Origin of the sequence: Actinokineospora globicatena, assembly GCF_024171945.1 — a bacterium.
GTDB classification, from domain to species: Bacteria; Actinomycetota; Actinomycetes; order Mycobacteriales; family Pseudonocardiaceae; genus Actinokineospora; species Actinokineospora globicatena.
Genome location: NZ_JAMTCR010000008.1, coordinates 1 through 57,099, shown reverse-complemented (window position 1 = coordinate 57,099; position 57,099 = coordinate 1). Strand labels below are relative to the sequence as shown.

55 protein-coding genes (1 of these 55 only partly in view) are annotated in these 57,099 nt (G+C 72.3%); 21 read left to right on the top strand and 34 right to left on the bottom strand.

Going from position 1 to position 57,099, the window contains the following annotated elements:
- Window positions 1-1,080: the 5' portion of an amidohydrolase gene (locus tag LV79_RS32465; RefSeq protein ID WP_253842145.1), read on the bottom strand. Its footprint begins 537 nt before the window's first position; the window shows 1,080 of its 1,617 coding nt (coding positions 1-1,080); the start codon lies at window positions 1,078-1,080; its stop codon lies off the left edge, out of view.
- Between the two features lie 2 nt (window positions 1,081-1,082).
- The gene (gene kdd, locus LV79_RS32460; RefSeq protein ID WP_253842144.1) at window positions 1,083-2,120 is read right to left on the bottom strand and encodes an L-erythro-3,5-diaminohexanoate dehydrogenase; all 1,038 of its coding nucleotides are present in this window, start codon (window positions 2,118-2,120) and stop codon (window positions 1,083-1,085) included.
- Window positions 2,121-2,227: 107 nt separating this feature from the next.
- On the opposite strand from kdd, the gene LV79_RS32455 reads away from it, so the two are divergent.
- The 8 genes from LV79_RS32455 (at window position 2,228) to LV79_RS32420 (ending at window position 11,634) form a co-directional block, all read left to right on the top strand.
- A complete protein-coding gene (locus tag LV79_RS32455) occupies window positions 2,228-3,655 on the top strand; it encodes a KamA family radical SAM protein (RefSeq protein ID WP_253842143.1) in 1,428 nt (475 codons plus the stop codon).
- Between the two features lie 190 nt (window positions 3,656-3,845).
- Window positions 3,846-5,279 (top strand): S28 family serine protease, encoded by a 1,434-nt coding sequence (locus LV79_RS32450; RefSeq protein WP_253842142.1) that lies wholly within the window; start codon window positions 3,846-3,848, stop codon window positions 5,277-5,279.
- A gap of 169 nt (window positions 5,280-5,448) precedes the next feature.
- Window positions 5,449-7,992, top strand: a complete 2,544-nt coding sequence (locus tag LV79_RS32445) for an ABC transporter permease (RefSeq protein ID WP_253842141.1) — start codon at window positions 5,449-5,451, stop codon at window positions 7,990-7,992.
- Window positions 7,985-8,680: an ABC transporter ATP-binding protein gene (locus LV79_RS32440; protein WP_253842140.1), complete on the top strand. Its 696-nt coding sequence runs from the start codon at window positions 7,985-7,987 to the stop codon at window positions 8,678-8,680. The genes LV79_RS32445 and LV79_RS32440 overlap by 8 nt, the downstream gene beginning before the upstream one ends.
- Entirely contained in the window at window positions 8,677-9,324 is a 648-nt protein-coding gene (locus tag LV79_RS32435) for an ABC transporter ATP-binding protein (protein ID WP_253842139.1), read from the top strand. The genes LV79_RS32440 and LV79_RS32435 overlap by 4 nt, the downstream gene beginning before the upstream one ends.
- Window positions 9,325-9,371: 47 nt before the next feature.
- A complete protein-coding gene (locus tag LV79_RS32430) occupies window positions 9,372-10,223 on the top strand; it encodes a DUF4429 domain-containing protein (RefSeq protein ID WP_253842287.1) in 852 nt (283 codons plus the stop codon).
- Between the two features lie 27 nt (window positions 10,224-10,250).
- Complete coding sequence (locus LV79_RS32425; protein ID WP_372495523.1) at window positions 10,251-11,303, top strand: GDSL-type esterase/lipase family protein; 1,053 nt, start codon at window positions 10,251-10,253, stop codon at window positions 11,301-11,303.
- A gap of 31 nt (window positions 11,304-11,334) precedes the next feature.
- Window positions 11,335-11,634: a YkvA family protein gene (locus tag LV79_RS32420; RefSeq protein WP_253842137.1), complete on the top strand. Its 300-nt coding sequence runs from the start codon at window positions 11,335-11,337 to the stop codon at window positions 11,632-11,634.
- A gap of 6 nt (window positions 11,635-11,640) precedes the next feature.
- Here the strand turns inward: LV79_RS32420 and LV79_RS32415 are convergent, their stop codons facing one another.
- The 6 genes from LV79_RS32415 to LV79_RS32390 all read right to left on the bottom strand — a co-directional run bounded on the left by LV79_RS32415 (window position 11,641) and on the right by LV79_RS32390 (window position 16,271).
- Window positions 11,641-12,090, bottom strand: a complete 450-nt coding sequence (locus LV79_RS32415) for an Lrp/AsnC family transcriptional regulator (protein ID WP_253842136.1) — start codon at window positions 12,088-12,090, stop codon at window positions 11,641-11,643.
- Window positions 12,087-13,223: a M24 family metallopeptidase gene (locus tag LV79_RS32410; protein ID WP_253842135.1), complete on the bottom strand. Its 1,137-nt coding sequence runs from the start codon at window positions 13,221-13,223 to the stop codon at window positions 12,087-12,089. The genes LV79_RS32415 and LV79_RS32410 overlap by 4 nt, the downstream gene beginning before the upstream one ends.
- 60 nt (window positions 13,224-13,283) lie before the next feature.
- Entirely contained in the window at window positions 13,284-14,030 is a 747-nt protein-coding gene (locus LV79_RS32405) for an AraC family transcriptional regulator (protein ID WP_253842134.1), read from the bottom strand.
- Window positions 14,031-14,076: 46 nt separating this feature from the next.
- Window positions 14,077-14,373 carry a putative quinol monooxygenase gene (locus LV79_RS32400; RefSeq protein WP_253842133.1) on the bottom strand — a complete coding sequence of 99 codons (297 nt, stop codon included), beginning with the start codon at window positions 14,371-14,373 and terminating at the stop codon, window positions 14,077-14,079.
- Between the two features lie 114 nt (window positions 14,374-14,487).
- Window positions 14,488-15,708 (bottom strand): MFS transporter, encoded by a 1,221-nt coding sequence (locus tag LV79_RS32395; RefSeq protein ID WP_253842132.1) that lies wholly within the window; start codon window positions 15,706-15,708, stop codon window positions 14,488-14,490.
- Complete coding sequence (locus LV79_RS32390) at window positions 15,705-16,271, bottom strand: ArsR/SmtB family transcription factor (protein ID WP_253842131.1); 567 nt, start codon at window positions 16,269-16,271, stop codon at window positions 15,705-15,707. The genes LV79_RS32395 and LV79_RS32390 overlap by 4 nt, the downstream gene beginning before the upstream one ends.
- A gap of 74 nt (window positions 16,272-16,345) precedes the next feature.
- On the opposite strand from LV79_RS32390, the gene LV79_RS32385 reads away from it, so the two are divergent.
- Window positions 16,346-17,269, top strand: a complete 924-nt coding sequence (locus LV79_RS32385; protein ID WP_253842130.1) for a 5'-3' exonuclease — start codon at window positions 16,346-16,348, stop codon at window positions 17,267-17,269.
- A 73-nt stretch (window positions 17,270-17,342) separates the two neighbouring features.
- Here the strand turns inward: LV79_RS32385 and LV79_RS32380 are convergent, their stop codons facing one another.
- The 11 genes from LV79_RS32380 to pafA all read right to left on the bottom strand — a co-directional run bounded on the left by LV79_RS32380 (window position 17,343) and on the right by pafA (window position 29,518).
- Window positions 17,343-18,548, bottom strand: a complete 1,206-nt coding sequence (locus tag LV79_RS32380; protein WP_253842129.1) for a GNAT family N-acetyltransferase — start codon at window positions 18,546-18,548, stop codon at window positions 17,343-17,345.
- Window positions 18,549-18,589: 41 nt separating this feature from the next.
- On the bottom strand, window positions 18,590-19,258 hold the full coding sequence (locus LV79_RS32375) for a DUF4333 domain-containing protein (protein ID WP_253842128.1): 669 nt from the start codon (window positions 19,256-19,258) through the stop codon (window positions 18,590-18,592).
- A gap of 153 nt (window positions 19,259-19,411) precedes the next feature.
- Window positions 19,412-22,174: a DEAD/DEAH box helicase gene (locus tag LV79_RS32370; RefSeq protein ID WP_253842127.1), complete on the bottom strand. Its 2,763-nt coding sequence runs from the start codon at window positions 22,172-22,174 to the stop codon at window positions 19,412-19,414.
- Between the two features lie 94 nt (window positions 22,175-22,268).
- Entirely contained in the window at window positions 22,269-23,156 is an 888-nt protein-coding gene (locus LV79_RS32365) for a diacylglycerol kinase family protein (protein ID WP_253842126.1), read from the bottom strand.
- Window positions 23,157-23,254: 98 nt separating this feature from the next.
- Complete coding sequence (gene tatC / locus LV79_RS32360) at window positions 23,255-24,169, bottom strand: twin-arginine translocase subunit TatC (RefSeq protein WP_253842125.1); 915 nt, start codon at window positions 24,167-24,169, stop codon at window positions 23,255-23,257.
- Between the two features lie 104 nt (window positions 24,170-24,273).
- Window positions 24,274-24,579, bottom strand: a complete 306-nt coding sequence (gene tatA, locus LV79_RS32355) for a Sec-independent protein translocase subunit TatA (protein WP_285470703.1) — start codon at window positions 24,577-24,579, stop codon at window positions 24,274-24,276.
- Entirely contained in the window at window positions 24,576-24,821 is a 246-nt protein-coding gene (locus LV79_RS32350) for a bacteriophage holin (RefSeq protein ID WP_285470704.1), read from the bottom strand. The genes tatA and LV79_RS32350 overlap by 4 nt, the downstream gene beginning before the upstream one ends.
- A 65-nt stretch (window positions 24,822-24,886) precedes the next feature.
- A complete protein-coding gene (locus LV79_RS32345) occupies window positions 24,887-25,861 on the bottom strand; it encodes a helix-turn-helix transcriptional regulator (RefSeq protein WP_253842123.1) in 975 nt (324 codons plus the stop codon).
- Window positions 25,858-26,832 carry a helix-turn-helix transcriptional regulator gene (locus LV79_RS32340; protein ID WP_253842122.1) on the bottom strand — a complete coding sequence of 325 codons (975 nt, stop codon included), beginning with the start codon at window positions 26,830-26,832 and terminating at the stop codon, window positions 25,858-25,860. Before LV79_RS32340 ends, LV79_RS32345 begins: the two co-directional genes overlap by 4 nt.
- Before the next feature lie 708 nt (window positions 26,833-27,540).
- Complete coding sequence (locus LV79_RS32335) at window positions 27,541-28,113, bottom strand: GNAT family N-acetyltransferase (RefSeq protein WP_253842121.1); 573 nt, start codon at window positions 28,111-28,113, stop codon at window positions 27,541-27,543.
- 46 nt (window positions 28,114-28,159) lie between these two features.
- Window positions 28,160-29,518 (bottom strand): Pup--protein ligase, encoded by a 1,359-nt coding sequence (pafA, locus tag LV79_RS32330; RefSeq protein WP_253842120.1) that lies wholly within the window; start codon window positions 29,516-29,518, stop codon window positions 28,160-28,162.
- A gap of 145 nt (window positions 29,519-29,663) precedes the next feature.
- Here pafA and LV79_RS32325 point away from each other — a divergent pair, with 145 nt between their 5' ends.
- Window positions 29,664-31,163, top strand: a complete 1,500-nt coding sequence (locus tag LV79_RS32325; RefSeq protein ID WP_253842119.1) for a bifunctional phosphatase PAP2/diacylglycerol kinase family protein — start codon at window positions 29,664-29,666, stop codon at window positions 31,161-31,163.
- On the opposite strand, the gene LV79_RS32320 is transcribed toward LV79_RS32325, so the two are convergent.
- From LV79_RS32320 to dop, 5 genes are all read right to left on the bottom strand, one after another.
- On the bottom strand, window positions 31,160-32,128 hold the full coding sequence (locus tag LV79_RS32320) for a LysR family transcriptional regulator (protein WP_253842118.1): 969 nt from the start codon (window positions 32,126-32,128) through the stop codon (window positions 31,160-31,162). The two genes, LV79_RS32325 and LV79_RS32320, sit on opposite strands and share 4 nt — an antisense overlap.
- Window positions 32,129-32,359: 231 nt before the next feature.
- Window positions 32,360-33,154, bottom strand: coding sequence for a proteasome subunit alpha (prcA, locus tag LV79_RS32315; RefSeq protein WP_253842117.1), 795 nt, complete (start codon window positions 33,152-33,154; stop codon window positions 32,360-32,362).
- 65 nt (window positions 33,155-33,219) lie between these two features.
- On the bottom strand, window positions 33,220-34,086 hold the full coding sequence (gene prcB, locus LV79_RS32310) for a proteasome subunit beta (RefSeq protein WP_253842116.1): 867 nt from the start codon (window positions 34,084-34,086) through the stop codon (window positions 33,220-33,222).
- 64 nt (window positions 34,087-34,150) lie between these two features.
- Window positions 34,151-34,345, bottom strand: coding sequence for a ubiquitin-like protein Pup (locus tag LV79_RS32305; RefSeq protein ID WP_092775401.1), 195 nt, complete (start codon window positions 34,343-34,345; stop codon window positions 34,151-34,153).
- A gap of 93 nt (window positions 34,346-34,438) precedes the next feature.
- Window positions 34,439-35,947 (bottom strand): depupylase/deamidase Dop, encoded by a 1,509-nt coding sequence (gene dop / locus LV79_RS32300; RefSeq protein WP_253842115.1) that lies wholly within the window; start codon window positions 35,945-35,947, stop codon window positions 34,439-34,441.
- 126 nt (window positions 35,948-36,073) lie between these two features.
- On the opposite strand from dop, the gene LV79_RS32295 reads away from it, so the two are divergent.
- Window positions 36,074-36,583 carry an NUDIX hydrolase gene (locus tag LV79_RS32295; RefSeq protein WP_253842285.1) on the top strand — a complete coding sequence of 170 codons (510 nt, stop codon included), beginning with the start codon at window positions 36,074-36,076 and terminating at the stop codon, window positions 36,581-36,583.
- Here the strand turns inward: LV79_RS32295 and LV79_RS32290 are convergent.
- Window positions 36,567-37,262 (bottom strand): hypothetical protein, encoded by a 696-nt coding sequence (locus LV79_RS32290; RefSeq protein ID WP_253842114.1) that lies wholly within the window; start codon window positions 37,260-37,262, stop codon window positions 36,567-36,569. The genes LV79_RS32295 and LV79_RS32290 overlap by 17 nt on opposite strands.
- Before the next feature lie 272 nt (window positions 37,263-37,534).
- A complete protein-coding gene (gene arc / locus LV79_RS32285; protein ID WP_253842113.1) occupies window positions 37,535-39,355 on the bottom strand; it encodes a proteasome ATPase in 1,821 nt (606 codons plus the stop codon).
- 376 nt (window positions 39,356-39,731) lie between these two features.
- Between arc and LV79_RS32280 the strand changes: the two genes are divergently transcribed.
- The 3 genes from LV79_RS32280 (at window position 39,732) to LV79_RS32270 (ending at window position 42,397) form a co-directional block, all read left to right on the top strand.
- Complete coding sequence (locus tag LV79_RS32280) at window positions 39,732-40,631, top strand: Rv0361 family membrane protein (protein ID WP_253842112.1); 900 nt, start codon at window positions 39,732-39,734, stop codon at window positions 40,629-40,631.
- 193 nt (window positions 40,632-40,824) lie between these two features.
- The gene (locus LV79_RS32275) at window positions 40,825-41,523 is read left to right on the top strand and encodes a hypothetical protein (protein ID WP_253842111.1); all 699 of its coding nucleotides are present in this window, start codon (window positions 40,825-40,827) and stop codon (window positions 41,521-41,523) included.
- A gap of 79 nt (window positions 41,524-41,602) precedes the next feature.
- On the top strand, window positions 41,603-42,397 hold the full coding sequence (locus LV79_RS32270; RefSeq protein WP_253842297.1) for a hypothetical protein: 795 nt from the start codon (window positions 41,603-41,605) through the stop codon (window positions 42,395-42,397).
- 108 nt (window positions 42,398-42,505) lie between these two features.
- Here the strand turns inward: LV79_RS32270 and LV79_RS32265 are convergent, their stop codons facing one another.
- Window positions 42,506-43,339, bottom strand: coding sequence for a tRNA (adenine-N1)-methyltransferase (locus tag LV79_RS32265; RefSeq protein WP_253842110.1), 834 nt, complete (start codon window positions 43,337-43,339; stop codon window positions 42,506-42,508).
- A 68-nt stretch (window positions 43,340-43,407) separates the two neighbouring features.
- Entirely contained in the window at window positions 43,408-44,541 is a 1,134-nt protein-coding gene (locus tag LV79_RS32260) for a site-2 protease family protein (RefSeq protein ID WP_253842109.1), read from the bottom strand.
- 685 nt (window positions 44,542-45,226) lie between these two features.
- On the opposite strand from LV79_RS32260, the gene LV79_RS32255 reads away from it, so the two are divergent.
- Window positions 45,227-46,117 (top strand): RecB family exonuclease, encoded by an 891-nt coding sequence (locus LV79_RS32255; RefSeq protein WP_253842108.1) that lies wholly within the window; start codon window positions 45,227-45,229, stop codon window positions 46,115-46,117.
- A gap of 19 nt (window positions 46,118-46,136) precedes the next feature.
- Here the strand turns inward: LV79_RS32255 and LV79_RS32250 are convergent, their stop codons facing one another.
- Together LV79_RS32250 and LV79_RS32245 are read right to left on the bottom strand one after the other, a co-directional pair.
- Window positions 46,137-46,400, bottom strand: coding sequence for a phosphoribosyl-ATP diphosphatase (locus LV79_RS32250; RefSeq protein ID WP_253842107.1), 264 nt, complete (start codon window positions 46,398-46,400; stop codon window positions 46,137-46,139).
- On the bottom strand, window positions 46,397-47,125 hold the full coding sequence (locus LV79_RS32245; protein ID WP_344761060.1) for an HAD family hydrolase: 729 nt from the start codon (window positions 47,123-47,125) through the stop codon (window positions 46,397-46,399). Before LV79_RS32245 ends, LV79_RS32250 begins: the two co-directional genes overlap by 4 nt.
- Window positions 47,126-47,273: 148 nt before the next feature.
- Between LV79_RS32245 and LV79_RS32240 the strand changes: the two genes are divergently transcribed.
- Window positions 47,274-48,170: a PAC2 family protein gene (locus LV79_RS32240; RefSeq protein ID WP_253842283.1), complete on the top strand. Its 897-nt coding sequence runs from the start codon at window positions 47,274-47,276 to the stop codon at window positions 48,168-48,170.
- Entirely contained in the window at window positions 48,167-49,294 is a 1,128-nt protein-coding gene (locus LV79_RS32235; RefSeq protein ID WP_253842106.1) for an MFS transporter, read from the top strand. Before LV79_RS32240 ends, LV79_RS32235 begins: the two co-directional genes overlap by 4 nt.
- Window positions 49,295-49,343: 49 nt before the next feature.
- On the opposite strand, the gene mshC is transcribed toward LV79_RS32235, so the two are convergent.
- A complete protein-coding gene (gene mshC, locus LV79_RS32230; protein ID WP_253842105.1) occupies window positions 49,344-50,570 on the bottom strand; it encodes a cysteine--1-D-myo-inosityl 2-amino-2-deoxy-alpha-D-glucopyranoside ligase in 1,227 nt (408 codons plus the stop codon).
- A gap of 161 nt (window positions 50,571-50,731) precedes the next feature.
- Here mshC and LV79_RS32225 point away from each other — a divergent pair, with 161 nt between their 5' ends.
- Together LV79_RS32225 and LV79_RS32220 are read left to right on the top strand one after the other, a co-directional pair.
- On the top strand, window positions 50,732-51,934 hold the full coding sequence (locus LV79_RS32225) for a S8 family serine peptidase (RefSeq protein WP_253842104.1): 1,203 nt from the start codon (window positions 50,732-50,734) through the stop codon (window positions 51,932-51,934).
- Entirely contained in the window at window positions 51,931-52,170 is a 240-nt protein-coding gene (locus LV79_RS32220) for a hypothetical protein (RefSeq protein WP_253842103.1), read from the top strand. Before LV79_RS32225 ends, LV79_RS32220 begins: the two co-directional genes overlap by 4 nt.
- 4 nt (window positions 52,171-52,174) lie before the next feature.
- Here LV79_RS32220 and LV79_RS32215 read toward each other — a convergent pair whose 3' ends face one another.
- Both LV79_RS32215 and LV79_RS32210 read right to left on the bottom strand, forming a co-directional pair.
- The gene (locus LV79_RS32215) at window positions 52,175-53,281 is read right to left on the bottom strand and encodes an aminotransferase class V-fold PLP-dependent enzyme (RefSeq protein ID WP_253842102.1); all 1,107 of its coding nucleotides are present in this window, start codon (window positions 53,279-53,281) and stop codon (window positions 52,175-52,177) included.
- A gap of 19 nt (window positions 53,282-53,300) precedes the next feature.
- Window positions 53,301-54,074, bottom strand: coding sequence for an ion transporter (locus LV79_RS32210; protein WP_253842101.1), 774 nt, complete (start codon window positions 54,072-54,074; stop codon window positions 53,301-53,303).
- Between the two features lie 56 nt (window positions 54,075-54,130).
- Here LV79_RS32210 and LV79_RS32205 point away from each other — a divergent pair, with 56 nt between their 5' ends.
- Both LV79_RS32205 and LV79_RS32200 read left to right on the top strand, forming a co-directional pair.
- The gene (locus LV79_RS32205) at window positions 54,131-54,766 is read left to right on the top strand and encodes a DUF427 domain-containing protein (RefSeq protein ID WP_253842100.1); all 636 of its coding nucleotides are present in this window, start codon (window positions 54,131-54,133) and stop codon (window positions 54,764-54,766) included.
- A gap of 116 nt (window positions 54,767-54,882) precedes the next feature.
- A complete protein-coding gene (locus LV79_RS32200; RefSeq protein ID WP_253842099.1) occupies window positions 54,883-55,806 on the top strand; it encodes an anti-sigma factor RsbA family regulatory protein in 924 nt (307 codons plus the stop codon).
- A gap of 352 nt (window positions 55,807-56,158) precedes the next feature.
- On the opposite strand, the gene LV79_RS32195 is transcribed toward LV79_RS32200, so the two are convergent.
- Window positions 56,159-56,797 carry a transposase family protein gene (locus tag LV79_RS32195; protein ID WP_253842098.1) on the bottom strand — a complete coding sequence of 213 codons (639 nt, stop codon included), beginning with the start codon at window positions 56,795-56,797 and terminating at the stop codon, window positions 56,159-56,161.
- Window positions 56,798-57,099: the final 302 nt, after the last annotated feature.

Sequence of the window (57,099 nt, the reverse complement as noted above, 5' to 3'; positions counted from 1 at the left end):
CAGCTGCCGCGCCTGCTCGGGGGTGACCATCTCCAGGTGCTCAAGCCGGTGCCGTGCCCCAGCCAGCGCGAGCGTGCCGACGCGCTTCTCGGCTACGGCGAACCCGGCGATGACCTCGGCCGTCGCGGCGTCGCCGATGACGTGGAACCCCGCCTGGATCTCGGCCTCCGTGCACACCACCAGGTGCTCGGCGATGGCGGCGGCGTCGAGGTAGAGCGCGCCGCTGGTGTCAGCGTCGGCATAGGGCGAGCACAGCGCCGCCGTACGTGACCCGAGCGCGCCGTCGACGAACAGGTCCCCCGCCAGGCCGCGAACCCGGTGCTGGACGGCCAACTCCGCGGGCCCGATCTCGCCCCAGTAGCCGACGACCTCGGGCAGGTCACCGCCCGCACGGGCCAGCAGCGCGGTCAGGTCGTCGGCGCCGGAGATGTCGGGTCCCGCGCACTCGTGCACGCAGGCGATGCCCTGGGAAGCGGCGTGCCGGAGGAACTCGAGCTGGGCCTCGTCGCGCTGCGCCGGGGTGATCGCGTCCTGGGCCGCCCGGCGGGCACGGTGGTGGGCGTCGCGGGTCAGCGGGCCGTCGGGGTGGTAGCCGTCGGCGGCGCGGGCACCGGGCGCGCGGTCGAGCAGGGCGGTCGACACCAGTGCGGAGTGGACGTCCACACGGGACAGGTAGACCGCGGTGGACCCGGCGGCCTCGTCGACCTCCGCGCGGGTCGGCGGGCGGTTCTCCGGCCACGTGGTCTCGTCCCAGCCGTGCCCCCACACCAGCGGGTGGCCGCTGGTGTGGACGTGCGCGGCGACCATGGCCAGGCACTCGGCGAGGCTGCGGGCGCCGGTCAGGTCGAGGCCGACGCGCAGCAGCCCGGCGGAGGTGGCGTGCACGTGGGCGTCGACGAACGCGGGCGCGACGAAGGCGCCGTCGAGGTCGACGACCACACCGTCCCCGTGCAGCGCGCGACCGACCGAGTCCTGGCCGAGCCACACGACGACGCCGTCGCGCACGGCGATGGCGGTGGCGGACGGGTCGGCCGGGGAGTGCACGCGGCCCCCGGTGTACAGGGTGCTGGAAGTCGTCACGGTCACTGAGTCTCGCGGGCGGCGAACAGCGCGCGCACCCCGGGCTCGGCGCGCAGCAGGTCCAGCGCGAACGCGGCGTGGCCGGGCACGTAGCCGTTGCCGACGAGCATCCGGACGTCGGCGGCAAGGCCCTCGGCACCGAGCGCGGCGGCGGGGAACGAGGTGGCCATGGAGAAGAACACGACGGTGCCGCCGTCGGCGGTGGCCATGATCGCGCCGTGCTCGCAGCCGGGCACGTCGACGCACACCACGGTGACGTCGACGGGGGTGCCGATGGCGGCGTGCACGGCGAGCGGGTCGCGGGCGTCGGCGACGACGACCTCGTCGGCCAGCCCGGCCGAGCGCACCGCGTCGGCCTCGGCGTCGGTCGGGACGAGCGCGACCACGCGGGTGGCCCCGGCACGGCGGGCGGCGGCCAGCGACAGCGAGCCGGACTTGCCGCCACCGCCGAGCACCAGCACGGACGCGCCGACACCCGCCTCACGGACGACGCGATCGGTGAGCGCGGGGGCACCGCAGACGTCCATGACCGACAGCGCGATCCCATCGGGCAGGTCGTTGGGCAGCACGGCGGCGATGGAGCGGCCGAACAGCACCGCGGTCCCCCGGCACGGCACCTGCTCGCTAAGCCCGTCCCAGTCGGCAAGGCCGTCCGTGATCCGCAGCGGAGTCAGCGTAAGTGAGACAAGAGTCGCGACCCGGTCGCCCACCTCTAGCGCCAACGGCGAGTCAGGGCCGACAGCGGCGACCGTGCCCAAGAGCATCCCGCCGGACCCGGTGACCGGGTTCTGCATCTTGCCGCGCTCGGCGACGATCCCCAGCACGGCGGCCCGGACGGCGTCACCGGTGCCGTGCTGCTCGCGCAATTGCCGGTAGGAGGCCGCGTCCAGGTTGAGCCGGTCGACGTCGATGACCACCTCGTCGGCGTACGGCTCGGGGTCGGGGTCGAGCCGGTGCGCCTGCTGGGGCAGCACCCCGGCGGGCTCGACCACCCGGTGCAGCCCGAACGGCGAGCCGACCCGTGCGACCTGTGCGTTCATCCCGAGCCCTCCGTGTGACGTCATGACGGCGAAAGTGCTGTAGATTTTACGGAGCACTAGCGCTCTGGCAGCATATCTTCACGCCACCCTAGCGGCTAGGAGTACATATGACTGCGTTGCGGGACTTGCGGCAGGCGGACACGACCGTGTCCGCCGCGGTGCGCGACGGCGCCCACCAGCCCTACGAGTACGTCCGCCGTGAGCTGGTGGAACCGGACTGGCGGCGCTTCCCCGGCTGGTCGGGGGTGACCGAGGCGCAGTGGCGGGACGCGCAGTGGCAGCGGGTCAACTGCGTCAAGAACGAGCGGCAGCTGCGCAAGGTCGTCGGCGGCCTGCTCGACGAGTCGTTCTACGCGGAGCTGCTGGCCGACCAGGAGCAGCTGGCGACCATGTCGATGCTGCTGCCGCCGCAGATGCTCAACACCATGGCGCCGACGGCGGAGGCGGCCGAGTTCACCGAGGCGTTCTTCGCCGACCCGATCCGCCGCTACATGCTGCCCGTGCGCTCCGACCGCGACCCCGAGTGGCCGAGCCACCCGCACTCGACCCGCGACTCGCTGCACGAGGCCGAGATGTGGGTGGTGGAGGGCCTGACCCACCGCTACCCCACCAAGGTGCTCGCCGAGCTGCTGTCCACCTGCCCCCAGTACTGCGGGCACTGCACCCGGATGGACCTGGTCGGCAACTCGACCCCGCAGGTCGACAAGCACAAGCTCGCGCTCAAGCCGGTCGACCGGCAGGACCAGATGATCGACTACCTGCGCCGCACCCCCGGGGTGCGCGACGTGGTGGTCTCCGGCGGCGACGTGGCGAACGTGCCGTGGAAGCAGCTGGAGTCGTTCCTGATGCGGCTGCTCGACATCGAGACGGTGCGCGACATCCGGCTGGCGACCAAGGCGCTGGCGGGGCTGCCGCAGCACTGGTTGCAGCCGTCGGTGGTCGAGGGCTTGGAGCGGGTCGCCCGCACGGCCGCGCGGCGCGGGGTGAACCTGGCCATCCACACCCACGTCAACCACGCCCAGTCGGTGACCCCGCTGGTGGCCGAGGCGGCGCGGACGGCGCTGGAGGTCGGGGTGCGCGACGTGCGCAACCAGGGCGTGCTGATGCGGGGCGTGAACGCGACCCCGGAGGCGCTGCTCGACCTGTGCTTCGCGCTGCAGGGCGAGGCGGGCGTGCTGCCCTACTACTTCTACATGTGCGACATGATCCCCAACGCCGAGCACTGGCGGGTCGCGGTGTGGGAGGCCCAAGAGCTCCAGCACGCGATCATGGGCTACCTGCCCGGCTACGCGACCCCGCGCATCATCTGCGATGTCCCATATGTCGGGAAGCGCTGGGTGCACCAGCTCGCCGAGTACGACCGCGAGCTGGGTGTCTCCTACTGGACCAAGAACTACCGCGCGGGCACCGAACGCGAGGAGGCCGAGGACGCCGAGGCGATCCTGAGCCGCCGCTACCCGTACTACGACCCGATCAGCACGCTGCCCGCCACCGGGCAGCGGCACTGGCGGGACCACCCGACCTACGAGGGCTGACCCCCCAGCCCCGGCGGTCGCCCAGGTGAGCGAGGGCCACATGGGCGACCGCCGATCCCGACTGGCCCCCGACACCCGTCGTGGGGCGATTGTCAGCGGCTTTCGGACAGCGGGGCCGGTGCGCAAGACTCTGCCATCCCTGCGGGCAGGGCACTGCCGCAGCAGACCACCGACCCCAAGGAGTATGGGCGTGCTTCTCCGCACCAGACGGGCGCTCGCGGCGGGACTGGCGGTCGCCGCCGCGGTGGGGGTGGCCGTGGCCGCCGCCCCCGCGCAGGCGGCACCAGGTCCCGCCACCAGCCAGAGCGCGCACAGCGCCGACATCCTCGACCAGCTCAAGGCCGTCCCCGGTCTGACGGTGGTCTCCGAGTCGGCCACCCCGCCCGCCGGGTACCGGTTCTTCCTGCTGACCTTCAAGCAGCCGGTCGACCACCACAACCCGCGCGGCGCCACGTTCGAGCAGCGGTTCCAGTTACTGCACAAGGACACCGCCCGGCCGGTGGTGCTGCACACCACCGGCTACAACATGCCGACCACCGCGTTCCGCTCGGAGCCCACCCGGCTCGTCGACGGCAACCAGATCTCGGTGGAGCAGCGGTTCTTCACCCCGTCGCGGCCCGCGAACGCGGACTGGGACGACCTCGACATCTGGCAGGCGGCCACCGACCACCACCGGATCGTCAAGGCCCTCAAGCGGGTCTACGCCGCGAAGTGGATCTCCACCGGGGCCAGCAAGGGCGGGATGACCTCGGTCTACCACCGGCGCTTCTACCCGGAGGACGTCGACGGCGTCGTCGCCTACGTCGCCCCCAACGACGCGGACAACGACTCCGACCGCGCCTACGACCGGTTCTTCCAGACCGTGGGCAACGACCCGGCGTGCCGCACCAAGCTGGCGGACGTGCAGAAGGAGGCCCTCAAGCGGCGGACCGCGCTGGTGGCCAAATACCAGGCGGCGGCGACCGCGGCGAACTGGACGTTCACCGGGGTGCTCGGGTCGATCGACAAGGCCTACGAGATGACCGTCCTGGACACCGTGTGGGCGTTCTGGCAGTACTCGACCCAGGCCGACTGCGCGACCGTCCCGGCCAAGACCGCGACCGACGACGAGCTGTACGCGTTCATCGACGCCACCGCCGGGTTCGCCTTCTACGCCGACCAGGGCATCACCCCGTACTCGCCGTACTTCTACCAGGCCGCGACCCAGCTGGGCTGGCCGCAGCCGAAGTTCGAGCACCTGCGGGGCCTGACCAAGTACCCGAACCTGTACCAGGCGAACTCCAGCCTCCCGCCGGAGCTGCGCCGCCGCCACGACTCGCGGCCGATGCTGGACGTGGACCGCTGGGTGCGCGCCCGGGGTTCGCAGCTGCTGTTCGTCTACGGGGCCAACGACCCGTGGGGCGCCGAGCAGTTCGTGCCCAGCCGCCGCGACTCGCACCTCTACGTCGCGCCCGGCGCCAACCACGGCGCGAACATCGCGGCGCTGTCCCCCGCTGACGCGGCCGCCGCCACGGCGACGCTGCGCCGGTGGGCGAACGTGACCGCGCCCGCGTTCGCGGAGCGGGCATCGGACGGGATCACCGATCTCGACCGGGCCGAGCCGCCGCGCAGGCGTCCGTTCTAGTCGGTTCTGATCGGTTCCAGTCAGTTGTGGTCAGCGGAGGGGCGGGGAGCGGGTGGCTCCCCGCCCCTCCGCGCGTTCGGTGACCGGTCGGGCACGCGCTGTCGGCGGCGGATCTCGAATGGGTCGCGTTCGGCGGTGACCAGCGGCGACGCCGGTAGCGTGCCGCTCCATGCAGTTGCCATGGAGGGCGGCTCCGCGCGCGGCGGTGTCGAGTCCGCTGACGGTGTTGGTGGCCTTCGTCGCGGCCCTGCTGCTCAGCTTCGTCGGCGCGGCCGCGGTGCTGCACGCGGACTCGGCCGGGTCGGCGGCGGTGGCCTACCAGGCCGGCCGGTTGTGCGGCCAGACCGTGCCGCCGGTGGTCGACGGGAACCGGGTGACGGTCGCCGACGCCAACACGATCCTGCGGATCTCCGCGGACCAGGGTCGGGCGGCCGGGTTCACCACGGTGGTCGGCGCGGTCTACTCCCCCGTGCGGCAGTGGGACTTCAACGGCCCGCACCCGTGGTCGCAGTTCGGGTACCGCGACGGCGCGATGGACAACCTGCGGGTCGTCGAGGGCGGTAGCCGGGACGGGGTGTGGGTGCCGCGCAGCATCGCCGAGGACGCGGGGATCAAGATCGGCGACCGCGGCCTCGACGGCACCCTGCCGCCGGTGACCGCGATCTACGCCGACGTCAGCGACCCGGTGCCCGCGTACTGGTGCTCCGAGCAGCAGCGGATCGTGCCGAACCCGCTGGCCACCGAGGGCGCGACGGCGGCGGTCATCTGGTTCCCCAGCCTGGCGTCGTTCACCGAGTCGATGGGTCCGCCGAGCGGGAACGCGGCGGCGGTCACCGTCCGCTTCCCCACCGAGACCCCCAAGACGACCGATGAGGCCGCCGCCCTGGTAGCGCGCGGGAAGACGGTGGTCGACGGGGTCACCGCGCAGTTGCGGACGCAGGACAAGGCGCGCCTGGTGATGGCGTCGAACTACTTCGCCAAGCCGGTGGAGGTCGCGCGGTCGGCCGAGTCGACGGTCTTGGGCGCGGTGCTGCCGTTGACGGTGATCAGCCTGCTGGTCGGTCTGGCCGGGGTCGGCGCGGTGACCGTGCAATGGGTGCAACGGCGGCACGCCGAACTACGGCTCCTGTGGGCACGCGGGGCGGGACCGATCGCGCTGGGGTGGCGGGCGGTGCTGGAGTTGGCGGCGCCCCTGCTCGGGGGCGCGGCGGCCGGACTTGTCGCGGCACGGTTGACGCTGTCCTGGTACGCGCCGTCGACTGCGTTGACCGACGGCACTGTCGGTGCGGCGGCGCTGGTCGCGACCGGGGTCCTCGTGGCCGCGTTGTTGGTCGTGGGTGCGGTGACTGCCGCGCGGACGCACCGGGAGTTCCAGGCAGGCAGCACGCGCGGGATGTCGCGGGTGTGGCGGTTAGTGCCGTGGGAACTGATCACCGCCGGGTTGGCCTACCTCGCGTGGGCGCGCCTAGACAGCACACCGACGAAACTCCAGTTCGGACAACCCTTGCCGCAGACCGCTGACGCCGTCGGGTTGGCCTTCCCGTTGCTGGTAGTCCTCACGGTCGCTCTAGTCACGGTCAGGCTCGCGCGGTGGGCGTTGTCGGCGGGACACCGGGCCAACCTGTGGCGGGTGCCCGCGGTGCACCTGGCGTTGCGCCGGTTGTCGGCCGCCGCCGGGTCCGCGGTGGGGATCCTGCTGGTCGGGACGCTCGCGGTGGGCACGTTGACGGTCGGCGTCGGTGTCGCGGACGCGCAGAGCGAGGCGCTGGACACCAAGTCCGGTCTGTTCGTCGGGGCCGAGTCGACCGCGCAGATCCCGGGCCGGGTCGCCGCGGCGGGGCTACCGCCGTCGTTGGCCGAGCACGCGACCGTGGTCGGGGTGGTCAAGACCGGGGAGAGCATCCTGCTGGCGGTCGACCCGAAGACGTTCACCCGGTCCGCGTGGCTCGGCGACCGCGACACCGCCGATGTCGACGCCCAACTGTCTTCCCTGACCGGCGCGTCCGGCCCCGGGCTCCGCGCGCTGCGCGTCGGGTCCACACCGGACGCCCAGACCGAGCTGCCCCGGGTGGGTGCGGTCCGACCTGTCGGCCAGGTGCCGTCGTTCCCGCTGATCGGCACCGGACGCGGCTACGTGGTGGCCGCGGCGGCGCTGGCGGACCCGGCGCGGATCGACGTGTGGCAGGTGTGGTCGACCAAGCCGATCGCCGAGCTGGTGGCCGAGCTGGACGCGGCGGGCATCCACCACCTGCACTCCCGGTCCAAGGCGCTCGCCCTCGACGGGCTGCCGTTCCTGACCGTCACCTGGACCTTCGACTTCGTCACCGCGCTGGGCATGGTGCTGGCCATCGTCGCGGCGGCCGCGCTGGTGCTGGCCGTCGAGGTGCGGCGCAGGCAGAACGCGCTGGCCGGGGCGCTGGCCACCCGGATGGGGCTGCGGCAGCGGACCCTGGTCGGCAGCCACCTCACCGAGCTGGGGTCGCTGGCCGGGGTGTCGGTCGCGGCGGGCAGCGCGGCGGGGGCGGCGTGCGCGGCGGTGTCCGCGCCGATGCTGGACCCGTCGCCGTGGCTGCGGCCGGTGGCCTCGGCACCGGACCTGGTGCCGCTGGTGTCGACGACGACCTCGGTGGCCGCCGCGGTGGTGGCCCTGGTGTGCTGGTCGGCGGTGCGGTCGGTCACCACCGCCCGAGTCGGGGAGCTGATCCGTGGCTGAGCCGTTGTTCGACGAGCAGGTCCCGCTCTACGAGCTGCGGGACGCGCACGTGCGCTACCGGACCCCCGCCGGGGAGGTCAGCGCCGTGGCCGGGGTGAGCTTCGACGTGGCGGCGCGGGGGGTCACCGTGCTGGCCGGGCCGTCCGGGTCGGGCAAGTCGACGCTGCTGCGGGTGCTGGGGTTGATCGACCGGCACACGTCCGGGTCGGTCGCCTGGCAGGGCCGCGACATCGGCAGGCTCACCCACCGCGCGCGCCGGGCCGTGCGCCGCGACCGGATCGCGGTGGTCTTCCAGGCCCCGCCGGACAACCTGATCGGCCACCTGACCGTGGCCGGGAACCTGACCGCCGCCGCCCAGTCCGCCGGGCGCCCCGCCGCCGACCCGGCCATCCTCGACTGGCTCGGCATCCCCGGCACCGGGACCTGGCGGGTCAGCGCGCTCTCCGGCGGCCAGCAGCAGCGACTGGCCTTCGGCTGCGCCCTGGCCCGCTCCCCCGCCGTCATCCTCGCCGACGAACCCACCTCCCAGCTCGACGCGGCGTCGGCGGCCTTGGTGCTCGACGTGGTCCGCCGCCTGGCCGACCGCGGTGTCGCCGTGGTCGCCGCCTCGCACGACCCGGACCTGGTCGCCATCGGCGACCGCGTGGTCCGACTGCGCGAGGGCCACATCGAGGAGGTCGCCGCGTGAGCGCCCTGGTCGCGCGTGGGGTGACCCGGGGGTTCGACCACCCCGACGGGCGGGTCGAGGTGCTGCGCGGGGTCGACCTCGCGGTGGCCGCCGCCGAGGTGGTCACGGTGTCGGGGCGGTCCGGGTCGGGCAAGAGCGCGTTGTTCGCGGTGCTGTGCGGGTTCGACAAGCCCGACGCCGGGACCGTGGAGGTGTGCGGCGCCCCGTTGCCCGCCGTCCCGCCGTGGAGCGACTGCGGGGTGCTGCCGCAGGCGCTCGGGTTGGCGCAGGAGTTGACGCTGGCGGAGAACGTGGCGTTGCCGCTGCGGCTGTCCGGGCGGCGCGCCGAGGTCGCCGACCGGGTCGGGGAACTGCTGGCGGAGCTGGGGATCGCCGCGCTGGCCGACCGGTACCCGCAGGAGGTGTCCTACGGGCAGCAGCAGCGCGCCGCCCTGGCCAGGGCGGTGTCCGCGCGTCCGGCGGTCCTGCTCGCCGACGAGCCGACCGCGCACCTCGACCACGACAGCGTCGCGGTGGTGCTCGGGTTGCTGCGCCGGACCGCCGGGGAGGGCACGGCCGTGCTGGTCGCCACGCACCACGACGCGGTGCACCGGATCGCCGACCGGGAGCTGGCCTTGGCCGAGGGGCGGATCGCGGCGGTCTGAACCCGGTACGGTGTCCGCGTGAGCGGGGGGAGCACGCCGTGCTGGGGATGACCGAGGTGACCGGCCGCGAGGGCACCTGGGTGTTCGACTACGACGCCGTGCGGGTGGTCCCGGCCAAGGCCGCGCACCCACTGCGACTGGCCGTCGGCGAGCTGGTGGTGCCGCTGGCGGTGATCGCCGCGGTCGGGTTCGAGACCGACCGCAAGGGCGGGCACCTGCGGCTGCGGCCGCGCGCGGGCGCCGACCCGCTGACCCACGTCACCGGCGGCGCGCTGCCCGAGGCCGCCGACCCGTTCCGGCTGACCATCGAGCCGAAGGCCGCCGCGTCGGCCGAGTACTTCGCCGACGGGGTCCGCGACGCCCGGATGGTCGCGGGGGTGCCCGACGGCCCGGCCGAGGGGTGGCTGCTGCCCGCGCCGAGCGCGCCGCTGTCGACCACCGGCGAGGACGGCGTCGCCTCGTTCGACGGGGACCGCGTCCGGTTCGAGTGGGGTTGGGCGGCCGAGTCGTCCAAGCGCTCCGGCGGGGCGCGGGAGGTGGCCGTCGGCGACCTCCTCGGTGTCGAGTGGACACCCAAGCTGGTCCGGTTGCGCCCGATCGGCCCGCCGAGCACGCAGCCCGCGTCGCACGACCCGAACTGCTTCCGGTTGTGGGGGTTCAAGAAGGACATCGCGACCTCGGCGCTGCTCGCGGCCTCGGTGGTGGGCAAGCTGCCGCACCCCGCCGCGGCCTCCGCGTCCACTTCGGACACTCAGGGCGCGCTGAGCGCCCAAGGCTTTTCGGAGGACCAGGACACGGTGCTGCGGCGGCTGCGCGAACTGGGTGAGCTGCGCCGCGACGGCGTGCTCACCGAGGACGAGTTCAGCGCGGCGAAGCAGGCGTTGCTGCGCAAGCTCTGAGCGCGGCGCCTAGACTGGGCCGAGATGATGCGACGGTACCGATGGCATGCCACTGTCCTGCTGCTGGTGCTCGTGCTGGCGAGCGCCGTGGTGATCGTCCTGCCCGGACCCGCGCCCGCGCCGTCCCCGCCGACCGGGGTGCCCCGGGTGCTGGTGGCGATGGGCGACTCCACCATCTCGGGTGAGGCGGCGGGCGACTACGAACCGGGCACCGACGGCACCAAGGGCGACTGGTGCCACCGCTCCCGCGCCGCGTCGATCCACCACACCGGACTGCGCGGCGTCGACGAGACGATCAACCTCGCCTGCTCCGGCGCACCGTCGGCGCAGGTCGGCCTCGGTGACGCGGTCCAGTACACCGAGGGGTCGCAGGCGGCCAGGCTCGGCTCGCTCGCCAGGCAGAAGCGCGTGGTGGCGATCCTGGTCGCGGTGGGCGCCAACGACGATCCGGCGTTCTCGCACGTGCTCGACAGCTGCGTGCAGGCGTGGTTGGACCAGTCGAAGCAGTCCTGCGCGGACGCGGTCGGCGGCCAGTGGCAGGAGCGGGTGGACAAGATGGTGCCCAAGGCGGTGCGCGCGCTGGCCGACATCCGCTCGGTGATGGCCGACGCCGGGTACCAGAACTCCGACTACCACCTGGTGCTGCAGTCCTACGCCGCGCCGATCGGCCCGGACGTGCGCGCGGGCCTGCGCAACCTCAACGGCTGCCCGTTCCGCGAGGCCGACCTGCGCTGGGTGCGCGCCGAGGCGGTCCCCGCGATCACCGAGGGCGTCCGCCGGGTGGCCCGCGAGTCCGGTGCCCGCCTGCTCGACGTCTCCCGCGCCGGGGTCGGCCGCGAGGCGTGCTCCCACGACGACCCGGCCCAGGAGTGGTTCAGCAGGCTCGCGGTCCGCTGGGACGACCTGGGCGACGACGACCGCGCCTCGCACGCGCTGCAGGAGTCCTTCCACCCCAACGCCGCGGGCCACGCCGAGCTCGGGCGCTGCTTCGGTGAGTTCCTCGGCACCGACTCCCGCGCCGCCGCGTGCCTGCCCGGCGCCGACGGCACGCTGCACCCGGCCACCACGATCGGCCCGTGATCCCGGGTCGGGTCGGGGGTACCTCCCGGGCGTGGACTCACTGCTGAACAACCTGGGCACCGTCGCGATCGTGCTGATCGTCGTCCTGATCGTGATCGCCGTGGTCCTGGTGGTCGCCCTGGTCCGCAAGCACCGCAGGGTCCACCGACCCGACACCCCGGTCCCCACGAAGGTCGCCTACTGGCTCTCCCTCGCCTACACCGCCCTGCCGGTGGACGTCTTACCCGACCCCATCTACTTCGATGACATCGTCGTGCTCACCAGCGGCCTGCTGTTCGTCAGCACTTCTTTGCGCCGCAAGGGGAACCGCCAGGTCGAAGGCGAGAGCTGACTCTCGCTAGAGCGCCGGGGAACGGCCCTCGTACGGGGTGGACAGGACGACGGTGGTGCGGGTGGAGACCTTGGCGGACTCGCGGATCTTGCGCAGGAGGTCTTCCAGGTCCGTCGGCGTGGCCACCCGGACCAGCAGGACGTACGACTCGTCGCCCGCGACCGAGTAGCACGACTCGATCTCGCTGATGTGCTGCAGGCGCTGCGGGTAGTCGTCGGGGGCGGCCGGGTCGATCGGGGTCAGCGAGATCAACGCGGTCAGCGGCAGGCCGATGGCCTGGGCGTCGAGCCGGGCCGAGTAGCCGCGGATGACCTCGCGCTGCTCCAACCGGCGCACCCGCTGGTGCACGGCGGACACGCTGAGGCCGACGCGCTCGGCGAGGTCGGTGAAGCTGCGCCTGCCGTCGGCGGCGAGTTCGCGGACTATCGCCTTGTCGATGGGTTCGAGTTCGCTCATCCGGGCAGCACCACGAGCTCGTGCGGCTGGTTGTTGACCGACTCCACGCCGTCCGCGGTGACCACGACGATGTCCTCGATGCGCGCGCCCCAGCGGTCAGGCAGGTAGATGCCCGGCTCGACGCTGAAGGCCATGCCCGGCTCGAGGACCAGGTCGTTGCCCGCGACGATGTAGGGGTGCTCGTGCACGTCGAGCCCGATGCCGTGACCGGTGCGGTGGATGAAGTACTCGCCGAACCCGGCGTCGGCGATCACCTGGCGGCCGACGGCGTCGACGGACTCGGCGGTGACACCGGGGCGCACCGACTCGACCGACGCGCGCTGGGCGGCCAGCAGGACGGCGTAGGTCTCGGCCACGTCAGCGTCGCGCGGCTCGCCCACGGCGTACACGCGGGTGCTGTCGGAGTTGTAGCCCTCGTCGGTGGAGCCGCCGATGTCGATGACCACGACGTCACCGGACTCGATCACCCGGTCGGACAGGCTGTGGTGCGGGCTGGCGCCGTTGGGGCCGGACCCGACGATGACGAACTCGACCCTGGCGTGCCCCTCGGCCACGATCGCGGCGGCGATGTCGGCGCCGACCTCGGCCTCGGTGCGGCCCGCGCGCAGCCACTCGGCCATCCTGGCGTGCACCCGGTCGATCGCCGCGCCCGCCACGCGCAGCGCCTCGACCTCGGCGGCGTCCTTGCGCATCCGCAGCTCGCGCAGCACCGGCCCGGCCAGCACCTGCTCGGCGTCGGGCAGCGCCGTGCGCAGCGGCAAGGCGTGCAGCGCGGGCAGCATGTCGCCGACCGCGACCACCGACGGCGAACCCAACGCCCCGGCGACCAGCGCGTACGGGTCCTCGCCGTCGACCCAGGTGGCGAGCCGGACCCCGAGGTCGGCCAGCGGGATGCCGGAGTAGCCCGGCGCCTCGAGCTTCGGCACGACCAGCACCGCGTCCGCGGACCCGGCGGGCACGACCAGCGCGGTCAGCCGCTCGAAGGAGGACCCGGAGCCGCCGATCAGGTACCGCAGGTCCGAGCCGGGGGCGATCACCAGGGCATCGGCGCCCTGCGCCGCGGCGGCGTGCCTGGCGCGCTGGAGGCGGGCGCGCAGCAGATCGGGCTCGACGGAGGCGGTGGTGGTCGACATACCCCGCACCCTATCCCGGGTCCCCGACCGATTCAGGAGGCCTCCGGCCCCACCCGCCGGTCAGGGGTGGAAGCTGGCCCGGTACGCCGTCGGGGTGCGACCGGTCAGCTCCTTGAACGCGGCGTTGAAGGCCGACAACGAGGTGTACCCGACGGTGAAGGCGATCTCGGTGACCGGGGTGTCCGCCGCGGCGAGTTCCTCGATCGCGGCCACCACCCGCATCCGGCGCAGAACCGCCCGCCAGGTCATGCCGGTCTCCTCCTCGAAGCGGCGGGCCAGCGACCGCGGCGCCAGACCGACCTCGTCGGCCACGTCCTCGAACCGGACCTCGCCGCCAAGCCGCTGCTCGGTCAGGTCCAGGGCCCGGCGCAGCTCCGGTGATCGCCCCGCGGGCACGACGACCGGGCTCGGCTGCTCGGCCAACCGCCAGGTCACCGCGGCGAGGGCGGCGAACAGCTTCTCCGCGTACACCGAGAGGGGTTCCTCGGTGTAGGCCCGGCACTCGGTCAGCAACGCGCGGGCCAGGGGGTTGAGGTCGAACACGGTCAAGGGCGCTGGTGGGGCCGGCGCGAACCGGGTGTCGAACAGGACCGACGCGGTAGTGACCGGTCGCGGAATGCTCACCCGGATCGGGCTACCCGCCTCGATGAGGGCCGCCCGCGCGGGCGGCAGCAGCCACGACTGACCCCGCGCCTCCAACCGGAGGGTCCCGGCGGAGGCGCAGAGCAGGTAGTGGCGGTCCACGCACAGGTCACGAGCGGACTCCGGCGCGAACGTGCGGACGAAGCTGTACGCCACGCAGGTCATCACCGGCCGATCCTAGGAGTATCGCGGTCAGGGCACTGTCTCCAGTTCAGGCCACGGTCTCCAGCAGGTCAGCGTTGAAGCGCCTGCTCACCGGCGCGCCGACCATCATCGGCCTCAGCACCTCACCCAGGCGCGCGAAGGAGCCCGACCTCAGGTAACCGGCGAACGAGGCCTCGTCGTCCCACTCGTGGATCACCGCTACCGCAGCGTCATCGGCACGACTGGCATAGACGCGGAAGGCAACGTTGCCCGGCATCGCGCGCACCCGATCGCCTTCCCCGTCGAGCTGAGCGAGGGCGGCGGCCCGGTCGGTGGCCTTGAAGTCGAGGATGGCGATGAACACGAGGATCTCCGTTGTGATGCCGCGAAAGTGGACGCCTGGAATCCTCTGGCACCACGCGCCGCCTCGCCTCCGCCGGTCGGACACCTTCACGCTCCCAACGGACACCCTGCGAGATCAGGCGTGCACAAGGGTCTTGCGGTTGTCCATCTCGCGCCAGGTGGGGGCTAGGAGGGGGGCGAGGGTGATGGCCAGGTAGAGGGTGGCGGCGGTCCAGAGGGTTGGGGTGAGGCCGAGGGCCTCGACGGACAGGCCTGCCAGGGCCGCGCCCAGGGGCATGCCGCAGTAGGCGCCCGCGTACATGACGCCGACGACCATGGGGAGGACGGACTCGGGGACTCGTTCGTACTGGGTCACGCCCAGGAGGGGGTTGATGGCGCCGACGCCGAGGCCCAGGACGGCGAAGAGGGCCAGGACCACGGGTAAGGGGGCGCCGAGGGCGAGGACGACGAAGCGGGGGGCGCCGCTGAGGAGGAAGGCGAGGGCGAAGGTCAGGCGGCGCGGGAGGCGGGGGCCGACGACGGCGAAGGTGAGGGAGCCCGCGAGGGCGGCGGAGCTGAAGACGCCGGACATGACGCCGAGGGCGATGCTGCTGTGCAGGACGTCCTGGGCGAAGACCGGCATCAGCACGGAGTAGAACGCGGCGTCGAGCAGGTTGGTGACCGAGACCATCACGACGATCCACAGCATCAGCCGGTCCCCGCGGACGTAGGCCATGCCGCGCCGCAGCCGGGTCAGGTACCCGCCGGACTCGGGTTCCGCGTCGCCGCCGACCAGCGGGACGAACAGGCGGACGAGTGCCGCCGAGGCCAGGAAGGTGGCCGCGTCCACCAGCAGCACCGACTGCGGCCCGAGCACCGCGATGAGCACACCCGCCAGCGGCGACCCCAGCATCCACGCGCCCCGGGCGACCCCGTCGTAGCCGCTCGCCGCGCGTTCACCGCCGACGCCGGTCAGCGCGATCAGCCCGGGCATCATCGACTTCCGCGCGGTGGTCCCCGGCGCGGACGCCATCCCCAGCGCCACGGCGAGGGCGATCAGCGCCCCGAACGGCAGGCCGACCGTGGCGTGCAGCAACGGGATCGTCGCGACAACCGCCGCCGCCACCAGGTCGGAGGCCACGCTGACGGCGCGCCGCCCGAAGCGGTCGACCATCGGGCCCGCCAACAGGGCCGCGACCACCGTGCCGACGACCTCCGCGCCCGCCGTCAGCCCTGTCTTGGCGGCGCTGCCGGTGGTGGCGAGCACGAACCACGGCACCGCCAGCATCGTCATGACCGAGCCGCACGCCGAGAGGCCGACGGCGGCCAGCAGCGCGACCAGCGGCAGCCGTCTCACGTGTCCTCCCGAGAGGGGAACAGCTGCACCTGCACGGTGACGATCTCGTCGCCGTCGGCCGGGTCGCGCCGGTACCGGTTGACCACCTCGTTGACCTCCACGGCGAGCTCGCGCAGCTCGTCGGGGGTCAGCGACATCCGCCAGTCCGAGAGTTCCGAGACGTGCCGCCACGGCTCGGGCAGCTCGTGCCTGGTCCGCACGTACCGGGTGGCGCGCTCGTGGCCCAGGTCGATCAGCGCGGTCAGGAACGTGCCGTACGCGTCCTGGGTCTCCGGGTCGTCGGGCATCGTGTCCGACACGACCTGGGTGACGTCCTGGGCCGCCCGCCACCAGCGCTCCCGGCGGTTGCCGCGCTCGGTGTCCTGCTCGATGAACCCGGCATCGGCCAGTTGGCGCAGGTGCCAGCTGGTCGTGCCCGAGCTCTCCCCCAGCCGGGCCGCCAGCCCGGTCGCCGTGTTCGGGCCGTGCGCGCGCAGCACGCCCAGCATCCGCATCCGCAGCGGGTGCGCGATGACCTTGAGCGTCTCCGCGCCGACCCGGTTGTACCTCGGTCGCTGCACCATGGTCCGGGACGGTACAACCGCAGAGGAAAATTTGCAAAGAACTCTCTGCGGTCCGATGTGGCAGGCTGGCCCCCGTGAGCGGACCCCTCGTGCTGCTGGACTCGGCGAGCCTGTACTTCCGGTCGTTCTTCGCGCTGCCGGAGTCGATGACCTCGCCGGACGGCGTCCCGGTCAACGCGGTGCGCGGGTTCGCCGGGATGATCGCCCAGATCCTCACCGACCGGCGCCCGGCCAGGCTGGTGGCCTGCCTGGACGCCGACTGGCGGCCCGCGTTCCGGGTCGAGGCGATCCCCAGCTACAAGGCGCAGCGGGTGGCCGACCCGGCGGTCAACGCCGAGGAGGTGCCCGACACGCTCACCCCGCAGGTGCCGATCATCATCGACCTGCTCGACGCGCTGGGCATCGCCACCGCCGAAGCCGCCGGGTACGAGGCCGACGACGTCATCGGCACCCTGGCGCACCGCGAGGCGGCCGGTCCGGTGGAGATCATCACCGGCGACCGGGACCTGTTCCAGTGCGTGCGCGACGAGCCGACCCCGGTGCGGGTCGTCTACGTTGGCCGCGGCTGGTCCAAGGCCGAGGTGATCGGCCCGCAGGAACTGGCGACCCGCTACGGCCTGCCCGCCGAGGGCCTCGCCTACGCCGACATGGCCGTCCTGCGCGGCGACCCGTCCGACGGTCTGCCCGGCATCACCGGCATCGGCGAGAAGACCGCTGCCAAGCTGATCACCAAGTTCGGCTCACTCGCCGCCCTGGTCGAGGCCGCCGCCGCGGGCTCCAAGGACGTCCCCCTCAAGGTCCGCGACGCCTTCACCCACGACGCGGACTACCTCGCCAAGGCCCCCCTGGTGGTCCGCGTCGCCACCGACGCCACCCTCGAGACCACCGGCACCCCCGAGGTCCCCCACCCGGTCGACGTCGACCGGGTGCGAGAACTCCAGGAACGCTGGGCCCTGGGTTCCGCGGTCGACAGACTCCTCAAGGCCCTCGGCGCCTAAGTCCCCTGTGGACAACTCACCTCTGCCACAAGATCACGTCCACTATGGACAGCCCAGTCAAAGCCGTAGCAGCCTAAAAGAACGTTCCGCACCACGACGGCTCGGTCACCGCGAACAGCACGTCCGCCCTGGCCGCCGCGCCCGGGACCAGTTCGCGCAGCCTGCCGACACCCGCCAGAGCCACGGCTCGCCAGGTGCCCAGGTAGAGCATTGCCAGAACGTCGACGTCCACGGCGAGTTCTGGTGCGTCGGTCGTGCGGGTGACGCCATCGGCGCTGATGCGGTAGCGGCCGGAGTTGTTGGGGAGCAACGGGTCGTCGACTTCCACGACCACCGAACCCGGGCCGTAGGTGCGGCCAGCCAGTGCCGTGGGGACGTCGACGAGGCGGAGCCACAGGTCTGAGCGGGATTCCCGGCGGGTGATGGCCCTGGGGTCGACCAGCATCTCCGACACCGGTTCGTCGGTGGGGCGGGTCCAGACGGTGACCTCGTCGACCAGGTCGACGCCGAGCAGGAAGCGCCAGAGGCCGTACACCGCGTCGGGGGCGGCCGCGACGAAGTCGTCCACCGCGAGGGTCGCGTTCGTGCCGGGCAGCACGCCGGGGGTCGGGCGGTACATCAGGTAGCCGTCGTCACCGTCGGGTCCACTGTGGACGGCCAGGATGATGTGCTCCCCCACCGCGAACGCGCGTTCGTAGAACACCGTCCACCAGTACGGCGGCCGCGCGATCGTGCCCGGCCTGCACCGCCCCACGCGCTCGTAGATCCCCGGGAACACGGCGAGTGCCTCGTCTGGTTCGACCAATCGGACGCGGCCGCCGGAAGGCACCCCGGCGCGCGCGACGGCGTCCTTGGGGGCCACGACAGTCTTGGCGCCGTGCGTGGCGAGGCCATAGCCGAACCGGCCGTAGATCACCGGTTCCGTCGGGCGCAGCGCCGCCAGCGGCTCACCGCGCTCGGCGATGTCGGTCAACTGCCTGCGCATCAGCTCGCGCAGCACGCCGCGGCGGCGGAAGTCGGAGCGCACCGCGACCCGGGTCACCGCCGCCATCGGCAGCACCCCGCCGCCGGGGACCAGCAGGTCGGACGACCAGGCGAACGCGGTGCCCGCCAGGGTGCCGCCGTGGAAGGCGCCCAGCGTGCGGCCGGGCTCGTAGGACCGCTGCGCCACCGCCCACTGCTCGTCGGTCACCGGCAGGGTGTGCAACGCGGCCCGGAACAGGCCGAGCGACGCGCGCCACTCGGACTCGGCCAGGGTGCGGATCTCGATGTCGGACACCCGCTGATCCTGCCCGGCGACCCCGGTGGCGCGCGACCCCGTTACTTGTCGTTGGGCGGGGCGACCTCGTACTCGCCGTTGGTGGCGTTGCGAACGGTGACCCGCACCGTCTTCTTCTCGCCGCCGATGGTGACCTCGCAGCTGAACTGGTTGTCCTTCTTGACTTCCTGCTGGCCCGGGCAGGACACCGACTCGACGCCGTCGATGCTGTACTTGTCGGTGAGGATCATCTTGACGCCGTCCTGGACGGCGTTGACGTCGAACACCTTCTTGTTGAACCAGCCCGGCGTGATGAACCCGAGCACCGCGACCGCGCCCGCGATGACCACCACGGTGGTCACCAGCACCCAGATCCAGACGCCGCCCTTCTTCTGCGGCGGCGGGGAACCCGGGTACTGCTGGTACTGGCCGTACTGCTGCTGGGGCTGCTGCCCGTAGCCGCCGGGGTAGCCCGGCTGCTGCTGGCCGTACCCGTACTGCTGGTTCGGGTCGCCGTACTGCGGCTGCTGCTGGGTGGGGTCGTACTGCGGCTGCTGCGGTTGACCCGCCTGCCCCGGCTGGCCGTACCCGGGGTAGCCCGGTTGCTGCTGCTGCGGGTACCCCTGCGCGGGGAACCCGCCGGACGGGGTACCGGAGGGCTGTCCGTAGGGCTGCTGACCCCACTGCTGTTGCGGGTCCTGCCCACCGGACGGCCCGTAGGGGCTGCTCATCACTCGCCTCCGCCAGATCATGTTGGCCGTCGACGCCGCACGCGCCGCTACAGGAGTTGCCGCTCTACACCACTTGCGCGCGATCAAACCACAGTGACCCGGCACCGCCACACCCAGCCCGGGTGGTGAACCGGTCACCACCACACCCCGACCTCACGCCGTGGCCAGGGCGATGACACCGCGCCGGATCCCCTTCACCGCCTCCGCCGCCGACCGGCCGACCGGGTCCTCGGCGCCGACGACGTCCCTGATCTGGTCGAGCAGGTCGATCACCTGCCTGCACCAGCGCACGAAGTCACCGGCGGAGAGCTCCTGCCCGGCCGAGTCGGCCGCCGTGATCACCTTCTCCAGCGACTCGCCGCGCACCCACCGGTAGACCGTCCAGGCGAACCCGGCATCGGGCTGCCTGGTGCGGTCGAGCCGGTGGTGGCGCTCGTCGGCCTCCAGCTCCACCCACAGCCGCGCGGTCGCCGCCATCGCGTCGGCCACCGCCCCGCCGGGGGTCCGCGCCTCGACCTGCCCGTCCCGGCGCGCCTCGTAGACCAGCGACGACACCACGGCGGCCAACTCGGCGGCACCCAGGCCGCGCCACACGCCGTGGCGCAGGCACTCCGCGGCCAGCAGGTCCGACTCGCTGTAGAGCCGGGCCAGCCGCCGCCCGTGCTCGGTCACCACCTGCTCACCGTCCTCACCCGGGGCCAGGTAGCCCCGGTCGGCCAGCAGGCCGCGGATGCGGTCGAAGGCCCGCGCCAGCGAGTGCGTCGTCGCGGCGACCTTGCGCTGCAGTTGCTCGGTCTCCGAGAGGAGTCGGTGGTACCGCTCGGCCCACCGCGCGTGCGCCTCCCGGTCCTGGCAGCCGTGGCACGGGTGCGCGCGCAGCGCCCTGCGCAACGCCGCCAGGTCCGCGTCGTCGTCCACCCCGGACCGCTTGCGCGCGCGGTCCGGCGCCTCGATGCCGGTCGCGCGCACCGACGTGGCCAGGTCCCGGCGCGACTTCGGCGACCGGATGTCGACCTGCTTGGGCAGCCGCACCCGACCCAGCGCCGCCACCGGCGCCGGGAAGTCCGACACCGAGAGCCGACCGGCCCAGCGGTCCTCGGTGACCACCAGCGGCCTCGGCTCGCCCATCGAGTCCAGGCCGGGGTCGATCACCACGGCCAGCCCGGAGCGCCTGCCCGCGGGGACGGCGATCACGTCGCCGCGGTGCAGCTGCTCGAGCGAGTGCGCCACCTCGGCCCGGCGCGCCGCGGAGTTCTGCCGCGCCAACGCCTTCTCCCGGTCGGAGATCGCGCGCCGCAGCCCGGCGTACTCGGTGAAGTCACCGAGGTGGCAGGTCATCGAGTCGGCGTACCCGGCGAGCGCCTCGGTGTTGCGGTCGAGCTTGCGGGAGAGCCCGACCACCGAGCGGTCGGCCTGGAACTGCGCGAACGACTGCTCCAGGATCTCCCGCGCCTGCCGCGCCCCCAGCCGCTCGACCAGGTTCACCGCCATGTTGTAGCCGGGGCGGAACGACGAGCGCAGCGGGTAGGTGCGGGTGGAGGCCAGCCCGGCGACCGCCTTCGGGTCCACCCCCGGCTGCCACAGCACCACCGCGTGGCCCTCGACGTCGATACCGCGCCGCCCGGCCCGGCCGGTCAGCTGCGTGTACTCCCCCGGCGTCAGGTCGACGTGCGCCTCGCCGTTGTACTTGACCAGCCGCTCGAGCACGACGGTGCGGGCGGGCATGTTGATGCCCAGCGCCAGCGTCTCGGTCGCGAACACCGCCTTGACCAGGCCGCGGACGAACAGCTCCTCCACGGTCTCCTTGAACGCGGGCAGCAGACCGGCGTGGTGCCCGGCGAACCCGCGCTCCAACGCCTCCTTCCACTCCCAGAAGCCGAGCACCGCGAGGTCGGCGTCGGGCAGCTCGCGGGTCTTGGAGTCCACGATCCGCCGCACCTCGGCGACCTCGTCCTCGGAGTTGAGCCGCAGCCCGGAGCGCACGCACTGGGTCACCGCGGCCTCGCAGCCCGCGCGGCTGAACACGAACACGATCGCGGGCAGCAGGCTCGCCGAGGCCAGCCGCTCGACGACCTCCACCCGGCTCGGCGGCTTGAACCGCGGCCCCCGCGCGCCCGCGGCCCGACCGCCCTTGGCCCGCGGGTTGTGCCACGGCGCGTGCACCCGCCCGACCTCCTCGGTGCGGCGCACCAGGTGCGGGTTGATCCGCGCCTCGCCGTCGGGGCCCTCCCCGACGAACAGGTCCATCAGCCTGCCGCCGACGAGCATGTGCTGCCACAGCGGCACCGGCCGGTGCTCGTCGACCACCACGGAGGTGTCGCCGCGCACCGCGACCAGCCACTCGCCGAACTCCTCGGCGTTGCTCACGGTGGCCGACAGGCTCACCAGGTTCACCCACTCCGGCAGGTGCAGGATCACCTCCTCCCACACCGCGCCGCGGAAGCGGTCGGCGAGGTAGTGCACCTCGTCCATCACCACGTACCCGAGGCCCTCCAACGCGGGCGACCGGGCGTAGAGCATGTTGCGCAGCACCTCGGTCGTCATCACGACGACCGGCGCGGAGCCGTTGATGGCGGTGTCACCGGTCAGCAGGCCGACCGACTTCGCCCCGTACCTGGCGGTCAGGTCGGCGAACTTCTGGTTCGACAGCGCCTTGATCGGGGTGGTGTAGAAGCACTTGCGGCCCTCGCCGAGGGCGAGGTGGACGGCGAACTCCCCGACCACCGTCTTGCCCGCGCCGGTCGGCGCGCACACCAGCACGCCGTGGCCCTCCTCCAAGGCCGCGCACGCCCGCTGCTGGAACGGGTCGAGGTCGAACGACAGCTCGGCGGCGAAGCCCGCCAGCTTGGGACTGCTCGAACGCTTCCGGGAAGCGGCGTAGGCCTCGGCCGGACTGCGTGATGAACTGGCGGACACACCACCAAGACTTCCACACCGGACCGACACTCGTCGCGCGAACTTCCCGGCCGCCCACACGGTCGCCGAGCGGCGGTGGTCCCGCCGGCGGTGGTCATCCCACGACGGTGAGCGCGCCCGGCACGCAGTCCACCGCCACCGGCAGCGGCCCCAGGCGCTCGCCGTCCGCGTAGGACACCCAGCCGTTGTCCGGGCCCAGCTCCGCCCGCCGCGCGCGCAGGGTCCGCACGAACGGGTGCCGCACGTGGTCGCCGGTGCGCAGGGTCGGCAGGATCCGCAGCAGGTCCACCCGGCTGGCCGCGCCCACCACGGTCACCTCGAGCAGGCCGTCGGCGGGATCGGCGCCCGGGCAGACCGGGATGCCGCCGCCGTAGAACGCGGTGTTGCCGATGGCGACCATGGTGGCGTCGAGCTCCAGCCGCTCGTCGCCGGTGTCGACCACCAGCGGCCGGTGCCGCAGCGCCGCCAGTTCCGCGACGATCGCCAGGTCGTACCGGCGGCGCCCGTGCGGCCAGCGCATCCGGTTGACCCGCTCGTTGACCGCGGAGTCGAACCCGGCGCACAGCACGCTCGCGAACCACGGCCCGCCGTCGAGCCTGCCGAGGTCGATGCGCCGCCGCGTGCCGTCGGTGAGCGCCTTCGCGACCACTTCCGCAGCAGGGACCGGTTCGCCCGGTAGACCCAACGCGCGCGCCAAGTCGTTGCCCGTACCGGCTGGGATGACCGCAAGAGCCACATCGTTCTCGGCGCAGAACTGGACACCTTGGTGCGCCGAGCCATCGCCGCCGAGGACGATCACCACGTCCAGACCGGCGTCCCTGGCCCGCTCCATCAACGCCCGCGACTCCGCGACGGTGTCCGCCGAGACCACGGTCAGGTCGTCGACGGCGGGCCGGATCCGCGCGACGACCGCGTCCACCGCCCGAGCCGCCGCGCCGTGCCCCGAGCCGGGGTGCACCGCCAACGCCGCCCTGATCGCCACGCGACACCCCTCCTGAACAGCGCATGCCCGGCACTCCACCGGAGTGCCGGGCATGCTACCGACCGAGTGGCCGGGTCGGATCAGGTCAGACGGTCAGCTCAGGTCACGTCGTCGAACCCGCTGGACTTGCGCGGTTCCCCGGACTGCGCCGGGGCGACCGGCTCGACCGGGGGTGGCGCGGGGGCCACCGGCGCGGTGTCGAACGACAGCGGCGTCGCCTCGTCGTCGGACAGGCCCGCGTTCGGGTCCTCCAGCGCCTCGCGGCGGTCCTTGCGGCGGTCGTGGATCCGGGAGACCTGGATCGCCAACTCCACCAGGACCGCCATCGCCACCGCGAGCACCACCATGGAGATGGGGTCGGTGCCCGGCGTCGCGAACGCGGCGAAGACGAAGACCCCGAAGATGATGCCGCGCCGCCACTTGCTCAGGTTCTCGTAGCGCAGCACGCCGACCCGGTTGAGCATGATGATCAGCAGCGGGACCTCGAAGCTCACCCCGAAGATCAGCAGCATCACCAGCACGAACGAGACGTAGGCCGAGCCGTTGAGCGCGGTGATGAACGCGTCGCCACCGAAGGACACCAGCACGCTGAGGCCCTGCGGGATGACGAAGAACGCCAGCACGCCACCCGCGGCGAACAGGATCGACGCGAGGAACACGAACACCGTGGCGAACCGGCGTTCCTTCGCGTAGAGCCCCGGGGTGATGAAGGCCCACAACTGGTAGAGCCAGAGCGGGGCGGTCAGCACCATCCCCGCGGCGATGCCGACCTTGAACTGGATCATGAAAGCTTCGAACGGCTGGGTCTGCAGCAGTTGGCAGGTGCCGTTCGGGGACAGGCGCACCGAGGGGGGCAGCGCGCAGTACGGGTCGATCAGGACCTGGCTCAACGACGGAACCGGGCCCAGTCGGACCTCGAACCAGATGAAGCCGAAGACTCCACCGAGCAGGATGAACAGGACAGCCCAGCCGAGTCTGGTGCGCAGCTCGTACAGGTGATCCTTCAGGGACATCGTTCCGTCGGGATTGTGCCTGCGACTGCGCAACTTCCGCTTCTCGCGACGGCGTGGTTCCCGGCGGAGCGACTCGTCGCTCACCACCGTGGGGACCGGTTCTCTCAGCCCGCGTTCTTCTGCGCTTGCTGCTGGTTCAGCTTGCGCTGCAGCTCGTCGAGCTCCGCGCGCAGCTGCTCCGGCGTCTGCTCCGCCTTGGCCGCGGGCAGCGCCGCGGCGGGCTGCGCGGTGGTGGCGGCGGGCTTGTCCGCCTTGTCGTCCTCGTCGTCGGCCCGCATGCCCTTGGTCTCAGCCTTCAGGATGCGCATCGACTGCCCGAGGGAGCGCGCCATCGCGGGCATCTTGCGCGCCCCGAACAGCAGCACGATCACCACCGCGATGATCAGGATTTCCCAGGGTCCCAGGTTCACGACCGTCCTCCAGTCTCGCCTCGCCCCGCCCATGCTACGCGAGTCGAGGACCTCCGTTGAGCCACCGCGACCCGCAGGCCTGCGGCCCGCGCGCGCAACAGTCCGGTTTCGTCACCGAATGTCGCCTTCGCTGCCGCGAGGACGGCCCGGGTCCTGCCGACCCCGCGCAGGACACGCGCGATCGACACACCCAGCAGCGCGAACCCGATGAGGAGCAGCGCCGCACTCGGCAGATAAGGCACGGAGCGCACTCTACCGCGCGCCTGGTTACCGACCGCACACCCTTTTGCCGTGCGGGACGCGAGGCTCAGGTGGCCGCGAGGTGACGGTCCACCCTGGCCACGGCGGCCGCCGCCTGCTCGCGCACGGCCCTGGCCAGCTCAGCGGGCTCCTCCACCACGACCTCGCCGCCCTGGCCGAGCAGCAGCCGCACGATCCACGAGGTGTCGGAGTAGCGCATCCGCACCCGCAACCTGCCGCCGTCGAGCTCCTCCACGTCCTCCACCGGGTAGTACTCGGCCACCCAGCGGGCGTCCGGCCGCAGCACCAGCCGTGCCGTGCGCTGGTCGGGCGCGACCCGGAAGACGCCGTCGGAGGTGTCGGTGGGCTCGGCGTAGGGCGGCGGCGCGGCGGGCTCGTCGAGCACGACCACCTCGTCGACCCGGTCGAGCCGGAACAACCGGACCCCCTCGGCCCGGCGGCACCACGCCTCCAGGTATCCACGCCCGTCGACGATCAACACCCGCATCGGGTCGACGGTCCGCTCGGTGACCTCGTCCTTGGACGCGGTGTAGTAGCTGATGCGCAGCGCGAGCGCGGCCCGCAGCGCGGACTGCACGACCTCGCGCACCCGCGCGGTGTCCTCGGCCTCGCGCACGCCGAGCCCGACCGCGACCCCGCCGGGACGGGCCTGGCCCGCGGCCGACTCGATCTTGGCGACCGCGCGGCGGATGGCGTCCGCGTCGGCCACGCCCGGGGTCTCCAGCAGCGCGCGCAACGCCACCAGCAGCGCGGTGGCTTCGGCGCCGGTCAGCCGCAGCGGCCTGCGCATGCCCGCGTCGAAGGCGACGGTGACGGTGTCCTCGTCGAACGAGATGTCGATCAGGTCACCCGGGCCGTAGCCGGGCAACCCGCACATCCACAGCAGTTCCAGGTCCTTGCGCAGCTGCTTGGCCGAGACGCCGAAGTCCGCGGCCGCCTCGGCGATCGGGATGCCAGGCCGGGCCAACAGGTACGGCACGAGGGCGAGCAGGCGGGGCAGGCGGTCCTGGGCGGCGCTCACAGCGCACCCCCGGCGGCCGCCAAGAGCCGTTCGCGCACCGACTTGGCCAACACCTCGGGTTCGAGCACCAGCACGTCCGCGCCGTACCCGGCGATCCAGCCAGCGGCGGTGTCCGGGTAGTGCACGTCGATCTCGATCAGCTCACCGGCGATGCCGTCGACGTCGCGCTTGCCGATGACCCGGGCGCGGCGGCGCAGACCGGCGCACCGCCCCTCGGCCACCCACAGCGACGCGGTCGACGCCCGAGACGGCTCACCGCTGGTGTTGGCCACGAACGCCATCAGGTCCACGTCGTCGGGCCTGCGCACCACACCGGGCCTGCCGATCTTGCGCACCTCCCCGACGATGCGCGAGAGCCGGAAGCAGCGCGGCGCCGCGCGGTCGCGGTCGTGGCCCACGACGTACCACCGGCCCCGCCAGGACACCACGCCCCACGGCTCGAGCACCCGCTCCCGCAACTCCACCGGCGACGGGCGGCGGTAGTCGAAGGCCACCGCCTGACCGGCCTGCACCGCGGCGAGCACCGGGCCGAACGCGGGCTCGGTGGTCCGGACCTTGGACTCGACCACGGTCGGCGCCGACTGGTCCACGTCGACCCCGGCGGCGCGCAGCTTCAGCAGCGCCCCGTGCGCGGCCCCGGTCAACTCCGGGGAGTCCCACAGCCGCACCGCGAGCGCCACGGCCGCGGCCTCGTCCGGCTCCAGGTCGATCTCCCCGAGCTCGTAGTCCCGCCGGGCGATCCGGTACCCGTCGACGGTGTCGACCACCCGGTTCCGCCCGACCTCCAACGGGATCCCCAACTCCCGCAGCTCGGTCTTGTCCCGCTCGAACGTCCGGAAGAACGCCTCGTCACTGGGCGCGTCGGAGTACCCGGGCACGATCCCCCGGATCTTCTCGGCACTGAGGTACTGGCGCGTGGACAGCAGGCACAGCACCAGGTTCACCAGCCGTTCGGCGCGTGCGACAGACACCCGGGCACCTTAACGCCCCAGCTCCCCACCCCCGAGACCGCCACACCCGAACACCCGTTCTAGGGACCAGCTATCGCCCGCCGCAGCCCACCCCCTACCCTCCGTGATCACTTTCCGCTGAATCACCACGATCGAGCCGCCCGCCTCCGTCGACACCGACGCGACTCGCGAGCAACCAGCCCCTGCCCGGCGGCAGTCACCCGGCGCACCCCTGCCGCAGACCTTCGCGCACAACTCGCGCAGACCTCCGCGATGGCAGTGGCATCCCACCAATCCGCTTCACCGACCTTGGGCGACTACATCCGGGCTCCCGCCGAGGCCCAACCGGACTTTCGCGCCAACCGCCCCAGGACCACACCTGCACCCACCGACCCAGGCTCCCGGCGCAATCGGGATCTTGGCCCCATCGGCCGGGCTTCCGCCGAACCCAATCCGGGATCTTGACCCACCAGCCCCGGATCGCGCCCGCGCGCGGTCCCTCCCCCGCCCAGCCCCCACCCTCTCCGGGGGGCGTCCCTGGGCCAGTCTACCGGGGCACACCGACAGTCGATCTTGAAAGCACCCCCGCGGAGATCCACATGTGGATAACTTCTGTCACCCAGAAGACGGGGCTTGGCGGCCCGGCGCAAGAGCGGGTCGGGCGCTGGCCTGGGGATTTACAGCCACCGAACCTCGTTCGGGCTAGGCGTGGCGGGCCAGCCGGGGAGATCAGCCGGCCGGGGTGCGGTGGGCCAGGTACTGGGCGCGGGTGAGCAGCCAGTGGACGTCGACCCCGTCCTCCGCCGAGGTCAGAGGTTCCTGGGGTGGCGAGACGCGGGCGACCTCGTGGAAGCCGAGCCGCTGGGGGATGGCGCGGCTGTGGGTGTTGGCGGCGTCGTGGATGATCTTCAGGTGGTCGATGTGCGGCAGGGTGAAGGCCGCGTCGACCAGGGCCGCGGTGGCGAGGGTGGCCAGGCCGCGGCCGGTGTGGGTGGGGTGGAGCCAGTAGCCGAGTTCCAGGCCGCCGGGGCCGATCCGGGGGATCATGCCGCAGCGGCCGACGATGGCTGTGTCGACGACGATCGCGTAGGAGTAGTCCTCGCCGCGGTCCCAGGCGTCGGTGGACGCGGCGGCGTTGGCCAGGACCTGTTCCGCGGTCAGGTCGTCGGCCGCCCACGCCATCCACGGCCGCAGGTGCGCCACGGACTCCATCACCACCCGCACCATCTCCGGTCCGTCGGCCGGGGTGAGCCTGCGCAGCAGTACCGGTGGGTTGCTCGAGAAAGCCGGAGGGCGGGTCATGCCAGGGGATGTTCCCGGCACGGCCCGCCCTCGGACAACGCGATTCCTACAGCGACGAGATGAGCCGCTCCACCCGCTCGTCCACCGCGCGGAACGGGTCCTTGCACAGGACCGTGCGCTGCGCCTGGTCGTTGAGCTTGAGGTGGACCCAGTCGACGGTGAAGTCGCGGCCTGCGGCCTGGGCGGCGGCGATGAAGTCGCCGCGCAGCTTGGCCCTGGTGGTCTGCGGCGGGGTGTCCTTGGCGGCCTCGATCTCGCCGTCGTCGGTGACCCTGGCGACGAGGTCCTTGCGCTGGAGCAGGTCGAAGATGCCCCGGCCGCGGCGGATGTCGTGGTAGGCGAGGTCGAGCTGGGCGATGCGCGGGCTCGAGAGCTCCAGGTCGTGCTTGCCCCGGTAGCGCTCGATGAGCCGGTGCTTGATGGCCCAGTCGATCTCGCGGTCGATGCGGGACAGGTCCTGCGCCTCCACCGCGTCGAGCACCTTGCCCCACATGTCGACGACCCGCTGGCCGATCGGGTCCGGCGAGCGGCGGGCGACGTGCTCGACGGCCTTGGCGTAGTACTCGCGCTGGATGTCGAGCGCCGAGGCCTCCCGGCCACCGGCCAGCCGGACCGGCTTGCGGCCGGTCAGGTCGTGGCTGATCTCGCGGATCGCCCGGATCGGGTTGTCCAGCGAGAAGTCCCGGAACTGGACGCCGTCCTCGATCATCTCCAGCACCAGGTTCGCGGTGCCGACCTTGAGCAGCGTGGTGCTCTCGGACATGTTCGAGTCGCCGACGATGACGTGCAGGCGCCGGTAGCGCTCGGCGTCGGCGTGCGGCTCGTCGCGGGTGTTGATGATCGGCCGGGACCGGGTGGTGGCGCTGGAGACGCCCTCCCAGATGTGCTCGGCGCGCTGCGAGAGGCAGAACACCGCCCCGCGCGGGGTCTGCAGGACCTTGCCCGCCCCGCAGATCAGCTGCCGGGTGACCAGGAACGGCAGCAGCACGTCGGCGATCCTGGAGAACTCGCCCGCCCTGGTGACCAGGAAGTTCTCGTGGCAGCCGTAGGAGTTGCCCGCCGAGTCGGTGTTGTTCTTGAACAGGAAGATGTCACCGCCGATGCCCTCGTCGGCCAGGCGCCGCTCGGCGTCGACGAGCAGGTCCTCCAGGATCCGCTCGCCCGCCTTGTCGTGGGTCACCAACTGCACTAGGTCGTCGCACTCCGCGGTCGCGTACTCCGGGTGTGACCCGACGTCGAGGTAGAGGCGGGACCCGTTGCGCAGGAAGACGTTCGACGAACGCCCCCAGGACACAACCCGCCGGAACAGGTACCGCGCGACCTCGTCCGGCGACAGCCGCCGCTGCCCGTGGAACGTACAGGTCACGCCGAACTCGGTCTCGATGCCGAAGATCCGCCGCTGCATCCTCTAAGCGTAGGCGCTCGCGGGGCCGGGGACCGTGCGCCGTTCGGGGTGGACCACATTCTGTTACCGAGCGCACGGTCACCCGGTGTGCCCGACACCGGTCCCGGTCGGCGCCCGGCCCCGGTGTCGGGTTGAATCTACGATCATGTTCGGACATGTCCGGCGGACCGGGCGCCAGGTGGGCCGGTTCGACCAGGAACTGATGTTGCGCAGTGCCGCCCTGCCCCGCTCCCGCGCCGACGACGCCCTCAAGGCGCTGTCGCGCTCGGCCAACAAGGGCAGGCTGTGGTTCGCCCTCGCGGCCCTGCTCGCCGCCCGCAAGGGCGCGACCAGGCGCGGCGCGCTGCGCGGGGTTGCCGCGATCGGCATCGCCAGCGCCTCGGCGAACCTGGTAGGCAAGAACCTGTTCCCGCGCAGGCGCCCGGCCGCCGAGCTGCTGCCCGAGCACCGGCGGCTGACCAAGCGGCCGACCAGCTCGTCGTTCCCGTCCGGGCACTCGGCCTCGGCGGTGGCGTTCACCGCGGCGGTCGCCATGGAGCACCCGGGTGCGGCCATCGCTCTGGCCCCGGTCGCCGCGGCGGTCGCGTACTCGCGCACGCACACCGGGGTGCACTGGCCGACCGACATCGCGGCGGGGGCGGCCATCGGGGTGGGCGCGGCGTTCGCGACCCGGCACTGGTGGCCCAAGACGCACGAGGGCCCCGCGCACGTCACCGAGTCGGTGCGGTTGGCCGCGCTGGAGGACGGGGACGGGTTGCTGGTCCTGGTGAACCCGCACTCGGGCGTGTCGGGCACCGACCCGACCGACGAGATCAAGGCGTCCTGGCCCCGCGCGACCGTGGTGTACCCGGAACCGGGCCGCGACCTGGTCGAACAGCTCACCGAGGAGCTCACCACCTCGCCGGGCGACATCAAGGCCGTCGGGGTCGCGGGCGGCGACGGCACGGTGGCCGCGGTGGCGTCGGTGGCCGCGGAGTACGAGCTGCCGCTGGTGCTGATCCCGGCGGGCACGCTCAACCACTTCGCCCGCGACGTCGGCGTCGAGTCGACCTCGGAGTCGGTCGAGGCGGTGGCGGCGGGCACTGGCGTTCGGATCGACCTGGGGTACGTGGACATCTCCGGCACCGAGGGCGGCTCGCACCGCTGGTTCATCAACACCGCGAGCCTGGGCGGGTACCCGGAGATGGTGCGGCTGCGGGAGCGGCTGGAGGCCAGGAACTGGCCGAAGTGGCCCGCCGGGGCGCTCGCGCTGATCCGGACGCTGCGCCGCGCCCAGCCGATCCGGCTGGAGCTCAACGGCAAGGCGCACCTGGTGTGGATGCTGTTCGTCGGCAGCGGCAGCTACGCGCCCAAGGGGTTCGCCCCGACCAGGCGGCCCGCGCTCGACACCGGGCTGCTCGACGTGCGCTACCTGCGCGCTGACCTGCCGTACTCGCGGTTCCGGTTCGTCATCGGCACGCTGACCAGGACGCTGGACACCAGCCACGTGTACCGGCAGCGGGACCTGCCGTCGCTGCGGGTGCGGCTGCTCGACGGCTACCGGCGCATCGCCACCGACGGCGAGGTGGGCCCGCTGGCCAGCGAGTTCGAGTTCAGCGCCAGGCCCAACGCCCTCGCCATCTACCGCGCACCGACGCCCGGCTAGACCGGCTCGCCCTCCTCGGGGCGGAACCGGGCCCACCAGGCCGCGAACAGCGGGTTGGTGTCGGTGAGCTGCGAGTAGGCCTCCAGCAGCGCCTTGGGGGCCTGCTCGGCGGCACCGGCCAGCGCGCTCTCCTCGTGCCAGACCAGCACGATGTCCTGGCGCATCGGGGTACCGACGATGGGCCGGATGACGATGCCCGCGTCCTCGCGGGCCACCGGTTTGGCCAGGGTGACCGCGCCCGCCTGCACCAGCGCCCTGGTGGTGGTCGAGTCCGACATCTGGTGCTTGATGTTGGGGGTGAAGCCCGCCTGCGCGCAGACCCGGGTGAAGGCCAGCTGCTCGGTGCCCTCGGCCACCGGCGGCATCACCCAGCTCTCCCCCGCCAGCTCCGGCAGGTGGATCTCCTGGTGGCCCGCCAGCGGGTGGTCCACGGCGAGGGCGAGGAACAGCGGGGCGCGGAACATGACCCGGCTCAGCAGCCGGGGCGGCAGGCTGGTGCGGAACCCGGGGTTCTCCTCCAGCACGGCGAAGTCGACCTTGTGGTCGAGCACCTTGCGGACCAGCTCGGCCGGGTGCATGTCGATGTCGATGGTGGCCTCGGCGCCGCCGAGGCGCTTGGCGATGGCAGTGGCGAACAGCGGCACGATCAGCCCGGCGGGGCCGCCGACGCGGACCTGGCCGGTGTGCGTGGCGGCCTGGGTGCGCTGCCGGATGCCCGCCATCAGCTCGTCGACGTCGTTGAGCAGCGCCCGCGCCGAGGACAGCACGTAGCTGCCCAGGTCGGTGGGCACGACGCCGGTGCCGGTGCGGGCGAAGAGCAGGCCGCCGACCCGGCGCTCGAGGCGCTGCAGCTGGGCGGTGAGGGCGGGCTGGGACACGCCGAGCTGGACCGCGGCCTTGGACAGGCTGCCCGCGTCGGCGACCGCGCGGATGACGCGCAGATGACGGAGTTCCAACTCGCTCACACCAAAGTTATGCCCGCTGAACCGACGTTATGCAATCTTCCTGCCGGTGTCTGGGAATAACGGCACAATTTCGTGACGCGGCGTGTGGAACCAGCCGGTACTGCATCGGTGCGCATATTCGGCGAGGACGTCACCGCTGGCGGAGCGCTGGTGACCGGTGGTGAGCGCTCCCGGCCCGTGAACCGAAGATCCCCGTCGGCCGAAGGGCTGACGGGGATCCTCGGGTGATGACTAAGCGTCGGTGCCCGCGTCCGGCGGCAGTTCGACGTCCTCGACCGGCTTGGCCGGGGACTCGGTCTCGGCCGCGGCGGTGGCCTTGGCGGGCAGCAGCGCGGTCAGCGCGGCGCCCTGGACGCGGCGGAACGCGCGCAGCGGGCGGTGCCGCTCCAGCACCGCGACCTCGAGCTTCTCGATGCCGGGGCCCGCCTCGGTGCCCGCGCCGTTGGGGGCCGCGGTGGACCCGGCGCCGAAGGCCCGCAGCGCCAGCTTGACCGCGTCGCCGAGGGGCAGCGCGTCGGTGTAGTTCTCCTTCAGCGACGCCACGATCGGGTCGGTCTGCCCGCCCATGACCAGGAACTGCGGCTCGTCGACGATGGAGCCGTCGTAGGTGAGCCGGTAGAGCTGGTCCTGCGCGGCGGTGGCGCCCACCTCGGCGACGCAGATCTCCACCTCCATCGGCTTGACCTGCTCGGTGAAGATCGTGCCCAGGGTCTGCGCGTAGACGTTGGCCAGCTGCCGCGCCGACACGTCGCGCCGGTCGTAGGAGTAGCCCCACAGGTCGACGTGCCGGATGCCGCCGCGGCGCAGGCTCTCGTACTCGCTGTAGCGGCCCGCGGCGGCGAAGCCGATCCGGTCGTGGATCTCGGAGACCTTGTGCAGCGTCGCCGACGGGTTCTCGGCCACGAACAGCACCCCGTCGGCGTACTTGAGCGCGACGACGCTGCGACCCCGGGCGATGCCCTTGCGGGCGTACTCCGAGCGATCGCGCATCAGCTGCTCGGGCGAGGCGTACAACGGCATCGTCACGGGGCGGGCTCCTTCTTCGGGACGCGGGTCGGCTGGCTGGGGTGGGCGCTGGCTGGGGGTGCCTGCTAGCCGCGCGGGCGCTGGGCGCGCTCGGCGACCACGGCGGCGGCGATCTCGGCCGCCTCCTGCTCGCTGACCCGCACCGAGCCCTCGTCGGCGGTGATGGTGGCGATGCTCGGGTAGATGCCGCGGGCCATGTCCGGTCCGCCGGTCGCCGAGTCGTCGTCGGCGGCGTCGTAGAGCGCCTCCACGGCCGCGCGCAGCGCCGCGGCCCGGTCGCCGTCGGGCTGGTAGAGCTTCTTGAGCGCGGAGCGGGCGAACATGGAGCCGGAGCCGATGGCGTGGAAGCCCGCGCGCTCCTCGTAGCGGCCGCCGGTGATGTCGAAGGACACGATCCGACCGGCCCGCGCGGGGTCGGCGGCGTCGATGTCGTAGCCGACGAACAGCGGCAGCACCGCCAGCCCGGCCAGCGCGACGTCGAGGTTGCCGCGCACCATGCTGGCCAGCTTGTTGGTCTTGCCGTCGAGCGAGAGCTGGACGCCCTCGATCTTCTCGTAGTGGCGAAGCTCCACGGTGTAGAGCCGGACCATCTCCACGGCGAGACCCGCGGTGCCCGCGATGCCCACCGAGGAGTAGTCGTCGGTGATGAACACCTTCTCGATGTCCCGCTGCGCGATGAGGTTGCCCGCCGTGGCCCGCCTGTCGCCCGCGATCAGCACGCCACCGGCGAAGGTGAGCGCGACGATCGTGGTGCCGTGCGGCGCCGCGTCGATCCCGGCGGCGCCGCCCACCTTGGGCTCGCGGCCCCGGGCGCCGGGCAGCAGGTCAGGGGCCTGGGACCGCAGGAAATCGGTGAACGACGAGGTTCCTGCCGACAGGTAGGCGGCCGGGAGCGAGGCTCCCAGCTGCCCTCGAGACGAGGTGTGTTCCATGCCTTCTTTCAATCCTGTCGCGGGTCGGGACGGGCGGGCGCGGCGCTCCGGGGACCGGAGGGCCTCACTCGCCGCCCTTCTGCACGTAGGCGCGGACGAAGTCCTCCGCGTTCTCCTCGAGCACGTCGTCGATCTCGTCGAGGATGGCGTCGGTGTCGTCGCCGAGCTTCTCCCGGCGCTCCTGGCCTGCCGCGGTGGTGTCGTCGACGCCGTCGTCGCCGTCTCCGCCGCCCTGGCGCTGCGTCTGCTCCTGGGACATGTCGCCTCCCGGTGTGACTGGGGCCCTGCTGAGAACACTACCCAGGTGCGGTGGCTTTCGTCGCGGGCCGCGCCGGGGGGATGATCAACCGGGTCAGCGCTTGGCCGCCCCGGTGAGCGCGTCGACCAGCTCCTCGGCGGTGTTCGCCGCGTCGAGCAGGGCTCCCACGTGCGCTTTCGTCCCGCGCAGCGGTTCGAGGGTGGGGATGCGCACCAGCGACTCGCGGCCGAGGTCGAAGATCACCGAATCCCACGAGGCGGCCGCGATGGCGCTCGGGTAGCGCTCCAGGCAGCGGCCGCGGAAGTAGGCGCGGGTGTCGAGCGGCGGGGTGGTGATGGCCGCGCGGACCTCCTCCTCGGTGACCAGCCGCTTCATCGAGCCGCGCGCCACCAGCCGGTTGTAGAGGCCCTTGTCCAGCCGCACGTCGGAGTACTGCAGGTCGACCAGCTGCAACCGGGGCGAGGACCAGGCGAGGCCGTCGCGGGCCCGGAAGCCCTCCAGCAGCCGCAGCTTGGCTGGCCAGTCCAGCCGGTCGGCGCACTCCATCGGGTCGCGGCGCAGCGCGTCGAGGACCTCGCCCCAGGTGCGCAGCACGTCCTGCGAGACGCGGTCGGGGTCGGTCTTGTCGACGTTGGCCGAGACCAGCTCGTGGTAGGCCTGCTGGATGTCGATGCCGGTGAACCGGCGGCCGTTGGCCAGCTCGACGGTCGCCTTGAGCGTCGGGTCGTGGCTGAGCACGTGCACCGCGCGCACCGGGTCGGCGAGCTTGAGGTGGTCGAACCGGACGCCGGTCTCGATCAGGTCGAGCACCAGCGCGGTGGTGCCGACCTTGAGGTAGGTCGACGTCTCGGCCAGGTTCGCGTCGCCGATGATCACGTGCAGCCGCCGGTACTTGTCGGCGTCGGCGTGCGGCTCGTCGCGGGTGTTGATGATGCCGCGCTTGAGGGTGGTCTCCAGGCCGACCTCGACCTCGATGTAGTCGGCGCGCTGCGAGAGCTGGAAGCCCGCGCCGTCGCCGGAGGCGCCGAGGCCGACCCGGCCGGACCCGCAGATGACCTGGCGGGAGGCGAAGAACGGGGTGAGGCCGCCGATCACCGAGACGAACGGGGTGCTCCTGGCCATCAGGTAGTTCTCGTGGGTGCCGTAGCTGGCGCCCTTGTTGTCGATGTTGTTCTTGTAGAGCTGCAGCCGGGGCTGGCCGGGCACGGTGGCTGCGCGCAGCGCGGCCTCCTCCATCACCCGCTCCCCCGCCTTGTCCCAGATGACCGCGTCGCGGGCGTTGGTGACCTCGGGCGCGGAGTACTCCGGGTGCGCGTGGTCGACGTAGAGGCGGGCGCCGTTGGTGAGGATGACGTTCGCCGCGCCCAGGTCCTCGACGTCGGGGTCGATGGTGCCCATGCCGGGCACGCCCAGGTCGAACCCGCGCGCGTCGCGCAGCGGTGACTCCACCTCGTAGTCCCACCTGGCCCGCCGCGCGCGCGGGATGTCCGCCGCCGCGGCGTAGGCCAGGACGACCTGGGTCGATGTCAACACCGGGTTCGCCGTCGCGTCGCCCGGCACCGCGATGCCGTACTCGACCTCGGTTCCCATGATCCGCCGCATGAGCCCAGCCTACGGTGCGCCACGGGCTTGTTCGCCGTGAGACGTGCCGCCGAGCGGGTATTAGCTCGGCGGGCGTCAGGTCAGGCAGGGAGCGGGTTGGGCAGCAGTAGGTTGTGCGCCGTGGAGATGGTGGCGCACTACGACGCGGCCGGGTCGGTCATCGGGGCGGTCCCCAGGGCGCGGGTCCGGGCCGAGGGGTTGTGGCACGCCTGCTCGTCGGTGCTGGTGCGCTCGGGTGACGGTGAGCGCGTGTACGTGCACCGCCGCACCGACACCAAGGACGTCTTCCCCGGCACGCACGACTGCTGGGCCGGTGGCGTGGTGGCCGCCGGGGAAACGCCGGACGAGTGCGCGGAGCGGGAGCTGGCCGAGGAGCTCGGCGTCTCCGGGGTGCCGCTGACTCCGCTGTTCACCATGACCGCCGAGTTCGACCTGCCGGGGCGGGCGCCGGTGCGCGAGCACATGTGGGCCTACGAGACGCGCTGGGACGGCCCGGTGGCGCCGCAGGCGGCGGAGGTCGCCGAGGGCTGGTGGCTGCCGCTCGACGACCTGCGCGCCCGGCTGGCGGACCCGTCGTGGCCGTTCATCCCCGACGGGCGGCTGGCGGTCGAGGAGTGGTTCAGGCGCCGCGGGTGAGCACCTCGGCCGCCTTGGGCGCGACCCGGGTGATGGCCGACTTGGCCCGAGCCGGGGTACTGGCCTCCACGGTGACGGCGGTGACGACGCGGTCGGCGGCGAGCACGGCGGTGCACGAGGACTTGGCCGCGGCGGTGGCGCACCACACGAGCTGGTCGTCGACCCCGGGCAGCGCGGCGATGGTGAGCGCCTTGTCGACCTGGAAGCTCACCCCGGCGACCTTGAACGTCTTGCACGTCAGGTCCGAGCGCGCCGCCGCGACGACATCGGCCGCCTGGTCGGTCTCGGTGCTGACCACGGCGACCTGGCGCAGCCGCGCGCCGCTGGGGTAGAGCCACGAGGACTGCCTGGCGGTGCCCGCGCCGAGGTCGACCGCGCAGTCGGGCAGCGTCGTCTGCGCGGTGGCGCTCGCCGGGTCCGGCTGGACCTCCTCGGCGACCAGGTCGGCCTTGCCCATCAGCGCGAGCGCGGCGACCTCTCCCGGCTCGCGGAGCCGCTGGGTGTCGACCGGCCGCGCGGTGGTGGTGACCGGGGCGGCGACAGCGGTCTGGCTGGTCACCGCAGCCGTACCGGTGGGGTCGTCGTAGTAGGTGTAGAGGTCGTTCGGGCGGTTCGAGCAGGCCGCGAGCGCGGCGATGGGGAGCGCGGCGACGAGCGCCAAGGCGCGGACCCGGGGCAACGGTCGTCCTTCCGGGGGATGCGGGAGTGATCACCACGACCGTATCGGGTGGTCGGGTCACTTCCCCCGCCGCGGTGCCGATCCTCCCCCTCCTCCTCCCCCCTCCGCCCGACCCAGACCCCGCGACCGACTTCGTCGAGGCTCCGTGGCCATCGGTTCACCCCGTGGCCGTGCCGCGGCCACCAGTGGGTGCGATCGTCTTGGCTGGACTTCCCTGGGCACGGCAGTGGGCCCTGACCGCGCGCGGTCAGGGCCCACTGGGTGTCCGGGATCTAGAGGTACTGGCCGGTGTTCGTGGCGGTGTCTATCGCCCGCCCGGACTCCTGGTTCTTACCGGTGACCAGAGTCCTTATGTAGACGATGCGCTCACCCTTCTTGCCCGAGATCCGCGCCCAGTCGTCCGGGTTGGTCGTGTTGGGCAGGTCCTCGTTCTCGGCGAACTCGTCCACTATGGCGTCGAGCAGGTGCTGCACCCGCAGGCCGGGCTGCTGGGTGTCCAACACCGACTTGATCGCCGCCTTCTTCGCCCGGTCCACGATGTTCTGGATCATCGCGCCGGAGTTGAAGTCGCGGAAGTACAGGACCTCCTTGTCCCCGTTGGCGTAGGTCACCTCCAGGAACCGGTTGTCCTCGGTCTCCTCGTACATCCGCTCCACGGTGTGCTGGATCATCGCGTCGATGCACACCCGCTTGTCGCCGCCGAACTCGGCGAGGTCGTCGGCGTGGATGGGCAGGTTGGTGGTGAGGTACTTGGAGAAGATGTCGCGCGCCGCCTCCGCGTCCGGCCGCTCGATCTTGATCTTCACGTCCAGCCTGCCCGGTCGCAGGATGGCCGGGTCGATCATGTCCTCCCGGTTGGACGCGCCGATGACGATGACGTTCTCCAGGCCCTCGACACCGTCGATCTCGCTGAGCAGCTGCGGGACGATGGTGGTCTCCACATCGGAGGAGACACCGCTGCCCCTGGTGCGGAAGATCGAGTCCATCTCGTCGAAGAACACGATCACCGGGGTGCCCTCGGAGGCCTTCTCGCGCGCCCGCTGGAAGATCAGCCGGATGTGCCGCTCGGTCTCGCCGACGAACTTGTTGAGCAGCTCGGGACCCTTGATGTTGAGGAAGTACGACTTGGCGTCCTTGGGCGCGTGGTCCCCGCGCGCCGCGGCCACCTTCTTGGCCAGGGAGTTGGCCACCGCCTTGGCGATCAGCGTCTTGCCGCAGCCGGGCGGGCCGTAGAGCAGCACGCCCTTGGGCGGGCGCAGCTCGTACTCGGCGAACAGGTCCTTGTGCAGGAACGGCAGCTCCACCGCGTCGCGGATCTGCTCGATCTGGCGGAACAGGCCCCCGATGTCGGTGTAGTCGACGTCGGGCACCTCCTCGAGCACCAGGTCCTCCACCTCGGCCTTGGGCACCCGCTCGTAGGCGTAGCCGGACTTGCCGTCCACCAGCAGCGAGTCACCCGGCTTGAGCGGCGCCTCGGTCAGCGGGTCGGCCAGCCACACCACGCGCTCCTCGTCGGCGTGCCCGACGACCAGCGCCCTGGTGGCCACCACCTCGTCGTCGCCGATGAGCAGCTCGCGCAGCGTGGACACCTCACCGGTGCGCTCGAAGCCGCCACCCTCGACGACCGTGAGCGCCTCGTTGAGCCGAACCGACTGCCCGCGCCGCAGCGCGGCACCGTCCACCGCGGGCGACACCGAGACCCGCATCCTGCGGCCCGCGGTGAACACGTCCACAGTGCCGTCGTCGTGGCCTACCAGGAACACGCCGTAGCCGCTGGGCGGTTGGGCGAGGCGGTCGACCTCTTCGCGCAGCGCTAGCAGCTGGCTCCTGGCCTCCCGCAACGTGTCGACCAGCTTGGTGTTCCGCTCGGTGAGCTGGTTCACCCGCTCGGTCGCCTCCGCGAGCCGCTGCTCGAGCAGCCGCGAATGCCGTGGCGATTCCGTCAGTTTCCGGCGAAGCAGAGCGACTTCCTCCTCGAGGAAGCGGATCTGCGCGGCCTCGGACACCTCGGGGCGCTCGCGCCCAGGGTCCACCGCGCCTCCGTGCTCACCGTCGGCGTTCTCTGGCCGACTGCCGGGACGATCGTGCTGCATGTCGGCACCTCCTCCCGAACTCGTACCCCTACGGTACCGGCGATCACCGACAAGGACAGAGCATCGACATGTCGGAACTTGCGTGTCACACCCGCGTGACACTCGCTTGGCCGCACCCCGTGCGCCATCCCGGTACTGGCGGGAACCGGACGGGCATCACCGTGCGTCCGCGCACTAGGCCGACCGCGCGGGTGTGAACGGGAGTGTCGCGTCAGCACGGCTGGTGTTACCGAGGGCCGCGCCCGGCGCGTCCGGCTGGTGGGCACCACCGGGTCGACCCCGGCCGCGGCGGGCGCCGTGACACGATCACCGGCACGATCGGCCCGAGACGATCACTCCCACCCGCACACTCCACTCCCACGAAAGCCCGGGGATCATGACCCAACCGCCGCACGATCCGCACGCAGGACAGCCGCAGGAGCCCGGACAGCAGCCTGACCAGGGCGGATACCAGCAGGCGTTCCCGGGGCAGACCCAGTTCCTGCCCGCCGGGGCGTTCCCCGGCGCGGAGCAGAACCCGCCACCGGCCCAGGACCCGTACGCCACACCGGGTGCGCACGGCGCGCCCGCGCAGCAGCCCGCGCCGGGTCAGTACGGCCAGTCCGGTCCTCACGCTGCGCAACCACCGGGGTACCCGGCGAATTTCCCACAATCCGGACAGCAGGGGCCCGGTCAGCCCGGCGCGGACCCGGCGGCGGGGGGCCAGTTCGGCGGCGGCCAGTACCCGGCGCAGCCCGGCGGCGGCCAGTACCCGCAGGAGCAGTTCCAGCAGCAGTACCCGCAGGGCGGCTACGGCCAGCAGCCCGCGCAGGTCCCCCAGGCGGGTGGCTACCCGCAGCAGCCGGGCGGCTACCCGCAGGGCCCGTACGGCGGCCCGACCTACGGCCCGGCGCGGCGCAGCCCGATGCCGTGGGTGCTCGCGGGCGGCGGCCTGGTGGTGATCGGCATCATCGTGACGCTGATCCTGGTGCTCAGCGGGGACGGCACCGGGTCGCCGCGCGGCACGACCGAGGCGTTCATCGACGCGGTCAAGAGCCGCGACGCGGAGGCCTTCAACCGGCTGATGTGCGACGAGGACGGCAAGACCACGCAGAAGGAGATCGACGAGGACCGCGACGTCCAGATCACCGACACGTCGGTCACCAACGTCACCGAGAGCGGCGACACCGCGGTCGGCGAGTTCAGCGCCACCATCGGCGGCCGCTCGACCAAGGTCCGGCTCCAGTTGAAGAAGCGCGACGACGTGTGGTGCGTCGACCGGATCGGTCGCGGCTGACCCGTGCCCGATTCGTCACCCGATCGAGGCCCGCGCCGGTAGCGGGGTGGGCCGGTGCGGGCGGCTGCGGCTAATACCATGATGTCGCCCCGACGGGATACGGTCGGCGGTGGAACGCGGCGGTGGCCCCAACCGTCTACTCCGCGTCGGCCGCAGGCGCGGCACCCGCAGTCCAGAAGGAAGTCAGGACCAGATGACCTACCCTCCGCAGCAGCCAGGGCCCTACGGCCAGCAGCCGCAGCAGCCCGGCGGCTTCGGGAACCAGCCACAGCAGCCCGGCGGCCAGTTCCCGCCGACCAGCCAGTTCCCCCAGCAGGGCGGCTACCAGGGGCTCGGCGGGTTCCCCGGCGGGGGTGGGCAGCCACCGAAGCAGAAGAACACCGGCAAGATCGTCGCGATCGTGATCATCGCGGTGCTGGTGCTCGGCGGCGCCGGGGTCGGGGTCTACTTCCTGACCAAGGACAGCAAGAACGGCGCCGGTGGCGGCGGCTCGACCACGACCACCAGCGCGCCCAAGACCACGGGCAAGAAGTCGGCGACCGACGAGCCGACGACCACCACCAAGGCGGCGCCGGACACCTCGGGCCCGCAGGAGGTCGTCGAGAACTACCTCAAGGCCTACGAGTCCAAGAGCTTCTCCTCGGTCACCGGTAACGCCTGCGACGCGTACAAGGACAAGTACGGCACCGACACCACGGCCCTGGAGAAGGAGCTGGAGCCGTTCGACATCACGGCGACCGCCCAGGGCGAGCCGACCGTGTCGGGGTCGTCGGCGACCGCGCTCATCGACCTGGTGCTGAGCAAGGACGGGACGAGCAAGGACGCCAGCATCAAGATCAAGATCGTCAAGGAGAGCGGCGAGTGGCGGTTCTGCGGCGAGGAGGAGGCCTGAGCACGGCACCGATCGAGACCGACCGCAGAGCCCGCACGACCACGACCGCCACACCGCCAGCACGAGCCGGGGACCACAGATGACCTACCCTCCGCAGCAGCCGGGACCCTACGGGCAGCAGCCCGACCCCTACGGCCAGCAGCAGCCCTACCAGCACGACCCGTACGCCCAGCAGCAGCCGCAGCAGCCGCACGACCCGTACGGGCAGCAGCAGCAGCAGCCGCAGCAGGACCCATACGGCCAGCAGCAGCAGCCCTACTACGGCCAGCAGCCCCAGCAGTTCGGCCAGGACCCCTACGGCCAGCAGCAGCCCTACGGCGGCTACGGCCCGGGTGGGCAGCCGCCGAAGAAGGGCAACGGCAAGATCATCGCCATCGTGGTGATCGCCGTGCTCGTGCTCGGCGGCGGTGGCGTCGGCCTGTACTTCCTGCTCAACAAGGACAGCGGGAACTCGGCGTCGCCCAGCGGCGGTGGTGGTGAGACCTCCACGACCCCCACCACGACGAAGAAGTCGACCAAGACCACCACCGACGACGAGACGACCACCACCAAGCGGCCGACCACCACGACCGCGGAGAGCGGTGGCGGCGGTGGCGGCGCGGACCTCAAGGCGGCGGGCGCCAAGTACGCCGACGCGGTCAACGCCAAGGACGAGGCGACCGCGAAGTCGCTGACCTGCTCGGGCACCGAGCCCGGCATCATGTACACCAGCGTCGCCCCCAACGGCGGCAAGGTGACCGTGGTGGGCGAGCCGGAGACCTACGGCGACAGCAACGGCAAGGTCGACACCCAGGTGACGGTCATGGGCAGCGCCCCGATCGACTTCCCGATCGTGTTCGAGAAGAAGTCCAACGGCTGGTGCGTGTCCCTCTAGGACGGTAGACGCGAAGAGGGCCCGGCGGGAGTTGTTCCCACCGGGCCCTCTTCGCGTCTGTCGGCTCTTGGTCCTGTCGGCCTTTGGTCCTGTCGGCCTTTGGTCCTGTCAGCCCTTGCTGGGGCGCCGCTGCGGCCGGGGGGTGACGACCCCGTCGGCGAGGCGGCGGGCGGTGATCAGGAACGCCGTGTGCCCGATCATCCGGTGCTCCGGGCGGACCGCGAGGCCCACCGAGTGCCACGGGCGGACCAGCGTCTCCCAGGCGTACGGCTCGGTCCAGCAGGTCTGCTCGCGCAGCGCCTCCGCGACCCGCGACAGCTGCGTCGTGGTGGCCACGTAGACCACCAGCACACCGCCCGGGATGATGTTCTTGGCGACCGTGGGCAGCACGTCCCACGGGGCGAGCATGTCCAGGATGACCCGGTCGACCTCACCGGTGTGGTCGGCGAGGTCGCCGACGGTCAGCGACCAGTTGGCCGGGTGCTCGCCGTAGAACTGCACCACGTTGCGCTCGGCGTGCTCGGCGTGGTCGGCGCGGATCTCGTGCGAGATGACCGCGCCGGTGGGGCCGACCGCGCGCAGCAGCGAGCAGGTCAGCGCGCCGGACCCGGCACCGGCCTCCAGCACCCGGGCGCCGGGGAAGATGTCGCCGTGCATGATGATCTGCGCGGCGTCCTTGGGGTAGATGACCTGGGCGCCACGCGGCATCGACAGCACGTAGTCGGCCAGCAGCGGGCGCAGCGCCAGGTAGGCGGTGCCCGCCACGGAGCTGACGACGGACCCCTCGGGCTGCCCGATGATGTCGTCGTGGGCGAGGGCGCCGCGGTGGGTGTGGTACTTCTCCCCCGGTTCGAGGATGAGGGTGTAGTGCCTGCCCTTGGGGTCGGTGAGCTGCACCCGGTCCCCTGCCTCGAACGGACCGCTGACCTTGCGTGCCGACACCCGGACCTCGCCCTCCTGCCGTGCCTGAACTGACAGGAGATGGTCGCAGAGACCCCCCGGCGCCCCGCTCAGCGGGTCCCGTGCGCGCGCAGCGCGGCGTGCAGGTCCTCCCGGCGCAGCACCCCGGACGGGCGGCCCTCGTCGTCGACCACGACGAACTGCCAGGACGGGGTCTCCAGCACCCGCTCGGCGATCTCCTCGCCCGGTTCGGAGGCCAGCAGCACCGACTCGGGCCGGATCGGCTCGGCGGCCTGCTCGGCGGGCGCGAACGGCGACACCGCGGCCAACTCCCTGGCGACCACCTCGTCGAGCAGCCCAGCGGCGACGCCGTCGGCCCGGACCAGCACCACCCCTCGTCCCGCCGCGGCCGCGAGCGCGTCGGCGACGGGGCTCTCGGCGGGCAACTGCAGCACCGGGCGGACCACATCGGACAGCAGCAGCCCTTCAGGCCAGCCGCGCCGCTGCTCCGCCGCGAGCTCACCACTGGCGCCCGCGACGACGAACCACGCGGTCAACACGCACACACCCAGCCGCAGCCAGCGGTCCGGGCTCTGCTCCAGCACCCCCCACAACGCCCAGGCCACCAGCAGCCCGGCGACCGCCCACCCGCCCACCACCGCCGCCCTGGTCCCCGCCCCTCGCCGCCCGGTGACCGCCCACACCCCGGCCCGCACCATCCGCCCACCGTCGAGCGGGAGCCCGGGAAGCAGGTTGAACACAGCCACAGCGGTGTTGGCGAAGGCGCACTCGAGTACGAGCAACCACACCGGCCCCCCGGACGGGATCACCAACAGCGCGAGCCCGCACACCCCAGCCAACGCGATCGACACCGCGGGCCCAGCCGCCGCCACAACCCCCTCATGCCCCGGCCGCCGCGGCGTCTTGGCGATCTCGGAGAGGCCACCGAGGAGGAACAACCGCAACCTGCGCACCGGCAGCCCCAACTTGAGCGCCACGACGCAGTGCCCCAACTCATGAGCCAGCACCGACGCCCCCAACAACACGGCGAACGCAGCCGCGAGCAGGACGGAGGTGACCATGTCAGCCCCAGGCATCAGCGTCCCGACGAGCGGTGTGTAGAACACCACCACCGCCAACGCCCCAAGCCACCAGGACGGCGCCAACACCACCGGCACGCCGCTGTACCGGAACAGCAGCAACCCGCCGCCCACAGCGGGAAGTTGGTGTGTGGTGCCCGTCACCCCACCCAGACTAGCCACACCGGTGTGGGACGGGGGTGATCCGGGCCCGGGTGTCCATTGTGGATGCTTTAGCTCCGCTTACCGCTGTTGATGATCTTCACTGGGGCGATCTGGGTGGCGGGGCGGGGCGTTGACGGGGCTTGGGCTCTTGAGCTGGGGATTCTTGGCCGGGTCGCGCCGATTTTCCGCCTTCTGGGTGACAGAGGTTATCCACATGTGGATCTCCGCGGGGGTGCTTTCAAGATCGACTGTCGGTGTGCCCCGGGTAGACTGGACCAGGGACGCCCCCCGGAGAGGGTGGGGGCCGGGCAGGGGTTGCCTGCGCGCGCGGGCGCGATCCGGGGGCGGTAGGGCGGTGCGACCGCGGGGTGGTTGCGGGCTGGCGCGGTGGTGCGGCTGGAGGAGTTCCAGGCCCGGTGGGGCCGGTGCGGAAATGGGCTCGGTGGGGCCGGAGCGCCGGTACGGACCTGGCAGGAGCGGGCACACGGCGCGCGGCCAACGATCTGGCAGGAGCAGTGCAGGCGGAGCACGGTCACCGACCTGGCAAGAGCGGCACAGGCGGCGCGCGGGGCCGGTAGTGCGACCGGAGGTCCCGCAAGGAGAGGGCTCGGCTCCGGTCTGTCAGAGGAACCAGAGCGGGTGCGGTGTCGGGGGTTGTCGGGGGGCGACACTAAGGTCGGGGATCATGGCTACGGAGACCGAGCCCATCCCGGTTCAAGCGGGTGCGCGGCAGGGGGCGGGCAGGCGGCGGCCCGCGTTGTCGCCGTCGCGGGCGGGGGATTTCAAGCAGTGTCCGTTGTTGTACCGGTTCCGGGCAGTGGACCGGTTGCCCGAGACGCCGACGAAGGCGCAGGTTCGGGGGACGGTGGTGCACGCCGTGCTCGAGCGGCTCTACGGGTTGCCCGCGGTGCAGCGGGTGCCCGAGACCGCGCACGGGTTGCTGGCGCCGACGTGGGCCGAGTTGCTGGCCGAGCAGCCCGGGCTTGGCGCGATCTTCGACGAGGGTGAGGACCCGGCCGACTGGTTGGCCTCGGCGGACGGGTTGATCGACGGGTACTTCGAGTTGGAGGACCCGCGGCGGTTGCAGCCGGAGGCCTGTGAGCTGCTGGTGGAGACCGAGCTGCCGTCCGGGGTGTTGCTGCGCGGGTACATCGACCGGCTGGACGTGGCGCCGACCGGGGAGATCCGGGTGGTCGACTACAAGACCGGGGCGGCGCCGCGGGAGATCGGTGAGGCCAAGGCGCTGTTCCAGATGAAGTTCTACGCGCTGGCGGTGTGGCGGTTGCGCGGTGAGGTGCCCCGGCAGCTGCGGTTGATGTACCTGGCCGACCGGCAGTCGCTGGCCTACACGCCGGACGAGGCTGAGCTGGCGCGGTTCGAGCGGACGCTGGACGCGATCTGGGCGGCGATCCTGCGCGCGGGCCGCAGCGGGGACTTCCGGCCGAACAAGAGCAAGCTCTGCGGGTGGTGCTCGCACCAGGCGCACTGCCCGGAGTTCGGCGGGACCCCGCCGGAGTACCCGGGCTGGCCCGAGCCCGACCCCGGCGAGGAGTCGGCGCTGGACCGGGCCGACTAGCTCGACCGGCCCGACCGGCTCAGAGGTACTTGTAGACGTCGTCGAGGGTGAGGCCGCGGCCGACCATCAGGACCTGGACGCGGTAGAGCAGCTGGGAGATCTCCTCGGCCAGCTCGGCGTCGCTCTGGTACTCGGCGGCGATCCAGACCTCGCCCGCCTCCTCGAGGACCTTCTTGCCCTGGGCGTGCACGCCGTCGTCGAGCGCGCGCACCGTGCCCGAGCCCTCCGGGCGGGTGGCGGCGCGGTCGGTGAGCTCGGCGAACAACTGGTCGAAGGTCTTCACGCCGGACGATCCTGCCACCCGGGCTCCGCCCGGGCGAAACCGGCGGCCATCACCGCGCGCAGCAGGTCGGCGTCCAGGCCGACCAGCGACTCGCGCGGGACCCGGCGCGGCCCGGGGTCGACCGGGACCTCGCAGGGCACGACCAGCACCGTGCAGCCCGCGGCGACGGCGGCGGTGGTGCCGGTCGGCGAGTCCTCCACGGCCAGGCAGGTGGTCGGGTCGACGCCGAGCAGGGCGGCGGCCTTGAGGTAGGGCTCGGGCAGCGGCTTGTTCAGGCCGTCGACCTCGTCGCCGCACACGGTGACGTCGAAGTGCTCGCGGCCGAGGGTGTCGAGCGCCACCTCGGTCAGCGCCCGCTCGGTGGAGGTGACCAGGGCCACCGGCAGTCCGGTGGCCCGCACCGCGCGCAGCGCCTCGGGGGCGCCGGGCCGGAAGGTCAGCCGGGTCGCGAACAGCTCCCGCATCCGGGCGTCGATCCAGCCCATCGCCTCCCGGATGTCGGCCGCGGTGGGCACCACGCCGATCCCGCCGAAGAGCAGGCCCATGCTGGTGGGGACGTTGCTGCCGACCATCGCGGCCCTGGTCTCGGGCGCCAGCGGGACCCCCAGCTTGAGCGAGTACTCGCCGAGCGGGATGTCCCACAGCTTCTCCGAGTCCAGCAGCGTGCCGTCCATGTCCCAGAGCACCGCGGCGGGGAGGCCATCCACTGTGGACGGTCTGGTCACGGGGCGTCCTCCACTCGTGCGACGTCGCGGGGCCCGGGTGCCGACCCGGGGTCCGGCCGCGGCGTCGCGGCACCTGCCCAGCCTACGATCTCCGCCGCCGACCCCCTAGCCGTAGGCTTGCCGGGTGACCGACCCGGACCACCAGCAGATGGCGCCCGACCGCGAGCCCACGGCGCGGCGGGAACTCGTCGACCCCGTGCTGGTCGCGGCCTTCGAGGGCTGGAACGACGCGGGCGACGCGGCGAGCACCGCGATCGAGCACCTGCAGCTGACCTGGGACGCGAGTCCGCTGCTGGAGATCGATCCGGACGACTACTACGACTTCCAGGTGACCAGGCCGACCGTGCGCATGGTGGACGGTGTCACGCGGAGGGTGGAGTGGCCCACGACGCGGCTCTACCTGTGCAGGCCGCCCGGGTCCAACCGGGACGTCGTGCTGGTGCACGGCATCGAGCCGAACATGCGGTGGCGCAAGTTCTGCGCGGAGCTGCTGGGCCACATCGAGGAGCTCAACATCACCACGGTGGTGACGCTGGGCGCGCTGCTGGCCGACACCCCGCACACCCGCCCGGTCCCGGTGACCGGCACGGCCTACGACGCGACCTCGGCGGCCCGCTTCGGCCTGGAGCGCTCGCGCTACGAGGGCCCCACCGGCATCGTCGGCGTGCTGCAGGACGCCTGCGTGCGGGCCGGGGTGCCCGCGATCTCGATCTGGGCCGCGGTGCCGCACTACGTGTCGCAGCCGCCCTCGCCCAAGGCGACGCTGGCGCTGCTGCACCGGGTGGAGGAGGTGCTGGACGTGGAGGTGCCGCTGGGCACGCTGCCCGACCAGGCCGAGGAGTGGCAGCAGACGGTCAGCGAGATGGCCGAGGAGGACGAGGACGTGCGCAACTACGTGCGCGCCCTCGAGGAGCGCGGCGACGCGGAGGACACGCTCAACGAGACCAGCGGTGACGTGATCGCCGCCGAGTTCGAGCGCTACCTGCGCAGGCGCAGGCCCGGTCCCGGGCGCGGCAGCTCAGGCCCCGGCCCGACCGGGGTGTGAACCGCGGCGTCACCGTCGCGCTGTACGCGGGCGGGTTCCTCGGCCCGTTCGCCGGTGGCATCACGACCTCGATGCTGCCGGAGCTGGGGGCGGACTTCGGGGTGTCGACGCAGGTGGCGTCGTACTCGCTGACCGCGTACCTGGTGCCGTTCGCGGCGTTGATGCTGTTCTCCGGCACGTTGGGTGCCCGGTGGGGCGCGGAGCGCAGCGTGCGGGTCGCGTACCTGGTGTACGTGGTGTCGTCCGCGGCGTGCGCGCTGGCCACGACGTACCCGCTGTTCCTGGCCGCGCGCGCGGTGCAGGGTGGGGCGAACGCGTTCACCACTCCCCTGCTGCTGGCGGCCATCGCGACCGTGACACCGCCGGAGCGCCTGGGTAGGGCTCTTGGCCTCTACGCGTCCCTGCAAGCGGCGGGGCAGACGAGCGCGCCGCTACTCGGTGGCGTGGCCGCGGAGGCGAACTGGCGCTACGCGTTCATCGGCGTCGCGATCGTGTCGGCCGGGTTGGCGCTGGCAGGCCTACCGGAGCAGATGCGGGAGAAGCAGCGCACACACTTGACGTTGAGGTCCGCGTGGCGACCTAGCGTGTTGCGCGCGGGGTGGCTGGCGATGGTCGGTTGGGCCTGTCTGGGCGGGATGTCCGTGTTGCTCGCTTTGCGGGCAGAGGAGACGTTCGGACTTAGCGCTGCCGAGCGCGGGTTGGTGCTGACCGGGTTCGGTGTTGTCGGCCTGCTCTCGGCGCGGCCGGTGGGGCGGGCGATCGACCGGATCGGCGGGCGGCGCGCGGTGTTGATCGGGTCGGTCGCGGGAGCGGTGCCGGTGGCGCTGGTGGGGACGCTGACCTGGCTGCCCGCGGTGGCGGTGCTGTGGGCGCTGACCGGGATCTCGGCGCAGTTGGTGCTGACCGGCGTCAACTCGCTCGTGTTGGGCGGGGACGGTCCTAACCGGGCGGGCGCGGTGTCGGTGGTGCAGTCGCTGCGGTTCACCGGCGCGGCCGCGTCCCCGTTGGCGTTCACACCGCTCTACCAGGTCGAGCCCTGGCTGGGGTTCGTGATCCCCGCGGCGTTCGTGTCCACTTCGGCGGTCCTGGTGCTAGGTCGGCAGAAGGACAAGCCACTCCCCTAACGCAGCGGGTGCGTTAGGGGAGGACTGTCGCTAGAGGGCGATCTCGACGCTAGAGCTCGATCCCCAGCAGTGCGTCCACAGCGTCCCGAACAGCGGCGGGCGCTGCCGGGTCGCTACCGCCCTGGGCGGCCCAGGCGTCGACGGCGGCCAACGCGTTGGGGGTGTCCAGGTCGTTGGCCAGGTGGTCGCGCAACCGGGCGATGAGGTCCTCGGCGGGGGCACCGGTCTCGGCGCCGGTGGCCGCGCGCCAGCGGGCGAGCCGGTCCTTGCCCTCGGCGAGCACGGAGTCCGCCCAGGACCGGTCCTGCCGGTAGTGCCCGGAGAGCAAGCCGAGCCGGACCGCCATCGGGTCGACCTTGTCGGCGCGCAGCCGGGACACGAACACCAGGTTGCCGCGCGACTTGGACATCTTCTCGCCGTCGAGCGCGATCATCCCGGAGTGCGTGTAGTGCCGGGCGAACGGGTGCTGCCCGGTGAGCGCCTCGGCGTGCGCGGCGCTGTACTCGTGGTGCGGGAAGATCAGGTCCGACCCGCCGCCCTGCAGGTCGAAGGTGATCCCGAGCCGGTTGAGCGCGATCACGCTGCACTCGACGTGCCAGCCGGGGCGGCCCGGGCCGAGCTCGCTGTCCCACCTGGGCTCACCGGGGCGCGCGGCGCGCCAGAGCAGCGCGTCGAGCGGGTGCCGCTTGCCCGCGCGGTCGGGGTCGCCGCCGCGCTCGGCGAAGAACCGGTTCATCGTCGGTTCGTCGTAGTTGGACTCGGTGCCGAAGCGGCCGGTGGCGGTGTGGTCGAAGTAGACGTCCGGGTACTCGGGGTCGTCCACCCGGTAGGCCGATCCGTCGGCGATCAGCTTGGCCACGGCGGTGACGATCTCCGGGATGGACTCGACGGCGCCGACGTACTCGCGCGGCGGCAGCACCCGCAGCGCGACCATGTCCTCGCGGAACAGCGCCGTCTCGCGCATCCCGAGCACGACCCAGTCGTCCTGGTCGCGCTCGGCGCGCTCCAGCAGCGGGTCGTCGATGTCGGTCACGTTCTGCACGTAGTGCACCTCGTGGCCGTTGTCGAGCCACTGCCGGTGCACCAGGTCGAAGGCGAGGTACGTCGCCGCGTGCCCGAGGTGCGTGGCGTCGTAGGGGGTGATCCCGCAGACGTACATCGTCGCGGTCGGGCCGGGGGACGTCGGTCGGACCTCCCCCGCGGCGGTGTCGAACAGCCGCAGCGGCCGGGGCGTGCCTGCTACCCGCGGCACCGGGTGGGATTGCCAGGTCTGCATGACTCCGACAGTAAACGTCCCGGCCTCATTCGCGGGGGTGTGCCACGGGGTGGACGGTGCGCGCGCTTCGTCACCGTGGGCCAAACGTGTGACCCCCGTTACACCCGACCGAGGTTGGCGATCACCCTGTACAGGGGTCCTGCGTGCAGAGAGGGGCGGACATGACCAATCCCGAGGAGAACACCGGCGCGGCAGCGGGCGATGACGGCACCACCGGCCGGTACCTGGTGCTGCTGGAGGACGGCGCGATCGAGGCGGGCACGCGCGCGCTCAACCAGATCGCGGGGGTGCGCACGGCGAGCACCGCGGAGGCGGCCGGGGCCGAGTTCCCCGGACCGGACGGGCTGGTGTTCGACCGGCTCGGGGTGGCGGTCATCGACGCCGACCCCGACCAGCTCTCGGCGCTGAGCGACGCGGTGGACGCGCCGGGGCCGATCGCGGCGCTGGAGGCCGAGCGCCGGGTGTTCGCGATCAGCGCGACCGCCGAGGAGGCCGCGCCCGCGCCGCAGGTGGACGAGTCGGTGTTCACCTGGGGCCTGCAGGCGGTCGGCGCGAACAAGTCCGCGGCGACCGGGGCCGGGGTGCGGATCGCGGTGCTCGACACCGGGTTCGACTTCGAGCACCCGGAGTTCGCGGGCCGCGCGGTCACCACGGCGTCGTTCATCACCGGCGAGACCGTCGCCGACGGGCACGGGCACGGCACGCACTGCATCGGCACCGCGGCCGGGCCGCGGGCGCCGGGCGGCGGCGCGGGCTACGGGGTGGCGCACGAGGCGGAGATCTTCGCGGGCAAGGTGCTCAGCAACGCCGGGTCCGGCTCCGACGGCGGCATCCTGGCGGGCATCGCGTGGGCGGTGTCGAACACCTGCCAGGTCGTGTCCATGTCGCTGGGCGCGGCCGTGCGGCCGGGCACCCCGTACTCGCAGACCTACGAGCGGGTGGCCAGCCGGGCGCTGGCGCAGGGCACGCTGATCGTGGCGGCGGCGGGCAACGAGTCGCGGCGGCAGGAGGGGCGGATCAACCCGGTCGGGCACCCGGCGAACTGCCCGTCGGTGCTGGCCGTCGGCGCGATCGACGTCGCCACCGCGCTGGGCTGGTTCTCCTGCGGGACGGTCGACCTGATCGGCGCGGTGGACGTGGTGGCGCCCGGGGTGGACGTGTACTCGTCGTGGCCCCGGCCCAAGAACCACAACCGGATCAGCGGCACCAGCATGGCCACCCCGCACGTCGCGGGCGTGGCGGCGCTGATCTCGCAGGCCACCGGCGCGCGCGGGTGGGAGCTGTGGGCGCGGCTGCACCAGGCGGCGCGCCGGTTGCCGCTACCCTCGGTCGACGTGGGTGCTGGTGTGGTGCAGGCTCCGTGAGCGTTCCGGTCCTGGTGACCGTCGACGACGGCGCGCTCGGCGGGCTGACGGCGGTGGTGGCGGCGTTAGAGTCGGCCGGGCTGCGGGTGGACCGCGTCCTGCCGGAGATCGCCACCATCACCGGCGCGGCCGAGCCGAGCGCGTTCGCCGCGTTGCGCGCTGTGTCCGGTGTGGACGGTGTGGAGCGGGCAGGTCCCGGGTTCTCCATCCCGCACCCGGGCAAGGGCGTGCAGTAACGGGCTAGCGGCCCTCGGCGACGGCGTCGGCGAGGGCCTCGAACCCTGCCTGGGTGTTCGCGATCGTGGCGCCGAGGCGGAAGAAGCCCTGCCCGCCGTAAGAGTGCACGGGTACCTCGATGTTGTGGCGCGTGCTCAGTTCGCCGTAGTAGTCGATGGCGTCCTCTGGGCTCGAGACCCAGCCTTCGGGCAGTGGCACCAGCCGCATCAGGGGCGCGTGGTGCGGGCTGACCTGTCCGTCAGCGCCTAGAGCGTCCGCGACGATCTGGACGCCCTTGTCGAGCAGTCGGGCGCTCGCGTCAACGGCGTCCCACCCACCTACCTCGCGCCAGAAGTCCAACGCCTCCGGTAAGGCCATCCACGCCGAGTAGTCCAACGTGCCCGCGTGATCGAACCAGTGCGGGAAGCCAAGCGGGTGGTCGAAGGACGGCACTAGGGGCCGGATCCGGTCGCGCCACGGCTCGGCGATGTAGAGGGCGGCGGCGGTCCGCGCCGCGTAGGCCCACTTGTGGAAGTTGCCCGTCCAGAAGTCGGCGCCGGTGTCCTCTGGCCGCTGCCGCAGGTGCCCCGGTACGTGCGCGGCGTCCACCAGCACCGGCACACCGCGCTCGTGGGCCAGCGCGACGACCCGCTCGACCGGGAGGACCAAGGCGCTGATCGAGGTGATGGCGTCGACGACCACCAGCTTGGTGCTGGGTCGCAGGCCCTCCGCGAACGCGGCGACGACCTCGTCGGGAGTGGCGGTGACCGGGAACGACACCTGCCGCACCTCGGCGCGGTCCTGGGCGGCGAGCAGCACCGTCGGGTAGCCGTGGTCGGACACCAGGATCTCGTCGCCGTCGGCGAACGGGACCGAGGCGAGCACGGTCGCGACGGCCTCGGTGGTGTTGCGGACCAGGACGACCCCGTCGGAGCCGAGGAACTCCGCGCCCGCGGCCCTGGCGCGTTCCACGAGCGGCAGCGTCTCGACCCGGTGGAAGCGCATGGGGTTGGTCTCGGCGCGCAGGGCGTACCGCGCGCGGGCCTCGGCGACGGCGCGGGGCACGATCCCCACCCCGCCGGGGTTGAGGTAGTGAACGGCCGGATCCAGCTGGAAGCGCTCGTCGGTCACCCGGCCATCATCGCAGCGATCACCGGTCCGGCGGCTCCGGCTCGGGAAGGTTCCGGTGGGCGTCGGCGCGCACGGCGGCGCGGATCTGCTCGATGTTCTCCCGCAGCAGGTCCGAGATGAGCTCGTCGGTGCGCGGGTCGGCGAGCATCTCCAGCAGCACGCGCAACGTCGCGTCGGTGACCGAGCCGACGATCTCGTCGTGGAACGGCACCTTGCGCAGCAACCCGGCCTGCGGGTCCTGGCGGATCTTCTCCAGGACCATCGCCCGGATCTCGCCGCGGTTCTCCTCCAGGGCGCTGGCCAGGTTGCGCGCGTAGTGACCGGTGCGCAGGACGGAGACGACCTCCTCCAGCACGGCGACGGTCAGCGGCTTCTTGACCACGTCGATCAGCACCCCGCCGAAGCGGGCCATCGCCCGGTGCGCCAACTCCTCGCCGACGGACCGGTCGACCGGGCGGCGCAGGCGGGTCAGCTGCACGCCGATGCGGACCACGCGCAGCAGCCGGAACGCGCGGAACGCGACGTGCGCCACCGGCACCATGCCGACCAGGTCGTACCAGTTGACCAGCACGAACCGCCGGGTGAAGCCCGCAGCGGCCCACCGCCAGACGAACTCGACGGCGAACACCGCGCACAGGCCGCGGTCGATCCAGACGATCACGTCCGCGTTGGGCGGGTGCCAGAACGCGCGGTAGACCAACAGGCCCACAGCGACCACCGCCAACAGGAGCATCACCCAGTCGTCCACCGAGACGCGGTGCTTGCGCGGCTCGGCGACGGGACTGATGACCATGGTTGAAACCTCCCACGCCACCCCGCGCGCGGCCACTCGCGGGTACCTTCGCCACCGTGAGCACCCTGCGCGTCGAGCGGTCACCGAAGCGGGTCCGGGCCTATCGCGACGGCGCGGTGGTCGTCGACTCGCCCCGGCCGCGGCTGGTGTGGGAGCGGGTGTACCCGACGTACTACTTCCCCGCCGCGGACGTGCGGACCGAGCTGGTGCCGCCGGGCGCGCTGCGGGTGGCCGACGAACCGGAGCTGGCCGGGCTGGTGCGGGTCGCCTGGAACGCGATGGACGAGTGGCTCGAAGAGGACGAACCGGTCTACGTGCACGCGCGGGACCCGTACACGCGCGTCGACATCCTGGCGTCGTCCCGGCACGTGGTCGTCGAGGTGGGCGGGACCGTGGTGGCGTCGTCGCGGCAACCCCGGGTGCTGTTCGAGACGGGGCTGCCCGCGCGGTTCTACCTACCGCTGGTCGACGTGCGGGTGGACCTGCTGCGACCGTCGCGGACGACGACCATGTGCCCCTACAAGGGGACGGCGACGTACTGGCACGTGGTGGTGGACGGGGTCCTGCACGAGGACCTGGTGTGGTGCTACCGCTCGCCGCTGCCGGAGAGCCAGAAGATCACCGGCCTCGCCTGCTTCTACAGCGAGCGCGCCGCGCTGACCGTCGACGGCGTGGCGTCCACTGAGGACTGATCGGCGCGTGGTCGCCGCGGGCGGCCCACCCGGGTAAGATCCGAGCCGACTCCGACTCCCCCTGGGCGGTGGGCACCCGGTCCCGCTGTCCCCCCGGTTCGAGGACGTGACCGCACATGAGCGCACCGGGTTTCGCCCACGAGGCACTGGTCTACCGCGACGAACCGACCTACGTCGACGCCGCCGCGAGCTTCGCCCGCGAGGGCCTGCTGGCGGGCGAGGCGGTGTTCGCGATCCTGCCGCCCGCAGGCGCCAAGCTGCTGCGCGAGTCCCTGGTCGACCTCGCCGATCCCGACGTGGTCGTCGTCGACGCGTGCGAGGTGGGCCGCAACCCGGCCCGGCTGATCCCGGCGATCCGCGCGCGGGTGACCGAGGCAGGCGACCGCCCGGTCCGCGGCGTCGTCGAGTCCACCTGGCCCGGCCGGACCGAGGCCGAACGCGCCGAGGTCGTGCTGCACGAGGCCCTGGTCAACCTCGCCTTCGAGGAGACGACCACGCTGCGCCTGCGCTGCCTGTTCGACGGGTCCGCGCTGCCGGAGGACCTGCTGACCGCCGTCGCGCACACCCACCCCGTCGTCACCGACGGCGTCCGCGCGGTCAGCACGCACTTCGACCACGACTACGCCCACGACCGCTTCGACACCGACCTCCCCACCCCCACCGACGTCACCGACGTCGTCCACTTCTGCATCGACGACCTCCCCGAACTCCGCGACCTCGTCACCGTCCGCGCCAAGCAGTTCGGCCTCCCCCGCGACCGCGCCCTGGACCTGACCCTGGCCACCAACGAGATCGTCACCAACAGCATCTGCCACGGCGGCGAACGCGGCACCCTCCGCCTGTGGACCGACACCGACACCCTCATCTGCGAGATCACCGACAGCGGCCACATCCCCAACCCCCTCGTCGGCCGCCTAGCCCCCCTCCCCGCCATCCAAGGCGGCCGAGGCATCTGGCTCGCCAACCAACTCTGCGACCTCGTCACCATCCGCTCCCACACCCCCCAAGGCACCGCCACCCGCCTCCACGTCCGCCGCTAGTTCCGAGGGCCGGGGCCCCCGCCCGCCCCCCCGCTCCACCAAGTCCCCACGACCAGTCCCAGCCCACCCGCCACGACTGGCGAAGACCCCACACCGTCGGCCCTAAAGCACCCGCCGACAACGTTGCCCTCCACGCCCGCCGACGACGTTGGCCGCCCACCGCTCCACGAAGGCGCTGGTGCCAACTGCTCGATGGGGCGGACTTGTTTTGTGTGGGGGAGGACCACCCGTAGCGTCGTCAGGGGCAGGGGAGGGCCGCTCTGTGGCCCCCTGCTTTTAGCCCTTCCCAGGGTGGTCCCGGGGCCCCGCACAAATGAGTTCGCCCCATCGAGGGTTATGCGCTGAAGGTGGTTCACCAGGTCAGGCGGAGTCGTTCCAATCGGACCAGTAGCGCGAGGAGTCGGGGGAGATCGGTAATGCGGCCGCGGTAGCCGGTGGCGAGGATCTTCCAGTTCTTGAGGTGGGCGATGCAGCGTTCGACGGCGGAGCGGACCGCGGCGAGTTGTGTGTTGAACACCCGCATGTCCGGGTCGTGGAAATCTTTGCGGGCAGGTTTCTTGTAAGGGGTGAGCATCCCGCTCCCTTGATAGGCCTTGTCCGCCAACGTCTGGTCCTGATCCAACTGCGACGCCAACGACCAAGTCCGGAACGCGGTCAGGTCCGACGTACCGCCGGGCAACGGGTCCGAGGCGGTCAGGATCCTGCCCGCCAGGTCCGACACCACGTGCACGTTCATGCCGTGCCTGCGGCGATGGCCCGAGCGGGTGCCCTCGACATTGCGCCTGTTCCCGGTCGGGACCAGGGTGCCGTCCACGATCAACGCCGTGTCCGGCACCGAGGTGACCGGCGGATCGATCCGCTCCAATTCGGCGGCCAGCACCCTGGTGACCAGCGTGATCGTGCGGGAGATCGTGCTCTGGTGCACCCGGTAGAACTTCGCCAACACCGCCTGGGCGGCATTGGTCCGCCAGAACTCCAACGCCAGTATCACCGCCCCCGCCGGCGTGAACCGCCGCCGCGGATCCCATGCCACCCTCGCGGCGAACACCGCACCCAACTCCCGCACCTGGGCATCCGACAACCCGGTGATATTCTGCGACACGCAACAGCCTCTATCGGTCGACGTCTTCCGTGGTAGGAAAACGATCTTACCGACAGGGGCTGTTGCGCTACCCAGAACCCAACCGCAGCCACATCACGCCTGAATAACCCGCATAACCCTCATCGAGCTCTTCGCATTCTCGCGTCAATCCGATGGCGCAGCCGAGGCGTCTACCGCAGCGCAGCGGAGGC

Excerpts from the sequence above, each read along its gene's own strand:
- kdd (WP_253842144.1), bottom strand. The coding sequence starts at position 2,120 with ATGAACGCACAGGTCGCACGGGTCGGCTCGCCGTTCGGGCTGCACCGG.
- LV79_RS32455 (WP_253842143.1), top strand. The coding sequence starts at position 2,228 with ATGACTGCGTTGCGGGACTTGCGGCAGGCGGACACGACCGTGTCCGCC.
- LV79_RS32445 (WP_253842141.1), top strand. The coding sequence starts at position 5,449 with ATGCAGTTGCCATGGAGGGCGGCTCCGCGCGCGGCGGTGTCGAGTCCG.
- LV79_RS32430 (WP_253842287.1), top strand. The coding sequence starts at position 9,372 with ATGACCGAGGTGACCGGCCGCGAGGGCACCTGGGTGTTCGACTACGAC.
- LV79_RS32425 (WP_372495523.1), top strand. The coding sequence starts at position 10,251 with ATGCGACGGTACCGATGGCATGCCACTGTCCTGCTGCTGGTGCTCGTG.
- LV79_RS32415 (WP_253842136.1), bottom strand. The coding sequence starts at position 12,090 with ATGAGCGAACTCGAACCCATCGACAAGGCGATAGTCCGCGAACTCGCC.
- LV79_RS32410 (WP_253842135.1), bottom strand. The coding sequence starts at position 13,223 with ATGTCGACCACCACCGCCTCCGTCGAGCCCGATCTGCTGCGCGCCCGC.
- LV79_RS32405 (WP_253842134.1), bottom strand. The coding sequence starts at position 14,030 with ATGACCTGCGTGGCGTACAGCTTCGTCCGCACGTTCGCGCCGGAGTCC.
- LV79_RS32390 (WP_253842131.1), bottom strand. The coding sequence starts at position 16,271 with ATGGTGCAGCGACCGAGGTACAACCGGGTCGGCGCGGAGACGCTCAAG.
- LV79_RS32375 (WP_253842128.1), bottom strand. The coding sequence starts at position 19,258 with ATGAGCAGCCCCTACGGGCCGTCCGGTGGGCAGGACCCGCAACAGCAG.
- tatC (WP_253842125.1), bottom strand. The coding sequence starts at position 24,169 with ATGTCCCTGAAGGATCACCTGTACGAGCTGCGCACCAGACTCGGCTGG.
- LV79_RS32335 (WP_253842121.1), bottom strand. The coding sequence starts at position 28,113 with ATGACCCGCCCTCCGGCTTTCTCGAGCAACCCACCGGTACTGCTGCGC.
- pafA (WP_253842120.1), bottom strand. The coding sequence starts at position 29,518 with ATGCAGCGGCGGATCTTCGGCATCGAGACCGAGTTCGGCGTGACCTGT.
- LV79_RS32325 (WP_253842119.1), top strand. The coding sequence starts at position 29,664 with ATGTTCGGACATGTCCGGCGGACCGGGCGCCAGGTGGGCCGGTTCGAC.
- prcB (WP_253842116.1), bottom strand. The coding sequence starts at position 34,086 with ATGGAACACACCTCGTCTCGAGGGCAGCTGGGAGCCTCGCTCCCGGCC.
- LV79_RS32305 (WP_092775401.1), bottom strand. The coding sequence starts at position 34,345 with ATGTCCCAGGAGCAGACGCAGCGCCAGGGCGGCGGAGACGGCGACGAC.
- dop (WP_253842115.1), bottom strand. The coding sequence starts at position 35,947 with ATGCGGCGGATCATGGGAACCGAGGTCGAGTACGGCATCGCGGTGCCG.
- LV79_RS32295 (WP_253842285.1), top strand. The coding sequence starts at position 36,074 with ATGGTGGCGCACTACGACGCGGCCGGGTCGGTCATCGGGGCGGTCCCC.
- arc (WP_253842113.1), bottom strand. The coding sequence starts at position 39,355 with ATGCAGCACGATCGTCCCGGCAGTCGGCCAGAGAACGCCGACGGTGAG.
- LV79_RS32280 (WP_253842112.1), top strand. The coding sequence starts at position 39,732 with ATGACCCAACCGCCGCACGATCCGCACGCAGGACAGCCGCAGGAGCCC.
- LV79_RS32275 (WP_253842111.1), top strand. The coding sequence starts at position 40,825 with ATGACCTACCCTCCGCAGCAGCCAGGGCCCTACGGCCAGCAGCCGCAG.
- LV79_RS32270 (WP_253842297.1), top strand. The coding sequence starts at position 41,603 with ATGACCTACCCTCCGCAGCAGCCGGGACCCTACGGGCAGCAGCCCGAC.
- LV79_RS32255 (WP_253842108.1), top strand. The coding sequence starts at position 45,227 with ATGGCTACGGAGACCGAGCCCATCCCGGTTCAAGCGGGTGCGCGGCAG.
- LV79_RS32240 (WP_253842283.1), top strand. The coding sequence starts at position 47,274 with ATGGCGCCCGACCGCGAGCCCACGGCGCGGCGGGAACTCGTCGACCCC.
- mshC (WP_253842105.1), bottom strand. The coding sequence starts at position 50,570 with ATGCAGACCTGGCAATCCCACCCGGTGCCGCGGGTAGCAGGCACGCCC.
- LV79_RS32225 (WP_253842104.1), top strand. The coding sequence starts at position 50,732 with ATGACCAATCCCGAGGAGAACACCGGCGCGGCAGCGGGCGATGACGGC.
- LV79_RS32210 (WP_253842101.1), bottom strand. The coding sequence starts at position 54,074 with ATGGTCATCAGTCCCGTCGCCGAGCCGCGCAAGCACCGCGTCTCGGTG.
- LV79_RS32200 (WP_253842099.1), top strand. The coding sequence starts at position 54,883 with ATGAGCGCACCGGGTTTCGCCCACGAGGCACTGGTCTACCGCGACGAA.